General features: G+C 59.2%; 54 protein-coding genes (2 of these 54 running past the window's edge). 31 read left to right on the top strand and 23 right to left on the bottom strand.

Annotation, left to right across the window (positions count from 1 at the left end; genetic code table 11):
* The 4 genes from GGD46_RS08075 to GGD46_RS08060 form a co-directional block, all read right to left on the bottom strand.
* Positions 1–368: the 5' end (the start) of an APH(3')-II family aminoglycoside O-phosphotransferase gene (locus tag GGD46_RS08075; RefSeq protein ID WP_184703200.1), read on the bottom strand. The gene continues 433 nt to the left of window position 1, outside the view; the window shows 368 of its 801 coding nt (coding positions 1–368); its start codon is at positions 366–368; the stop codon falls past the left edge of the window.
* 96 nt (positions 369–464) lie between these two features.
* On the bottom strand, positions 465–2,522 hold the full coding sequence (gene rpoD, locus GGD46_RS08070) for an RNA polymerase sigma factor RpoD (RefSeq protein ID WP_184703199.1): 2,058 nt from the start codon (positions 2,520–2,522) through the stop codon (positions 465–467).
* Positions 2,523–2,970: 448 nt separating this feature from the next.
* The gene (gene tdh, locus GGD46_RS08065; RefSeq protein ID WP_184703198.1) at positions 2,971–4,008 is read right to left on the bottom strand and encodes an L-threonine 3-dehydrogenase; all 1,038 of its coding nucleotides are present in this window, start codon (positions 4,006–4,008) and stop codon (positions 2,971–2,973) included.
* Between the two features lie 21 nt (positions 4,009–4,029).
* Complete coding sequence (locus GGD46_RS08060; RefSeq protein ID WP_184703197.1) at positions 4,030–5,217, bottom strand: glycine C-acetyltransferase; 1,188 nt, start codon at positions 5,215–5,217, stop codon at positions 4,030–4,032.
* A 263-nt stretch (positions 5,218–5,480) separates the two neighbouring features.
* Between GGD46_RS08060 and GGD46_RS08055 the strand changes: the two genes are divergently transcribed.
* Complete coding sequence (locus tag GGD46_RS08055) at positions 5,481–6,251, top strand: SDR family oxidoreductase (RefSeq protein ID WP_184703196.1); 771 nt, start codon at positions 5,481–5,483, stop codon at positions 6,249–6,251.
* A 39-nt stretch (positions 6,252–6,290) separates the two neighbouring features.
* Here the strand turns inward: GGD46_RS08055 and recQ are convergent, their stop codons facing one another.
* Positions 6,291–8,171, bottom strand: coding sequence for a DNA helicase RecQ (recQ, locus tag GGD46_RS08050; RefSeq protein WP_184703195.1), 1,881 nt, complete (start codon positions 8,169–8,171; stop codon positions 6,291–6,293).
* A 7-nt stretch (positions 8,172–8,178) separates the two neighbouring features.
* Positions 8,179–10,167, bottom strand: coding sequence for a DNA primase (gene dnaG, locus GGD46_RS08045; protein ID WP_184703194.1), 1,989 nt, complete (start codon positions 10,165–10,167; stop codon positions 8,179–8,181).
* A gap of 559 nt (positions 10,168–10,726) precedes the next feature.
* Here dnaG and GGD46_RS08040 point away from each other — a divergent pair.
* A complete protein-coding gene (locus GGD46_RS08040) occupies positions 10,727–10,960 on the top strand; it encodes a hypothetical protein (RefSeq protein ID WP_184703193.1) in 234 nt (77 codons plus the stop codon).
* 333 nt (positions 10,961–11,293) lie between these two features.
* On the top strand, positions 11,294–12,196 hold the full coding sequence (locus tag GGD46_RS08035) for a hypothetical protein (protein WP_246806228.1): 903 nt from the start codon (positions 11,294–11,296) through the stop codon (positions 12,194–12,196).
* Here the strand turns inward: GGD46_RS08035 and GGD46_RS08030 are convergent.
* Positions 12,177–12,629, bottom strand: coding sequence for a GatB/YqeY domain-containing protein (locus GGD46_RS08030; RefSeq protein ID WP_184703192.1), 453 nt, complete (start codon positions 12,627–12,629; stop codon positions 12,177–12,179). The two genes, GGD46_RS08035 and GGD46_RS08030, sit on opposite strands and share 20 nt — an antisense overlap.
* A 309-nt stretch (positions 12,630–12,938) precedes the next feature.
* Here GGD46_RS08030 and carA point away from each other — a divergent pair, with 309 nt between their 5' ends.
* A complete protein-coding gene (gene carA, locus GGD46_RS08025; protein ID WP_184703244.1) occupies positions 12,939–14,147 on the top strand; it encodes a glutamine-hydrolyzing carbamoyl-phosphate synthase small subunit in 1,209 nt (402 codons plus the stop codon).
* Positions 14,148–14,265: 118 nt separating this feature from the next.
* Here the strand turns inward: carA and GGD46_RS08020 are convergent, their stop codons facing one another.
* From GGD46_RS08020 to GGD46_RS08005, 4 genes are all read right to left on the bottom strand, one after another.
* A complete protein-coding gene (locus tag GGD46_RS08020) occupies positions 14,266–14,838 on the bottom strand; it encodes an EVE domain-containing protein (RefSeq protein ID WP_184703191.1) in 573 nt (190 codons plus the stop codon).
* A gap of 93 nt (positions 14,839–14,931) precedes the next feature.
* The gene (locus GGD46_RS08015) at positions 14,932–16,329 is read right to left on the bottom strand and encodes an MATE family efflux transporter (RefSeq protein WP_184703190.1); all 1,398 of its coding nucleotides are present in this window, start codon (positions 16,327–16,329) and stop codon (positions 14,932–14,934) included.
* A 148-nt stretch (positions 16,330–16,477) separates the two neighbouring features.
* Positions 16,478–17,734: a TCR/Tet family MFS transporter gene (locus GGD46_RS08010; RefSeq protein WP_184703189.1), complete on the bottom strand. Its 1,257-nt coding sequence runs from the start codon at positions 17,732–17,734 to the stop codon at positions 16,478–16,480.
* Between the two features lie 157 nt (positions 17,735–17,891).
* Entirely contained in the window at positions 17,892–18,803 is a 912-nt protein-coding gene (locus GGD46_RS08005) for a LysR family transcriptional regulator (RefSeq protein WP_184703188.1), read from the bottom strand.
* A gap of 108 nt (positions 18,804–18,911) precedes the next feature.
* Here GGD46_RS08005 and GGD46_RS08000 point away from each other — a divergent pair, with 108 nt between their 5' ends.
* Positions 18,912–19,904, top strand: coding sequence for an aldo/keto reductase (locus tag GGD46_RS08000; protein WP_184703187.1), 993 nt, complete (start codon positions 18,912–18,914; stop codon positions 19,902–19,904).
* A gap of 52 nt (positions 19,905–19,956) precedes the next feature.
* On the opposite strand, the gene GGD46_RS07995 is transcribed toward GGD46_RS08000, so the two are convergent.
* Together GGD46_RS07995 and GGD46_RS07990 are read right to left on the bottom strand one after the other, a co-directional pair.
* Complete coding sequence (locus GGD46_RS07995; RefSeq protein WP_184703186.1) at positions 19,957–20,880, bottom strand: neutral zinc metallopeptidase; 924 nt, start codon at positions 20,878–20,880, stop codon at positions 19,957–19,959.
* Positions 20,881–20,973: 93 nt separating this feature from the next.
* Complete coding sequence (locus GGD46_RS07990; RefSeq protein ID WP_184703185.1) at positions 20,974–21,465, bottom strand: DUF2306 domain-containing protein; 492 nt, start codon at positions 21,463–21,465, stop codon at positions 20,974–20,976.
* 65 nt (positions 21,466–21,530) lie between these two features.
* On the opposite strand from GGD46_RS07990, the gene GGD46_RS07985 reads away from it, so the two are divergent.
* The 6 genes from GGD46_RS07985 (at position 21,531) to GGD46_RS07960 (ending at position 30,085) form a co-directional block, all read left to right on the top strand.
* Positions 21,531–22,376: a LytTR family DNA-binding domain-containing protein gene (locus GGD46_RS07985; protein ID WP_210325485.1), complete on the top strand. Its 846-nt coding sequence runs from the start codon at positions 21,531–21,533 to the stop codon at positions 22,374–22,376.
* 376 nt (positions 22,377–22,752) lie between these two features.
* Positions 22,753–23,325 (top strand): DUF1190 domain-containing protein, encoded by a 573-nt coding sequence (locus GGD46_RS07980; RefSeq protein ID WP_184703183.1) that lies wholly within the window; start codon positions 22,753–22,755, stop codon positions 23,323–23,325.
* An 11-nt stretch (positions 23,326–23,336) separates the two neighbouring features.
* Positions 23,337–24,506 carry a glutathionylspermidine synthase family protein gene (locus tag GGD46_RS07975; RefSeq protein WP_184703182.1) on the top strand — a complete coding sequence of 390 codons (1,170 nt, stop codon included), beginning with the start codon at positions 23,337–23,339 and terminating at the stop codon, positions 24,504–24,506.
* Between the two features lie 230 nt (positions 24,507–24,736).
* Positions 24,737–28,222, top strand: a complete 3,486-nt coding sequence (carB, locus tag GGD46_RS07970; protein ID WP_184703181.1) for a carbamoyl-phosphate synthase large subunit — start codon at positions 24,737–24,739, stop codon at positions 28,220–28,222.
* Between the two features lie 300 nt (positions 28,223–28,522).
* On the top strand, positions 28,523–28,999 hold the full coding sequence (greA, locus tag GGD46_RS07965) for a transcription elongation factor GreA (protein ID WP_184703180.1): 477 nt from the start codon (positions 28,523–28,525) through the stop codon (positions 28,997–28,999).
* Positions 29,000–29,005: 6 nt separating this feature from the next.
* Positions 29,006–30,085, top strand: coding sequence for a glycosyltransferase family 4 protein (locus GGD46_RS07960; protein ID WP_184703179.1), 1,080 nt, complete (start codon positions 29,006–29,008; stop codon positions 30,083–30,085).
* 6 nt (positions 30,086–30,091) lie between these two features.
* On the opposite strand, the gene GGD46_RS07955 is transcribed toward GGD46_RS07960, so the two are convergent.
* Complete coding sequence (locus GGD46_RS07955) at positions 30,092–31,000, bottom strand: glycosyl transferase (RefSeq protein WP_184703178.1); 909 nt, start codon at positions 30,998–31,000, stop codon at positions 30,092–30,094.
* A gap of 6 nt (positions 31,001–31,006) precedes the next feature.
* On the bottom strand, positions 31,007–31,474 hold the full coding sequence (locus GGD46_RS07950; protein WP_047632063.1) for an Lrp/AsnC family transcriptional regulator: 468 nt from the start codon (positions 31,472–31,474) through the stop codon (positions 31,007–31,009).
* A gap of 238 nt (positions 31,475–31,712) precedes the next feature.
* Here GGD46_RS07950 and trxB point away from each other — a divergent pair, with 238 nt between their 5' ends.
* The 7 genes from trxB (at position 31,713) to GGD46_RS07915 (ending at position 38,365) form a co-directional block, all read left to right on the top strand.
* On the top strand, positions 31,713–32,687 hold the full coding sequence (trxB, locus tag GGD46_RS07945; RefSeq protein ID WP_184703177.1) for a thioredoxin-disulfide reductase: 975 nt from the start codon (positions 31,713–31,715) through the stop codon (positions 32,685–32,687).
* Between the two features lie 23 nt (positions 32,688–32,710).
* Positions 32,711–33,607, top strand: coding sequence for a LysR family transcriptional regulator VtlR (locus tag GGD46_RS07940; protein WP_184703176.1), 897 nt, complete (start codon positions 32,711–32,713; stop codon positions 33,605–33,607).
* 565 nt (positions 33,608–34,172) lie between these two features.
* Positions 34,173–34,466 carry a helix-turn-helix transcriptional regulator gene (locus tag GGD46_RS07935; RefSeq protein WP_184703175.1) on the top strand — a complete coding sequence of 98 codons (294 nt, stop codon included), beginning with the start codon at positions 34,173–34,175 and terminating at the stop codon, positions 34,464–34,466.
* A 1-nt stretch (position 34,467) separates the two neighbouring features.
* A complete protein-coding gene (locus tag GGD46_RS07930) occupies positions 34,468–35,634 on the top strand; it encodes an MFS transporter (protein WP_184703174.1) in 1,167 nt (388 codons plus the stop codon).
* 36 nt (positions 35,635–35,670) lie between these two features.
* Positions 35,671–36,783 (top strand): alkene reductase, encoded by a 1,113-nt coding sequence (locus tag GGD46_RS07925; protein ID WP_184703173.1) that lies wholly within the window; start codon positions 35,671–35,673, stop codon positions 36,781–36,783.
* Between the two features lie 279 nt (positions 36,784–37,062).
* Positions 37,063–37,443, top strand: a complete 381-nt coding sequence (locus GGD46_RS07920; RefSeq protein WP_184703172.1) for a MerR family transcriptional regulator — start codon at positions 37,063–37,065, stop codon at positions 37,441–37,443.
* Positions 37,421–38,365, top strand: a complete 945-nt coding sequence (locus GGD46_RS07915) for an aldo/keto reductase (protein WP_184703171.1) — start codon at positions 37,421–37,423, stop codon at positions 38,363–38,365. The genes GGD46_RS07920 and GGD46_RS07915 overlap by 23 nt, the downstream gene beginning before the upstream one ends.
* Before the next feature lie 152 nt (positions 38,366–38,517).
* On the opposite strand, the gene GGD46_RS07910 is transcribed toward GGD46_RS07915, so the two are convergent.
* Complete coding sequence (locus tag GGD46_RS07910) at positions 38,518–39,501, bottom strand: SDR family oxidoreductase (protein WP_184703170.1); 984 nt, start codon at positions 39,499–39,501, stop codon at positions 38,518–38,520.
* Between the two features lie 92 nt (positions 39,502–39,593).
* On the opposite strand from GGD46_RS07910, the gene GGD46_RS07905 reads away from it, so the two are divergent.
* Positions 39,594–40,502, top strand: a complete 909-nt coding sequence (locus tag GGD46_RS07905; RefSeq protein WP_184703169.1) for a LysR family transcriptional regulator — start codon at positions 39,594–39,596, stop codon at positions 40,500–40,502.
* 171 nt (positions 40,503–40,673) lie between these two features.
* On the opposite strand, the gene GGD46_RS07900 is transcribed toward GGD46_RS07905, so the two are convergent.
* The gene (locus GGD46_RS07900) at positions 40,674–40,955 is read right to left on the bottom strand and encodes a DUF2188 domain-containing protein (RefSeq protein WP_184703168.1); all 282 of its coding nucleotides are present in this window, start codon (positions 40,953–40,955) and stop codon (positions 40,674–40,676) included.
* Between the two features lie 273 nt (positions 40,956–41,228).
* On the opposite strand from GGD46_RS07900, the gene GGD46_RS07895 reads away from it, so the two are divergent.
* The gene (locus GGD46_RS07895; RefSeq protein WP_409527667.1) at positions 41,229–42,284 is read left to right on the top strand and encodes a calcium:proton antiporter; all 1,056 of its coding nucleotides are present in this window, start codon (positions 41,229–41,231) and stop codon (positions 42,282–42,284) included.
* Between the two features lie 141 nt (positions 42,285–42,425).
* On the opposite strand, the gene GGD46_RS07890 is transcribed toward GGD46_RS07895, so the two are convergent.
* On the bottom strand, positions 42,426–43,628 hold the full coding sequence (locus GGD46_RS07890) for a pyridoxal phosphate-dependent aminotransferase (RefSeq protein WP_184703166.1): 1,203 nt from the start codon (positions 43,626–43,628) through the stop codon (positions 42,426–42,428).
* A gap of 488 nt (positions 43,629–44,116) precedes the next feature.
* Between GGD46_RS07890 and GGD46_RS07885 the strand changes: the two genes are divergently transcribed.
* From GGD46_RS07885 to GGD46_RS07865, 5 genes are all read left to right on the top strand, one after another.
* Positions 44,117–45,262 carry a PQQ-dependent sugar dehydrogenase gene (locus tag GGD46_RS07885; protein ID WP_184703165.1) on the top strand — a complete coding sequence of 382 codons (1,146 nt, stop codon included), beginning with the start codon at positions 44,117–44,119 and terminating at the stop codon, positions 45,260–45,262.
* 88 nt (positions 45,263–45,350) lie between these two features.
* Positions 45,351–46,241 (top strand): DMT family transporter, encoded by an 891-nt coding sequence (locus tag GGD46_RS07880; protein WP_184703164.1) that lies wholly within the window; start codon positions 45,351–45,353, stop codon positions 46,239–46,241.
* Positions 46,242–46,737: 496 nt separating this feature from the next.
* Complete coding sequence (locus GGD46_RS07875; RefSeq protein WP_004116423.1) at positions 46,738–46,953, top strand: cold-shock protein; 216 nt, start codon at positions 46,738–46,740, stop codon at positions 46,951–46,953.
* A 145-nt stretch (positions 46,954–47,098) separates the two neighbouring features.
* A complete protein-coding gene (locus GGD46_RS07870; protein WP_184703163.1) occupies positions 47,099–47,536 on the top strand; it encodes a BA14K family protein in 438 nt (145 codons plus the stop codon).
* Between the two features lie 278 nt (positions 47,537–47,814).
* On the top strand, positions 47,815–48,345 hold the full coding sequence (locus GGD46_RS07865; RefSeq protein WP_184703162.1) for a nucleoside kinase: 531 nt from the start codon (positions 47,815–47,817) through the stop codon (positions 48,343–48,345).
* A 28-nt stretch (positions 48,346–48,373) separates the two neighbouring features.
* Here the strand turns inward: GGD46_RS07865 and GGD46_RS07860 are convergent, their stop codons facing one another.
* A complete protein-coding gene (locus tag GGD46_RS07860; protein WP_184703161.1) occupies positions 48,374–49,018 on the bottom strand; it encodes an MBL fold metallo-hydrolase in 645 nt (214 codons plus the stop codon).
* Between the two features lie 233 nt (positions 49,019–49,251).
* On the opposite strand from GGD46_RS07860, the gene GGD46_RS07855 reads away from it, so the two are divergent.
* The 6 genes from GGD46_RS07855 to GGD46_RS07830 all read left to right on the top strand — a co-directional run bounded on the left by GGD46_RS07855 (position 49,252) and on the right by GGD46_RS07830 (position 54,141).
* Positions 49,252–49,890, top strand: coding sequence for a DUF1236 domain-containing protein (locus GGD46_RS07855; protein ID WP_184703160.1), 639 nt, complete (start codon positions 49,252–49,254; stop codon positions 49,888–49,890).
* A gap of 247 nt (positions 49,891–50,137) precedes the next feature.
* Positions 50,138–50,401 carry a hypothetical protein gene (locus tag GGD46_RS07850; RefSeq protein ID WP_184703159.1) on the top strand — a complete coding sequence of 88 codons (264 nt, stop codon included), beginning with the start codon at positions 50,138–50,140 and terminating at the stop codon, positions 50,399–50,401.
* 496 nt (positions 50,402–50,897) lie between these two features.
* Positions 50,898–51,368 carry a MarR family winged helix-turn-helix transcriptional regulator gene (locus GGD46_RS07845; protein WP_184703243.1) on the top strand — a complete coding sequence of 157 codons (471 nt, stop codon included), beginning with the start codon at positions 50,898–50,900 and terminating at the stop codon, positions 51,366–51,368.
* 74 nt (positions 51,369–51,442) lie between these two features.
* Positions 51,443–52,147, top strand: a complete 705-nt coding sequence (locus GGD46_RS07840) for a response regulator (protein WP_184703158.1) — start codon at positions 51,443–51,445, stop codon at positions 52,145–52,147.
* An 18-nt stretch (positions 52,148–52,165) separates the two neighbouring features.
* Positions 52,166–53,548, top strand: coding sequence for an ATP-binding protein (locus tag GGD46_RS07835; protein WP_184703157.1), 1,383 nt, complete (start codon positions 52,166–52,168; stop codon positions 53,546–53,548).
* An 11-nt stretch (positions 53,549–53,559) separates the two neighbouring features.
* The gene (locus GGD46_RS07830) at positions 53,560–54,141 is read left to right on the top strand and encodes a DUF1349 domain-containing protein (RefSeq protein ID WP_184703156.1); all 582 of its coding nucleotides are present in this window, start codon (positions 53,560–53,562) and stop codon (positions 54,139–54,141) included.
* A gap of 31 nt (positions 54,142–54,172) precedes the next feature.
* Here the strand turns inward: GGD46_RS07830 and GGD46_RS07825 are convergent, their stop codons facing one another.
* The 4 genes from GGD46_RS07825 to GGD46_RS07810 form a co-directional block, all read right to left on the bottom strand.
* Positions 54,173–54,514, bottom strand: a complete 342-nt coding sequence (locus tag GGD46_RS07825; protein ID WP_184703155.1) for a tRNA-binding protein — start codon at positions 54,512–54,514, stop codon at positions 54,173–54,175.
* 124 nt (positions 54,515–54,638) lie between these two features.
* On the bottom strand, positions 54,639–55,478 hold the full coding sequence (gene proC, locus GGD46_RS07820) for a pyrroline-5-carboxylate reductase (protein ID WP_184703154.1): 840 nt from the start codon (positions 55,476–55,478) through the stop codon (positions 54,639–54,641).
* 1 nt (position 55,479) lies between these two features.
* Positions 55,480–55,980 carry a YbjN domain-containing protein gene (locus tag GGD46_RS07815; protein WP_184703153.1) on the bottom strand — a complete coding sequence of 167 codons (501 nt, stop codon included), beginning with the start codon at positions 55,978–55,980 and terminating at the stop codon, positions 55,480–55,482.
* 388 nt (positions 55,981–56,368) lie between these two features.
* Positions 56,369–56,478 carry the final stretch of an accessory factor UbiK family protein gene (locus tag GGD46_RS07810; RefSeq protein ID WP_184703152.1) on the bottom strand. Its footprint extends 151 nt past the window's final position, so 110 of the gene's 261 nt are visible here — the last part of the coding sequence; its start codon lies off the right edge, out of view — the gene reads right to left on this strand; the stop codon is at positions 56,369–56,371.

Raw genomic sequence — 56,478 nt, 5'->3', positions numbered from 1 at the left:
CGCAAGGCATTCGCCAGAAGGTGCACGCGCTCGGTCGGCGACATCCCGTCCTCGCTGACAAGGTCCGCGCCCGGAAGGGCGCTCATCAACAACCATTCCCGCTCATCGTCCCTCTCATGCGCAATGACCTGCGGGCAGGCAAGCTCCCGCAAGGCAAGCCAGCGCAGCCTCGCAACCTCGCCCGACAATTCCCCCAACGGATCGATGAGCTCGGTCTTGAGGTAGACCGGCGCGCGGCCTTCCGCTTCCAGCCGGAAGACATAGGCCGACGAGCAGCCAAGCGCATCCTGCCGCCATTCGTACCCAGCCAGTAAATCCTGCAGCCGTGGCGGCAAAGACAATTCGAAAGCCGGCGATTTGTTTGCCATAGCCAACACCTCTATCCCGATCAGATTTCAATGAAAAACCCGGTTCGCTTGCGCAAACCGGGTTCGATGTCGTGACAGTGCCGGTTGTGGCAAGCGTCAGCTGTCGAGGAAGCTCCGGAGCTTGCGGCTGCGGCTCGGATGCTTGAGCTTGCGTAGCGCCTTGGCCTCGATCTGGCGGATACGTTCGCGGGTAACCGAGAACTGCTGACCCACTTCTTCGAGCGTATGATCGGTGTTCATGCCGATGCCGAAGCGCATGCGCAGCACGCGCTCTTCGCGCGGTGTCAGCGATGCCAGAACGCGGGTCGTCGTCTCGCGCAGGTTCGCCTGAATGGCGGCGTCGATCGGCAGAAGCGCGTTCTTGTCCTCGATGAAATCGCCGAGATGCGAATCCTCTTCGTCACCCACCGGGGTTTCGAGCGAGATCGGCTCCTTGGCGATCTTCAGAACCTTGCGCACCTTTTCCAGCGGCATGGCGAGCTTTTCGGCCAGTTCTTCCGGCGTCGGCTCACGACCGATTTCGTGCAGCATCTGGCGCGAGGTGCGAACGATCTTGTTGATCGTTTCGATCATGTGCACCGGAATGCGGATCGTGCGTGCCTGGTCGGCGATCGAGCGGGTGATCGCCTGACGAATCCACCACGTCGCGTAGGTCGAGAACTTGTAACCGCGGCGATATTCAAACTTATCGACCGCCTTCATCAGGCCGATATTGCCTTCCTGAATGAGGTCGAGGAACTGCAGACCACGGTTCGTGTACTTCTTGGCGATGGAGATGACGAGGCGCAGGTTGGCTTCGACCATTTCCTTCTTGGCGATACGCGCTTCGCGCTCGCCCTTCTGAACCATGTGAACGATGCGGCGGAATTCCGAGATCGAGATACCGGTTTCGGTCGCAAGGTTCTGGATTTCCTGGCGAATGTCGCGGATCGTGGTGTTTTCGCTCTTGGCGAATTCCTTCCAGCCACGGGCAGCCAGATTGCCGATCGACTTCATCCAGTTCGGATCGAGTTCGGCGCCCTGATACTGCTCCAGGAAGCTGTCGCGTTTGACGCCGTAGGATTCGGCAAGACGCAGCAGGCGGCCTTCGTTCTGAACGAGACGCTTGTTGATGTCATAGAGCTGCTCGACCAGAGCGTCGATGCGGTTCTGGTTCAGCGACAGAGACTTGACCGACTTGACCAGCTCATCCTTGAGTTCCTTGTAGCGGCGCTCCTGTGCCGAAGACAGCGTGCCGGAAGCCGACAGACGCTGTTCGACCTGCTGGTCCTGCAGCTTGCGCAGCTTCTTGTAGGTCTCGGCGATCGTGTCGAGCGTCGTCATGACCTGCGGGCGCAGTTCGGCTTCCATCGCAGCGAGCGAGAGGCTGGACTCGTCTTCGTCCTCTTCCTCTTCCTCGATCGGCAGGCCCTCGCCGCCGACATTGGTGATGTCGTCGTCGGAGGAACCGCGGCCACGACGGGCCTTTTCCTTTTCCTCGGCAGCCTTGCGGTCAGCCTCGATCTTCTCGGGGCTCTGGAACTGCGGGGCAGCCTTGGCTTCGGGGCCGGAATAGGTGGTTTCGAGGTCGATGATCTCGCGCAGCAGCGTGGTGCCTTCGTTGAGTTCGTCGCGCCAGATAATCAGCGCCTGGAACGTCAACGGGCTCTCACAGAGGCCGCCGATCATCGTTTCGCGGCCGGCCTCGATGCGCTTGGCAATCGCGATTTCGCCTTCGCGCGACAGAAGCTCGACGGAACCCATTTCGCGCAGATACATGCGCACCGGGTCGTCCGTACGGTCGGTCGGCTCTTTCTTCTTGGTGGTCGCAAGCGCGGAACCCGTCGAAGGGGCAAGCTCGCCGCCTTCGCTGTCGTCGTCGCCGCCGGCATCGTCGTCGTCGTTCGAGGCCGCACCCGCCTCCTCGACGTCTTCGTCCTCGATGACGTTGATGCCCATGTCCGAAAGCATGGCCATCGTGTCTTCGATTTGCTCGGACGTCACTTCTTCGGACGGAAGAACGGCGTTGAGCTCGTCCATCGTCACATAGCCGCGCTTCTTCGCGGCCTTGATCATCTTCTTGACCGCGTCATCGGAAAGATCGAGAAGTGGGCCGTCGGAGGTGCCGTCGCGCTCGACTTCAGCTTCTTCGTTCTCTTTGACCTTTGTTGCCATCTCTATATCGTCGCTTTCCCTGACGCTGCAAACTCACATGCGGTAGAACATTTCAATCGCGCCGGCACGCCCTGCGCCAGCCTCGACTCACCGACCAACACCTACGGAATGATCTTTAATGTCCGATTAACCACGATCACCTGCTCCGAAGTACAAAGCTGGATTGCGTCTAGGTTTCCGGCCATGGTATCAGGTGATCCGCTCGATCCAGTCTTACCGTTCTTTCCGAAGTCAAACGGTGATTCCCAGAATTTTGGTTCTCGTCAAGCTTTTCCAGCAAAAAAGCCCATTAAATGCGCGAAAAAGCCTTATCCACAGGCTCTGCGCGTCATATTCAATTATTTTCCGTATTTAGGAAGTCCCTGCGCGATGACAAGAGGATTCTAAAGAAACCTGCGCGTTCACGGCATCGGCCTGCACGACCGATGCCGTAAAGCGACAGTCGGGATCAGTTCCAGTCCATGACGACCTTGCCGGAATTGCCGGAACGCATGGCCTCGAAGCCATCACGGAAGTCATCGATGCCGATGCGGTGCGTAATGAGCGGAGAGAGGTCGAGACCACCTTGAACGAAGGCGATCATCTTGTACCAGGTCTCGAACATTTCGCGACCATAGATGCCCTTCAGGTTCAGCATTTTGAAGATGACCTTGTTCCAGTCGATCTCGAAGCCGGCCGGCGCGATGCCGAGAATGGCGATCTTGCCGCCATTGTTCATCTTGTCGATCATGTCGCGGAAGGCCGGTGCCGCACCCGACATTTCCAGACCGACGTCGAAGCCTTCGGTCATGCCGACGGATTTCATCACATCCGCAAGATTTTCCTTGGAAGCATCGACGACGTGATCGATGCCGACCTTGCGGGCAAGCGCCAGCCGGGTCGGATTGATGTCTGTGATCACGACCTTGCGTGCGCCGGAGCGCTTGGCGACCATGGCTCCCATGATGCCGATCGGACCTGCCCCGGTCACGAGCACATCCTCGCCGACCAGATCGAAGGAAAGTGCCGTGTGCACCGCATTGCCGAACGGGTCGAAGATCGCGGCGATCTCATCCGGAATATCGTCCGGGATCGGAACGACGTTCGATTCGGGAATGCAGACGAATTCCCCGAAGGAACCTGGGCGGTTGACGCCGACGCCGAGCGTGTTGCGGCAGAGATGACCCCTGCCCGCACGGCAGTTGCGACACTTGCCGCAGACGATATGCCCTTCGCCGGAGACGCGCTCGCCGACGTGATACTTCGTAACAGCCGAGCCGATTTCGGCGATCTCACCACAGAACTCATGGCCGACAACCATCGGCACCGGAATGGTCTTTTGCGCCCATTGATCCCAGTTCCAAATGTGGACGTCGGTCCCGCAGATTGCCGACTTCCTGACCCGGATCAGGACATCGTTCGGCCCGACCTCAGGCACCGGAACATGCTCCATCCACAACCCGACCTCAGGCTTGGCTTTGACCAACGCTTTCATCATGTTCGACATGATCGGTTCTCTCCAACCAACTCAAATAATTCCAAGTTCTTTTCCGGCTTCCGCGAACGCCGCGATCGCCTTTTCGACGTCAGCCTTCGAATGGGCGGCCGACATCTGCGTGCGGATACGCGCCTGCCCCTTGGGCACGACGGGGAAAGAGAAGCCGATAACGTAGACGCCCTTTTTCAGCATCAGCGCCGCCATATCCTGCGCAAGCTTGGCGTCGCCGAGCATCACGGGAATGATCGGGTGATCGGCACCGGCGAGCGTGAAGCCGAGTTTCGTCATCTCGCTGCGGAAAAGCTCGGCATTGCCCTTGAGCCGTGCCCGCAGCTCCGCGCCGTTCTCGATCAGATCGAAGACCTTCAGCGATGCGGCGGCAATAACCGGCGCCAGCGTATTGGAGAACAGATAAGGGCGCGAACGCTGCCGCAGCCAATCGACGACCTCGCCCTTGGCAGAGGTATAGCCGCCCGAAGCACCGCCGAGCGCCTTGCCGAGCGTACCCGTAATGATATCGATCCGGCCTTCGACGCCGCAATGCTCCGCCGAGCCGCGACCATTCTTGCCGACGAAGCCGACGGCATGGCTGTCATCCACCATGACCATGGCGCCGTATTTTTCGGCCAGATCGCAAACGCCGCCGAGATTGGCGATGATGCCGTCCATGGAGAACACACCGTCGGTGGCGATCAGCTTGAAACGGCTGCCCTCAGCCTTCTTCAGCTCTTCTTCCAGGGCCGCCATGTCGTTGTTGGCATAGCGGAAACGTTTGGCCTTGGAGAGACGCACACCGTCGATGATCGAAGCATGGTTGAGCGCATCCGAAATGATCGCGTCGTCCTCGGAGAGCAGCGTCTCGAACAAGCCGCCATTCGCATCGAAGCAGGAGGAATAGAGGATCGTATCTTCCATGCCGAGGAAGGATGAAATGCGGGCCTCGAGCTGCTTGTGCTCTTCCTGCGTGCCGCAGATAAAGCGAACGGAGGCCATGCCGTAACCATAGCGATCGAGCGCCTTTTTCCCCGCCTCCGCGAGTTCTTCATTGTCGGCCAGGCCGAGATAGTTGTTGGCGCAAAAATTGAGCACATGCGCTCCGCCGACAACCGCGATTTCGCCAGCTTGTTTGGAGGTGATGACGCGCTCGGACTTGTAAAGACCGGCTTCTTTCAAGCCGGCAAGCTCGCTGCGCAGGTGTGATAGAAATTCTGAGGTCATTGTCGCATTCCGTTACTGATCATGGCGGAAACAGGCCGAGAGATAACACAGGATTAGCACACCTGCCGCATTCATCAGCGGCAAAAATGCATGGAGCCATGACGCTGGCGCGACACGCCGCCACGCAGTCCGATTACCACTGCCCGAATGCTGTCTCAACGGCACATTCGTGCCATTTACGCCTGCAGCTATTGCAAAAATTACTTGACTGAGTCCATAATCGTGAAAACACGGTGGTCACCCACACCTCTGATGGAGATATCATGAGCATATTCGAGAGATTCTCCCTGAAAGGGCGGGTCGCCCTGGTTACGGGCGGCGGACGCGGGCTGGGATTCGAAATGGGCCAGGCGCTTGCCGATGCCGGCGCCCACGTCATCCTGAACGGGCGCACGGCGACGACGCTGAATGAAGCCGTCCAGACGATCCAAGCGCGAGGCTGCTCCGCCGAAGCGGCCACCTTCGATATTGCCGACCGCGAAGCGCAGCGCGCGACAATGGCAGATATTGAGAAAAATCATGGTCGGCTGGACATATTGGTCAACAATGTCGGCGCCCGTGACAGGCGTCCACTCGCCGACTTTAATGACGAGGCGATCCTCGCCTTGCTCAATACGGACCTTGCGGCCTCGATCATGCTCTCCCGCGATGCTGCCCGCTTGATGAAGCAGCGCAATCACGGACGGCTGATTTCCGTCACCTCGATCAGCGGCCAGGTCGTCATGCCCGGAGATTGCGTCTATCCGGCAGCCAAGCAGGGACTAACCGGCCTCGTGCGCGGCATGGCGGTGGAATTCGGTCCCTATGGCATCACCAGCAACGCCATCGCTCCGGGCTGGTTTGCAACGGAAACGAACGCCGCGATGGCTGCGAATGAAGAACTGACCCCTTTCGTCCGCCAACGCATTCCGGTTCAACGTTGGGGCCGGCCGGACGAGATTGCCGGTGCCGCACTCTTCCTTGCCAGCGATGCCGCATCCTTCGTCAACGGCCATGTCCTGACCGTCGACGGCGGCATGACCGTACGCATGTAGCGTGGGAATTGAAGCTCTTTCAGACTTCGCCGCCAATTGTCACCGATCGGTGAAGTTCGAGATCACCGCAAGAAACGCATCGCCATAGCGCTCGAGCTTCGACTGCCCGACACCCGAGATCCCCAGTAGCGCCTTATGATTTCTTGGCCGCTCGGTCGCGAAAGCAATCAATGTCGTGTCAGGGAAAACGACATAGGGCGGCACGCCCAGCTCTTTGGCGATTCTCGTCCGCTCCGCGCGCAACGCGTCGAACAAGCCCTGCGCCTCTCCGGCAAGACCATGGGCCTGCCGCTCCGGTCGGCCAGCCTTCTTGCCGCGGCGCCCGGTCTCGGGCCGATCCTTGCGGAAGAGGACCTGCCGTTCGCGCTTGAAGACTGCCCTCGCCTCCTCTTCCAGCTTCATGGCGCCGAAAGCCGCATGATCGACACTGATAAGGCCGCTCGCCAGCAATTGCCGGAAGATCGATTGCCAGCTTCGGGCTGAAATATCCTTCCCGGCTCCGAAGACGGGCATGTCGACATGGCCGAAACGCTCGGTCTTGTCGTTGACCGTTCCCATCAGCACATCGATGACATGGCCGGTGCCGAAACGTTCGCCGGTGCGATAGACCGCAGCCAGCGCCTTGATTGCCGCTTCCGTGCCGTCCCAGGTCTCGACGGGTTTCAGGCAGGTATCGCAGTTGCCGCAACCGCCATCATGAGCCTCGCCGAAATGGGCCAGAATGGACTGCCGCCGGCAGCCCGCCGTCTCGCAGATGGCAAGAAGCGCGTTGAGTTTCGCCCGCTCCACGCGCTTGATCTCGTCGGACGCGCCGCCTTCGTCGATCATCCGGCGCCGCTGGATGACATCAGCCATGCCATAGGCCATCCAGACCTCCGACGGCAGCCCGTCACGGCCCGCACGACCGGTTTCCTGATAATAGGCTTCGACCGAGCCCGGCAAATCGAGGTGTGCGACGTAACGCACATTGGGCTTATCGATGCCCATGCCGAAGGCAACCGTCGCCACCAGACATAGATCCTCTTCCTTCAGGAACGCATCCTGATTGGCGTCGCGCAGGGATCTGTCCATGCCGGCATGATAGGGAAGCGCTCGCACACCCTGCCCGTTCAGCCAGTCCGCGGTATCCTCGACCTTGGCGCGAGAAAGGCAATAAACAATGCCACTATTGCCGCGATGGCCGTCGAGGAAGCGTAACAACTGCTGGCGCGGCTGGTCGCGCTCGACAATCTCATAGGCAATATTCAGCCGGTCGAAGCTGGTCGTGAAGACCTTGGCATCGTCGAGAGCCAGCCGCTCGATGATATCGTCGCGTGTGTGTGGGTCGGCAGTCGCCGTCAGCGCGATACGGGGCACGTCGGGGAAGAGCTCGGCAAGCTTGCCGAGATCCCGATATTCCGGCCTGAAGTCATGCCCCCATTGCGAGACGCAGTGCGCCTCATCGATTGCAAAGAGCGCAATCTTCGCCCTGGCGATCATCTGCTGGAAGCCGTCGGTCAGGATGCGCTCGGGCGTGACATAGAGCATATCGAGCGTGCCGTTGGACACGGCGCGATAGATCTCACTGGCCTCCTCACGCGACAGCGATGAGTTCAATGCCGCAGCACGTATGCCCAGCTGCTTCATCGCCTCCACCTGATCCCGCATCAGCGCGATCAATGGCGAAACAACGATACCAATACCGTCGCGGCAAAGCGCCGGGATCTGGAAACACAGCGATTTGCCCGCCCCTGTCGGAAACAGCACCACGGCATCGCCACCCGAAACGACGTGCTCGACCACCTGCTGCTGCTTGCCGCGAAATGCCGAATAGCCATAGACGCGCTTCAGCACATCGAGCGGCGCAACCCCGCCGCCGGTTTCGCCGAACAGCGCATCGTCGGCGGAAAATCGCGGGTCCAATCTATCCGGCTGAGACATTCATTTCCTACTTTCCTACAACGCTTTTGACACGGCCGGAAAGAACGCCAAAGCCATCGATGATCGCCTCCTGGTTTTCCAGCCGCACCGCTTCGAGCTGTACTTCCTGCAAGGCACGCATCAATTGCTCGATAAGCTCGCCGTCGCCATCTTCCGTTGCCTCGGCAATCGCGCCCTGCAATTCGATCTTGTGCCACCGAAGGGCCTTTGAGCGTTTGTGAAGTGCAAGCGCCTGACGATAGCCCTCGCGCGCGTCTTCCATCGCGGCTTGCTCGGTTGCCGTCCATAACCGGGCATTGCGAACCTGCTGCTCGAGATTCTTCAATAGCGAGCCGAAGTCTTGCTCCTCCAGCTGTTCGACCAGCCGCTCACGAGTGAGCTGCGGCCCGACCATCGCGGCGGCAATCCCGAGCACAGCCGACCAGAGGCGCTGCAACTCGCGGCTTTCGTAATCGATCGCGGCGATCTCGTCATACTCGTCCTGCAGCAACAACGGATGATTGACGATAGTCAGCGCCAAAACGCTTTCGCGCAGGCTCGGAATATCCTGATGTCCCTTGATCATCGCCGAGCGCGTCAGGCGATCGGACGCCGTCGTGCTGACCGCCGCCCGGTCGCGACCCTGCCCGCCGCGGCCGCCATAGGCGCGACCGTTGCCATCACGAGAGAAGCCGCGCGCCTGCTGATTGCCACCGCGCTGGAATTGCGGCTGGAAAAGCCCGTTCAGCCGCTCGCGCATACTCTGCTGATAATGCCGCCGAACATCCTCGTCGACGATGACGGACACGATGCGTCGAAGCCGGGCTTCGAGCTCTGCCCGCGCTTCCGGTGTCTCGAAGGTGCCGCTGGCGGCTTCCCTTGCCCAGATCAGATCGGCCAGCGGCTTTGCCTGTGCCATCACCTTGTCAAATGGCGCGCGCCCGTCATGGCGCACAAGATCGTCAGGATCCTTGCCGTCGGGAAGAAGCGCGAAACGGACAGTGCGGCCCGGCTTGATATGCGGGAGTGCCAGATCGGCGGCGCGATTGGCGGCACGAATACCTGCGCCGTCGCCATCGAAGCAGAGCACTGGTTCCGGCGTCATCTTCCAGAGAAGATCCAGCTGATTTTCCGTGAGCGCGGTGCCGAGCGGCGCAACCGCATTCTCCACTCCGGCCTGATGCAGGGCGATGACATCCATATAGCCTTCGACGGCAATGATGGTTCCCGCACCATCGGCGCCCTGAGCGGCGCGGCGCGCCCGGGTGAAATTATAGAGCACATTGCCCTTATGGAAGAGCTCGGTCTCGTTGGAATTGAGATACTTCGCCGGCGCGTCCGATGCCATGGCGCGGCCACCGAAGGCGATCACCTTTTCGCGTGATGAGAGAATAGGAAACATGATGCGATCGCGAAAGCGGTCGTAGGAGACCGGCACGTTCTCGTGCACGACAAGGCCGCAAGCCTCGATCTGTTCCTTCAACACGCCCTTGCCGGCAAGATGTTCCTTCAGCGCATTACGGCTGTCTGGCGAATAGCCCAGCCGAAAGGTCTCTATGGTGCGGCCGGTCAATCCGCGGTCACGCAGATAGGCGCGCGCCCGAGCGCCGTTGGCTGTCTGCAGCTGGTCCTGAAAGAATTGAGTCGCCATCTCCATGACATCGAGCAGCGACGTGCGTTCTTTCTCCCGCTTCGCCTCCATCGGATCGGCGACTGGCATAGGCATGCCTGCCATATCGGCAATCTGCTGCACGGCCTCCGGAAAGCTCAGCCCCTCAAGCTCGGTGAGGAACCGGAAATGATCGCCCGTCACCCCGCAGCCGAAGCAGTGATATCGCCCCTTGCGGTCCTCGCAGTGGAAGCTCGGCGATTTCTCACCGTGGAAAGGGCAGCAAGCCCAATAGTCCCCGCGCGGCACATTGGTCTTGCGCCGATCCCAGGTCACGCGACGACCGATCACGTCTGAAATCAAAACGCGGTCGCGAATCTCGTCGAGAAACGTATTGGAAAATCGCATGGCTACCTCTGGCTCACCTCATATAAACATGAATGAACGGCATTGCCACGATGACCAGACAGGCACACACTGTATTCACAGCCCATTCTGGATGAATACAACTCCCCCTTTTCGATCACAACTTTGTGAAGCCATTACCGAGATCGAACCGTACAAACCCAGGCCTCAAAGCGCATTCGCGTCCGCCAAAACCTGCATTCATCCCCATCGCAGCCACCCCGAAAGCGAGAAGCGCCGGAATGGAAAACTGCTGCATTTTTTTGAAAAAGCAAGGACTTGCACATCTTGAAGTGGGCGATAGGCGAAAAGAAACGACCAGAAAACAATCGCTGGCTGCAAGTCAAGTCGAGGGCGATTGGCGCCTGGAGCAGTGAGCCTGCGGTATGGTTTGTAAGGCAAACATTATTTTTTTGTAATTTGATTGTTGGTGTGCAGCGCAATAGCGTTCTTCTCACAGGGCGAGACAAGCCGGCGAAGAATATGCTTCGCGACGCGACATGCCGAGACGCCCTGACGAACGGGAAGCCACAAGGTACAGGCTTTCAGTTTAGGAGAGGAAATGCGCGTTCTCATCGTACCTTTGGCCGCAGCGGCTATTTTTGCAACAGCGACTTATAGCTCGGCTACAACGGCTAACGGCAACGACGACAACAACGCACTGCATGCTGGCGCTAGCTATCAGCTGCCGGCAGATATGAAGATCCCCGCACTTACGGCGGGCGTAAAGGTTCAGATGTCCGGTTTTTCGTCGCAGGCGCTGGCCTTGCCCCGGGAAATCAGGATCCTCAGATAAGTTCAGCAGATACTCAGGTGGGGCACCATCCCTACCCCCGGCGCCGCCCCACCTGAGTGCCTTTGCGATAGACGTTTGATTTTTGGGCCCCACCCTGCGTCATCAAACGCCTGCAAAGAGCAAGAAGGCAGGAGCTCCCCCAGCTCCTGCCTTCTCTAATTTGTGGCCCCGAGAACAATGAATATCCGACGAGGAAAGTCTCTCGCTTCAGGTTACCAGTATGGTAATACTGTTGATGAAATCTGCATTTTTTAGTATATTAATATATGCAATCCAGGCGATTAATATCCTCAGACATTCTTAAATTTTGCTCGGTTCATCGGAGACGGCTGCATGTCTTTATCCGCAAAGGAACTTGCTCAAGACCCTAATTTTTTCGCTGAAATTCTGAATTATACGCGGGAAATCATATTCACGTACAATCAGAATCAACAGATATGCTCGGTCTTCGCCTCCCAACAGCGTTGGCTGATGGCACTCGCCGGCTTCGGATTATACTATGGCGGCATCGACGGCGAGCAACCCGGCCTTCATGCGAATCGCTTCGCGACCTATGTGGTCGAAAACGAGATCGCCAGTCACAACACTGCACTAAGTTTCATTCAGCAGATGCTGGCCGAAGGATTCTTACGATACCTGCCCGTTGCGCCGGATCGCCGCTCGCGGCCCATGGAACCGACCGAAGAAGCCATCAAGCAGCTGGGAAAATGGCTCACCATTCATCTCTCGGTGCTGGATCGGCTGGATGACGGCAAGCGAAGCGCCTTGCTTGCCAAGCGCCCAGATCTTATCGCCGCGCTGCAGCCTGCCATCTCGGTTGATATCATCAACAGCGACGATCTGCGCCATCCGGGAGACACGTTCGACCTGTTCACATGGGTCAATTCCGGCGGGGTGATCATGGATTACCTGATCTCACGCGTCGGGCTGGTGGATACGGCAACACAAAGAGTGATTGTCGGACGAATTGCCTTCACGGACATCTGTCGTCGCTTTCTGATTTCCAGGACTCATGCGAAGCGACTGATGATCAGAGCCGCGAAAATGCAGAGCATCGGCTGGATGGGCTCTTCGGGCAGAAGCCAGCTTTGGCTTTCCTGCGACTTCATCCAGGAATATCGCAACTTTCAGGCCGAGAAATTCTCGATCATCGACAGCGCCTGGAGAAATGCCTCCGGCTCGCCGCAAATCCGCGCGCCGAAGGCAAAACCGGTTTTTACTTCAGCAGTTCCTTGAGAATGCCCGAGGCCTTGGCGAAATCCATCTGCCCGGCATAACGCTCGCGCAGAGCGGCAACGCACTTGCCCATGTCCTTCAGGCCCTGCGCGCCGAGCTCGGCGACGATGGCAACGCAGATCTCGCGCACCTTCTCTTCGGACAGCTGTTCCGGCATGAAGCCCTGGATCACCGTGATCTCTTCGCGCTCCTTCGCAGCCAGCTCCGGGCGGGCGCCGTCGACGTAGATCTTCTCGGACTCTTCGCGCTGCTTGATCATCTTGGCGAGCAGCTGCAGGATTTCGTCGTCGCTTGCCTGCTCCTTGCCGAGACCGCGATTGGCGATATCCTTGTCCTTGATGGCTGCAAGGATGAGGCGCACGGTCGAAAGCCTCGCCGTATCCTTGGCCTTCATGGCTTCCTTCTGGGCGTTGGAAAGGGTTTCGCGGATCATGTCTGTAACTCCTTGAAGCAGGTAGGCGACGATCGCCCGTCCCCTTATTTCATCTTGCCAGTCTCTTAGACCATCAGCGCCGATCAATGCAATTGCGTCGAGCGAGTCGAAACCGGGCGAATTCCCGGGCAGGAAAGCAAAAGCGTGCATTGACCGGCTCGCCTTGTTTGGTTATGTCCATCACCTGCACATTAGATCGATATGAAGATCTCAAGCCGCGACCTCGGTCGCCGGCTGTACCTTGCTACAAACATGGCGGAAGCCTACGGCCTCTTCAAGGTCGTACATGACGCCGGAAACGGGATGACTATGACCGCGACAGCCCCATGGACCACCGAAAAGCCGACTGCTCTTCTCGTTCTCGCCGATGGCACAGTCATCGAAGGCAAGGGTATCGGCGCGACCGGCAAGGTCCAGGCCGAAGTCTGCTTCAACACCGCACTGACGGGATATGAGGAGATCCTGACCGATCCATCCTATCTCGGCCAGATCGTTACCTTCACCTTCCCGCACATCGGCAATGTCGGCACGAACGAGGAAGACGTCGAGGACCTGACGCCGGCTGCACGTCACGGCGCGGTCGGCGTCATCTTCAAGGCCGACATCACCGATCCGTCGAACTACCGCGCCGCCAAGCATCTCGACCAGTGGCTGAAGGTCCGCGGCATCATCGGCCTCAGCGGCATCGACACCCGCGCCCTCACCGCCTGGATCCGTGAGAACGGCATGCCGAACGGCGTGATCGCCCACGACCCGAACGGCGTCTTCGACATCGAGCAGCTGAAGGCGGATGCCAAAGCCTGGAGCGGCCTCGAAGGCCTCGACCTCGCCAAGGTGGCCTCCTCGGGCCAGTCCTCGCAGTGGTCGCAGACGCCCTGGATCTGGAATGAAGGCTATGGCGAACTCGGCACGGCCGACGCTAAGTATCACGTCGTCTGCCTCGACTACGGCGTCAAACGCAACATTCTACGCCTGTTCGCCGGCCTCGATTGCAAGGTCACAGTTCTGCCGGCCACCGCTTCGACGGATGAAGTTCTCGGCCTGAAGCCGGACGGTATCTTCCTCTCCAACGGCCCTGGCGACCCGGCCGCAACAGGCGAATATGCCGTGCCCGTGATCAAGGACTTGCTGAAGACCGAAATTCCGTTGTTCGGCATCTGCCTCGGCCACCAGATGCTCGGCCTCGCGCTCGGCGCCAAGACCGCAAAGATGCATCAGGGCCACCACGGCGCCAACCATCCGGTCAAGGACCATACGACGGGCAAGGTCGAGATCGTTTCCATGAACCATGGCTTCGCAGTCGACTCGAACTCGCTGCCGGAAGGCGTTGAGGAGACTCACGTTTCGCTCTTCGACGGCAGCAATTGCGGCCTGCGCGTCGCCGGCAAGCCGATCTTCTCGGTCCAGCATCACCCCGAAGCCTCGCCCGGCCCGCAGGACAGCCACTATCTCTTCCGCCGCTTCATCAATCTGGTGCGCGAAAAGAAGGGCGAAGCTGCCTTGGCGGAGCGCGCCTGATCACACCGACACCTTGATGGCATAAGAAAAGCCCCGGATTGATAGCCAATCCGGGGCTTTTCTCTTTGTGCGTCAAGTTGGGAGGTCTTTTCGTCACATCGGTTGAGCTTGCTGAAACTCATGCCTGCAGGCGGCGCTGCTTGACCACTTCAAGCTCGCTCATCAGGATTTCCTCGAGAAACTCGAAATCCGACTGGCCGAACTCGACGAGGCCGAACCTCAGCTTGTAGCCCCAGTTCTTGTCCTGAGTGAAATCGAGCCAGCCCAGGAGCGGACGAAGCGGCTGTTCGGGCGCATCGAGCCAATCCACATCCTTGCGGTAAGCCTTTCCGCAGCCCATCTCGGCAAGATACGGCTCGCCCCCACGGACAAAGCCGATGGCGGTGAAGCTCTGAAAACCGTCTCTCTCGCCCATTTTGACTGATGGCGAGTAGTAGACGATGCCGTCGCCCGGCTTGATACGCTTCAATGGGGCTCGCTTGCCGTGGTTTACCTGCATGAACCCATGCTGGCGCCCAATGCGCACATGTTCCGCGCTGGCGACGGCCAGCCAGTAGGATCTTTTCTCCGGCTCAGGCCGCCGAGACGATGTGTTCGCGTGCGGAAAGAGGCGCACGGTAGCGCTCTGCCGGATGATGTCTTCCCGCGGGAAAAGCGCGGCATCGGTACGATCGCTTGCTTGGAATGTCATGGTCGTCTCCCGTCTTTGGTATGAGACAGTTATAGACGACCATGCTGCCAATTTTTGTCAGCAGTCTTGTGGCCCGACCATGAACTTTTTGCGTCAGGCTGCGACCTTCTCCGAACGCACCAGAATGTAGAATCGGGCGCAGAGCATGACTGCTGCCGAGCCCAACCCGAGAAGGAAGCCGAACCATATGCCGATGCCGCCGAAGCCGAGCGGGAACGCCAGGAGCCATGCCAGGAAGAAGCCGATCGGCCAATAGGCGATAAGAGCCATGATCATCGGCACGCGGGCGTCCTTCAGGCCGCGCAGCAGGCCGCTGGCGATCGACTGGAGCCCGTCCACCAGCTGGAACAAGCCGGCAACGACGATGAGCGGCGCCGCATAGGCCAGTACCTTCGCTGCATCAGGCGATGTCACATCCAGGAACCAGCCTCCGAGCCAGGTCGGGATCGATGCGAATAGGATGCTGCCGAACAGCGAGATGCAGCTCGAAACGACGAGCACGACGATCGCCGCTCGCGTCAGGCCGAGATGATCGCCCTGCCCGTGCGCAACGCCGACCCGCACCGTTGCGGCCTGGCTAAGCCCAAGCGGGATCATGAAGGCGATCGAGGCCCATTGCAGCGCAATGCCATGTGCGGCAAGCTCTATGGTGCCGATCTGCCCCATCAGCAGCGAGGCGGCCGTGAAAAGGCTGACTTCGGCGAGAACCGTAACGCTGATCGGGAAACCGAGGCGAACCACGTCCCACAAGGCATGCCAATCGGGCCGCCAGAAGCGGACAAAGATCTCGTAGCGGCGCGTATCTTCATGCGCCTGGACATAACCGACGATGAAGAAGAAACCTGCAGTCTGCACGGCAACGGACACGATAGCCGCGCCATGCAGCCCCATCGCCGGCAGGCCAAAGTGGCCGAGTACGAGGATGTAGGCAAGCACCGCATTCATCACGAGCATTGCAATGGTGACCTTGAGGATGATGCCGGCACGGCCGATAGCACTCACCAAGGCGCGAATGACGTTGTAGAGCAGCCCCGGCAGCAGAGCGAAATGGCCGATATCGATATAGCCGCTCGCCAGTCGAGCCACCTCGGGCTTCTGCCCGGCCGCCAAGAGGATCTGCTCGGAATAGAAGAAGGCTGGCTGCGCGAGCAGCCAATAGGCCGTCACGACCCAAAGACCCATGCGCAGGGCTCGGCGAACCGAAGCCACATCCCCCTTACCATAGGCCTGCGCCACCAGCGGCACCACGGCAATGGAGAAGCCCGAACCGAAAATGAGAATAGTGAACAAAAATTGAGCAGCAAGCACCATCGCCGCCAGCTGTTCGGCCCCGAGCCGGCCGACGATCATCACGTCGGTCGTATTGATGCCAAGCTGCGCCAACTGCGCGCCGATCAGCGGGATGCCAAGCGCAAGGGTTGCACGAATGTGCGCCGACCACGAATTATTACTGTCATACGCGTTTGGGCGCGCAGCTAACGGCATATCCATAACGAAAACTCGATCTTTAGAATCGCGCGAACCGCCCCACCCAAGGGTGCGCGAGCTAGCGGCCTTAGCGCAACTTAGGGCAAAAAGCCAGCGAGCAAGGCCTGAATGCTAAAGAATTCATCATATCATCAAAATAACTGATGAAATTCTAGGCTGCTTCTCCGGCCTGAGCCTCTGCAACCATCGCCGGCACGGTCTTGCGGACCTTCGTCAGCAGGACCACGAGCGAGACAACGATGAGAACAGCGCTCATGACGAATGGTGCGCCCGCAAAGACCACCGGCGCGGTCGGCGCCGTATAATAGCTGAACAGATAGGGAAACAGCAAAGGCCCGACGATTGCGGTGATGCTGGTCAGGCTTCCGAGCGCTCCTTGCAGCTCGCCCTGCGCCGACGGCGGAACCTTGCTGGCGGCGATGGAACGCAGCGGCGCATCCGCAACGTTTTCGATGACGGTCAGGACCACCACCGCATAGACCATCCAGCCTTGCCAGGCGAAAGCATAGCCGAGCAGACCGAGACAGGAGAAAGCGAGCCCGAGCAGCGCCGTCTTCCATTCACCGAGAACAGGCACCAACCGTGGCAAGATAAGCCCCATGACGATTGCGGCGCCGATGCCGTAAACCCCAAGCGAAAAGCCGATCTCGCCTTCACTCCAGCCATAGCGATAGGAGGTGACGAAGGCCCAAACAGCCGGATAGACACCGTGCGCCAGCCAATTCAGGAACATGACGACGCAAACCCAGCCGATACCCTGATAACGGCGAATCTGCTTCAGCGCGCCGAGCGGATTGGCCCGACGAATGTCGAATGGCCGGCGATTTCTGGCGTCGAGCGTTTCCGGCAGGAGGAAATAGGCGCCAACGAAGTTCAGGAATGCCAGAGCCGCCGCACCATAGAAAGGAACGCGCGGACCGAATTCGCCGAGAAAGCCGCCGATGACCGGCCCGAGCACGAAGCCGACGCCGAAGGCCATGCCGATCAGGCCGAAATTCTTCGCCCGGTTCTCGTCATTGCTGATGTCGGCAATATAGGCAGAACAGGTCGAGAAGCTCGCGCCGCTGATCCCGGCGAGAATGCGGCCGACGAACAGCATCCAATAGGAGCCGGCGATGGCACAGATGAAGTTGTCGATCGCGAAGGTCAGCACCGAAGCCAGCAGCAGCGGACGGCGGCCGAAGCGATCGCTCAGATTGCCGATCAGCGGCGAAAATAGAAACTGCATAGCGGCATAGGCCAGCAGCAGCCAGCCGCCCTCGGTGGCGGCTGCGCTGACGGATGCGCCGGTCAGCTCTTCCAGATATTTCGGCATGACCGGCATGATGATCGCAATGCCGATAACGTCGAGAAAGAGGATGAGGAAGACGAGGAACAGCCCACGCCGTGCGAATTTCTGATCGATCATGGAGTTGCCTTTAGGGGCTCCATCTCCATGACAGAGACAGAACGTGAACGAAAAACGAGGATGTTCCAATACATAAAGATTTTAGCCGAAACAATCCGTGAACGCTTCAATCTTATTGATTTATCGCCCGGTTTTTTTGATCTTTCAACCAGAACGTCTATCGATCGCGGCGGCGGCGTTGTTCGCGATTGAGGAAATCGACGAAGGCTCTGAGTGGTCCTGGCATGTGCCGGCGGCTGGCATAGTAGAGGAACGGGCCGGAAAATGCCGTATCCCATTCCTCAAGGATCGTCACCAGTTCGCCGCTTTCGATCTGCGGCGCCAGGAACTCTCGGAAGGTCCTGATGATGCCAAGGCCAGCAATGGCGGCGCTGCGTTCGATATCGATCGTGTTGGTAGCAACCACCATCGATGGCGCGATGAAAATCGTCTCGCCATTCCTTTCGAATTCCCACGACGCGACTGATCCGCTCAGAAAGCGATGACGAATGCAGCGATGCTCCAATATGTCGCGCGGGTGCTGCGGCGTGCCATTTGCGGCGAGATAACCAGGCGCAGCCGCCGTGATATAATATTGCCGCCGAGGCCCGATCGGCACGGCGATCATGTCCTTCTCAAGTCTTTCATCATAGCGGATACCGGCATCGTAGCCCGCCGCCACCACATCGATGAAACTGTCCTCCGCAACGATCTCAACGGAGATTGCCGGATATTCCGTGAGGAAGCGGCTGATGATGTCGGGCATGACAACCATGGCAGCGACTGTCGGCACATTCAGCCGCAAGGTCCCGCCAACGCCGTCGCGAAAGCTGTTGATGTCGTCGAGCGCCACGGCGATCTCGCTCATGGCGGGCGTCAGGCGCTCCATCAGCCGCTCCCCGGCCTCTGTCGGTGTCACGCTTCGGGTCGTGCGGTTGAGCAGGCGCACCGCCAGCCGCTCCTCCAGCCGGCGCACGGCTTCACTGAGCGATGAGGCGGAAACGCCGCGTTTGCGTGCCGCCTTGCGAAAGCTGCGCTCGCGGGCAACGGCGGTGAAGGCAACCAGATCGGCCAGCGGCAAGTCATCCATTGTGCGGAATTCCAAACAACCTGTTTCGATTCATCCGGATTATCGTACAGAGACCAAAGGAGTAAAGCTAAAGGGAAAACTGAAGCGCTTCCGCCAAGGAGAACGACGATGGAAAAGCATCAATTGGGCAAGACCGGACCACAGGTCTCCGCTCTCGGCCTCGGCTGCATGGGAATGTCGGGCATGTATGGCCCCTCCGATCGTGCCGAGAGCATCGCCACCATCCATGCCGCGCTCGATGCCGGCATCAACCTGCTTGATACCGGCGATTTCTATGGCATGGGCCATAATGAAATGCTGATCGGCGAAGCCATCGAGGGGCGAAAGCGGGACGACTTCCTGCTCAGCGTCAAGTTCGGCGCTCTCCGCGATCCCGCAGGCGCATGGCTCGGCTATGACGCACGTCCGGCGGCAATCAGGAATTTCCTCGCCTATTCCCTGCAACGTCTCGGCGTCGACCATATCGATATCTACCGCCCTGCCCGCCTCGACCCGAATGTGCCGGTCGAAGATCAGATCGGCGCGATGGCCGATCTCATCAAGGCGGGCTACATCAGGCATATCGGCCTTTCGGAGGTCGGCGCCGATACCATTCGCCGAGCCGCCGCTGTCCATCCGATCGTCGACCTACAGATCGAATATTCGCTGATCTCGCGCGGCATCGAAGACAAGATACTACCGACCTGCCGCGAGCTCGGCATCGGCGTCACCGCCTATGGTGTCCTGTCGCGCGGCCTCATCAGCGGCCATTGGCAGAAGGACAGCGCCCAGAAAGGCGACTTCCGGAGCATGAGCCCGCGTTTCCAGGCCGGAAACGTAGAAAAGAACCTGCAACTGGTGGAAGCCCTGCGAGAGATCGCCGCAGCAAAAGGCGCCAGCGTCGCACAGATCGCGATCACCTGGGTCGCTGCTCAAGGCAAGGACATCGTCCCGATCATCGGCGCCCGCCGTCGCGACCGCCTCACGGAAGCGCTGGGAGCATTGCCGGTTAAATTGTCGGAAGCGGATATGGCGGCGATCGAGCGTGCGATCCCCAAGGATGCCGCCGCCGGCGGCCGATATCCGGAGGCACAGCTGGCGCATCTCGACAGCGAGAAGTAACAAGCGAATGAGGCTGCCCGCTCGCCGGTCATCCGGGAGCGGGCGAGCAGGATCAGACCGGGTTGTTCAGCGTATCGCAATCGCTGAGTTTGCCGGAATCGAAGCCCTTCTTGAACCACTTCACGCGCTGCGCCGAGGTGCCGTGGTTGAAGCTGTCGGGGACGACATAGCCCTGGCTGCGCTTCTGCAGCGTATCGTCACCGATCTGCTGCGCGGCATTCAGCGCCTCTTCGAGATCGCCGGCCTGCAATATGCCCTTCTGCTGCGTGAACTTGCCCCATATGCCGGCGAAGCAATCGGCCTGCAGTTCGATGCGTACCGACATCTTGTTCGCATCCACCTCGCTCATGTTGCGGCGGGCCTGGTTGAACTTCGGCAGAATTCCGAGCTGATCCTGTACATGGTGGCCTACTTCATGCGCGACTACATAGGCCTGGGCGAAATCGCCCGAGGCACCGAATTGATCCTTCATCTGCTTGAAGAAGGCCATGTCAAGGTAGATCTTCTGGTCGCCCGGGCAGTAGAAGGGCCCGGTCGCGGCGGAAGCCTGTCCGCAGGCCGAAGGGAAGCCGCCGGAGAACAGCACCAGCTTCGGATCCGTATAGGTCTGCCCCATCGACTTGAAGATGCCTGTCCAGGTGTCCTCCGTATCGGCGAGGACGGTAGCGACAAACTGCTTCATCTCGTCGTTGGCCGGCTGCCCGCCCGCACTGCGGTTGGACGTGCTTTGCTGATAGCCGGAGCCGCCGCCTTCGAGCACTCCGGTCTGCTGCAGCAGGCCCATGACGTCGACGCCCATGGCCTTCAGGACGAGGAAAATGACGACGAGGACGATGATGGTACGAAAGCTCAAACCGCCGCCGCCGATCCCGCCGCCTGGAAAGCGGAAACCTCCGCCTCCCATGCCGCCGCCCATAGGCGACGAGCCGCGCTCGTCCTCGATATTGTCGGACTGCCGACGCCCCTTCCAATCCATAGCGCACCTCCTGGCGATGCCTAAAATCAAAGTCCCTTGAGGCGTTTATATATCCAGGAGGAGCTACAAAGCCAGTTGGCTATCGACAGAAGATCAGCTTAAACGGCGGCGATGCCATATTTCTTTCGACAATTGCCAGAGAAGCACGATCGCGATACCTGCGATAACAATGAGCGGTGCGATTTCATCGCCGCTGAAGGCCACTTTATTCATGATGCGCCCGGGGATGAATGTGAATAAGCCGGCGCCGACGATCCCGCCGAAGTAGAGGCCCCTGACGATGCGCTTATGAGCCTCAATATTACCCTTGCGGGCATTAACGATGGCCCCCCAGCAACCGAAGAGAACATATGCGGACAGCAGATGGATAGGGCTGAAACCGTAGAACATGTTGATCTGGTGAATGAAGAAACTCGACAGCGCCGTGATTACCGTGAGGCACAGCCAGATTTTGCCGAGCAGGCGATGCCTTGGCGTACCCTTGGGCCGTAGGAGAAGATAGGCGCCGAGCAAGGCGGCCGGAACGACTGCCGCAACATGAATCTGGATTGCGATGGAAGCATGAAGAAGCGGCTCGAAAGTCATGATTGGGATCCGGTTGAGTTTGTCGAGCCTTTCCGCGATATTGTCCGTCTCTCAATTGAAATTGCATGGAAAAACGGGAAAAATTCGTGGATCACACCTTTCTGCAATCCACGCTTCGCGAATTGCGGGCCGTCTGGCGCTCGCCGCGGCTCTGGGGAACCTTCATAACGGTCGTCCTGATCTTCGCTGTAACTGGCCCCTACGGGACTTTCGCTCGGCTGATGCCCGGCGCGCGCTTCGGCTATTGGCTCGTCCTTCATGCCATGGCCTGGTCGATCGCCATCGTCCTCTCCATCGCCGCCGAAGTCCTCCTGCGCAAATGGATGTCGAACATGCTCGCACGGATGATGACCGGGGCAGTCATCTCCGCGCTGCCGATCGGCTTCGGCATCTCCCTCGTCGACTTGGCATTCTTCGGCGACGTCCCAACTGTCGCGGCCGGTCTGCGTCAGTCGCTGACGTCGATACCCCTTTGCCTGCTCTTCTGCTTTCTGACCTATATGACGATGCACCGGGAGATCGCGATAGCGGCCGAAGCACCGCATCACGAAATGCCCGTGCCTGCCCCTCTAGCGACATCCGAGATGAAGACGACTCCCGCGCAAGCGCCGATCCTGTCGCGGCTGAAGCCGGAAAATCGGGGACAGCTCATAAGGCTCGCTGTGCGGGACCATTATACTGAAGTCGTCACCACCCGCGGCCGCGAGCTCATTCTGCTCCGCTTCGGCGACGCCCTGATGGAAATCGGCGACACCGAAGGCCTGCGCCTTCACCGATCCCACTGGATAGCCACGGGCCATGTCGCAGGGTTGAAACGCGACAACGGCAAGCTTCTCGTCATAACGCACGACGGCGTGGAAATGCCCGTGAGCCGTCCCTACGCCGAAGCCGTCCGTCGCCGTTTTGGCTAGCAGACCGAAGGCTTGGCAATAGCGCCCCGATCCACGGGCTGCTCCCGATAATTCAGGCCTCAGGAGAGCGAGGGTTCGCTCAATTTCAGCCGCACCGTGTCACGGCAACTTGGAAGAATCGGAAAGAGATTCTTTACGATCACAACCATTGGTCTAAAAATATTTCCGCCGAACGCACGCTTACGTTCTTTAAATGCGCCCGATCTACACTTAACTCTGATTTCGAGCCCATATTCTTTACGTTGCACCCTTACATATGCGGACAACCGTGGCGCCGCTTTTGCGCGGCTTGCGGTTGATCGACCTATGCCGGCGGTCCTCAGGAATATCCGGGCGCGTGAACGCGCATTGCGCAGGGGGTTTTATGAAGCGATCGATGAGTGTGTCTCTGCTGCTCATGGGAACAGCGGCATTGACGGGCTGTGGCGAGAAGGAAGACACGGTTCAGATATACAAGGACGTCAATGCATGTATCGCGGGCGAAGTCTTTTCTGCTGACGAATGCCGATCCGACTTTGCCGCTGCCGAGACGGAGCGCTTGCAAAGCGCGCCGGCCTACGAAACGGCTGCAAACTGCGAAAAGGATTATGGCATTTACAATTGCCAGCCCACGACCGGCCTGCATCGTTCCGGCGTGGGACATTTCATTCCCATCCTGGCCGGCTATCTTGTCGGCAGTGCCGCCAGATCCTTCGACACCAAGGCGCTTTACCAACCGCGCGGCAGCAGCGACTTTCGCACGGCAACCGGGCGGAGCCTTGCGAACGGCATGGTGCTTGGGAAAGCGGCCAATGTGGAAAGAAAGGACGACAACAGGCAAGCATCTTCATCTTCCGGTGGCGGTGGCGGTGGCAGCGTTTGGGGAAGATCCTCCGACCGTGCCGGGCGTTCGAGCGGCACAGTAGAACGTGGCGGCTGGGGTTTTCGCGGCTTCCATCTTTCGGGCTAACGTGTGAGAGCATGAAACGTATTGTCGTGAACGAACGGCCGGATTGGAAAGCTCAGGCGGAGGCTTGTGGCTTCACCATCCATTCCATGTACGGCCAACGTTATTGGGATGAACGGCATGCCTATGCCTTCTCCCTCGAAGAAATCGAGACGAAGCTCGAGGAGCCCTCAGCCAGGCTGCTGGAAATGTGCTACGCGGCAGCCGAAAGGATCGCTTGCAATGGCGAACTGATGCGTCGCATGGCCATTCCGCCAGCCTATCACGATGCGATATTGCGATCCTGGCGCAATCGGGAACATGATCTCTACGGTCGTTTCGACCTCTCCTATGACGGAAGCGGTCCGGCAAAGCTTCTCGAATTCAATGCCGATACCCCGACCAGCCTGTTTGAAAGCGCGGTTTTCCAATGGCAGTGGTTGGAAGACATGAAGCAACGCGGCGAACTTCCATCTTCGGCAGACCAGTTCAACTCGCTGCATGAGCGCCTGATCAATGCGATCCGTGTTCTTGCCGCGCCTTCGGGTCGCATGCATTTCGCCGGCATGCTGGAATCGGAAGAGGACCTCGTAACCCTGAACTACCTCGCCGATTGCGCCGTACAAGCCGGGTGCGAGGCAAAACTCATCGCCATGCCCGATATCGGCATTGATGATACGCATTGGCTCATCGATCTTGAGGACGAACGAATCGACCGCCTGTTCAAGCTCTATCCGCTCGAAGATATGGTTCGCGAGCCTTTTGGCCGCCATCTGCCGCTCACCCCGACCCGCGTCATCGAGCCTCTGTGGAAGCTGACCTTATCGAACAAGGGATTGCTGCCGGTGCTTTGGGACATGTTCCCCGGCCACGAAAATCTGCTGCCAGCCTACTTCGAAGACGATCCGCGTATCGGCGGCCTCGGCGATCGCTACGTTCGCAAGCCCTTGTTGTCCCGCGAGGGCGCGAATGTGACGCTCGTCAACCACGAAGCCGGCAGCGGCATATATCAGGCTGAAGGCCCCTATGGCGAAGAGGGATATATAAGGCAGGCAATGCACTTGCTTCCCCGCTTCGGCAACGATTGGACCGTGATCGGCTCCTGGGTCGTGGCCGGGCAGCCTGCCGGTATCGGCATTCGCGAAGACGACACCCCGATCACGCGGGATACCTCGCGCTTCGTCCCTCATTATATAGAGAGTTAGCCGATCAGGGGGAGCCTGATGCAGGCGTCGCGGAGCCTGTACGGCTCCTCATTTTGCGATGGCGTGATGATCTCGGCAGAATTCATGTCGATTCCGCCATTTATGGGGTTCCGTTTGCAAATACATTTGCCTATAAGCCGCTTCTAGCCTGAAAATATTGCCCATGCGCCCCGACCGGTGACCTCCCACCCTGGCCGGCTTTTTGCGCAACAAAAAATGGATGTGAGCCCATGCCGAAGCGCCAAGATATCAAATCGATCCTCATTATCGGCGCAGGACCGATTGTTATCGGCCAGGCTTGCGAATTCGACTATTCCGGCACCCAGGCCTGTAAGGCACTCCGAGAGGAAGGCTACCGCGTCATCCTCGTCAACTCCAACCCGGCAACGATCATGACCGACCCGGGTCTCGCGGATGCGACCTATGTCGAGCCGATCACGCCTGAGGTCGTCGCCAAGATCATCGCCAAGGAGCGCCCGGACGCGCTTTTGCCGACCATGGGCGGCCAGACGGCACTGAACACGGCCCTGTCGCTGAAGCGCATGGGAGTGCTCGATCGCTATAATGTCGAGATGATCGGCGCCAAGCCCGCCGCCATCGACATGGCCGAAGACCGCGCCCTCTTCCGCGAAGCCATGGCCCGCATCGGCCTGGAGACGCCGCGCTCCATGCTGGCAAATGCCACGGACATCAAGGATGCCGACCGCAAGACCCACGAGGCCGAGCGCAGCAAGCTGAAGTCGCAGCTTACCGGCGCCGAACTCGACAAGGCACTCGATGCGCTTGAAAACCAGTGGAATCTTGGCGAGAGCGACCGCAAGCAGCGCTATATGAGCCATGCGATAGCCGTTGCCGCGCAGGCACTCGACCATGTCGGCCTGCCCGCAATCATCCGTCCGTCCTTCACGCTCGGCGGCACCGGCGGCGGCATCGCCTACAACCGTTCTGAGTTCTTCGAAATCGTCGGCGGCGGCCTCGATGCCTCCCCGACCACCGAAGTGCTGATCGAAGAATCGGTGCTCGGCTGGAAGGAGTTCGAGATGGAAGTGGTCCGCGACACGGCGGACAACTGCATCATCATCTGCTCGATCGAGAACATCGATCCGATGGGCGTCCACACCGGCGACTCCATTACCGTTGCTCCCGCACTGACGCTGACAGACAAAGAATACCAGATCATGCGTAACGCCTCGATCGCGGTCCTGCGCGAGATCGGCGTCGAAACCGGCGGTTCGAACGTGCAGTTCGCAGTCAATCCGAAGGACGGCCGTCTCGTCGTCATCGAGATGAACCCGCGTGTCTCGCGCTCTTCCGCCCTCGCCTCGAAGGCCACTGGCTTCCCGATCGCCAAGATCGCCGCAAAGCTCGCTGTCGGCTACACACTGGACGAGTTGGAAAACGACATCACCGGCGGTGCGACCCCGGCATCTTTCGAGCCGTCGATCGACTATGTCGTCACCAAGATCCCGCGTTTCGCCTTCGAAAAGTTCCCAGGTGCGTCCCCGGTACTGACCACCGCCATGAAATCGGTCGGTGAAGTCATGGCCATCGGCCGTACATTTGCCGAATCGCTGCAGAAGGCATTGCGCGGCCTCGAAACCGGCCTGACGGGTCTGGACGAGATCGAAATTCCCGGCACAGAAGAGGGCGAAGGCAACCGCAACGCCATCCGCGCCGCCATCGGCACCCCGACGCCGGACCGCCTGCGCATGGTCGCCCAAGCGCTGCGCCTTGGCCTGACGCCGGAAGAAGTGCACGAAGGCTGCAAGATCGACCCTTGGTTCCTGGAGCAGCTCAAGAATATCGTCGATATGGAAGCCCGTATCCGCGAGCACGGCCTGCCGCAGGATGCGGCCAACCTGCGTATGTTGAAGGCTATGGGCTTCTCCGACGCACGCCTTGCGACGCTGACGGGCAAGCGCCCGAAGGAAGTGGCCGAACTCCGCAACGGGCTCAATGTCCGTCCGGTCTTCAAGCGCATCGACACTTGCGCGGCCGAATTCGCCTCGCCGACCGCCTACATGTACTCGACCTACGAGACGCCCTTCGTCGGCGCCACCCGTTCGGAAGCTCAGGTCTCCGACCGCAAGAAGGTTGTCATTCTCGGCGGCGGTCCGAACCGTATCGGCCAGGGCATCGAGTTCGACTATTGCTGCTGCCACGCCGCCTTCGCACTGAAGGATGCCGGCTATGAAGCAATCATGATCAACTGCAACCCGGAAACGGTTTCGACCGACTACGACACGTCGGATCGCCTCTATTTCGAGCCGCTGACCGCGGAAGACGTCATCGAAATCCTGCGCGCAGAGCAGGAGAAGGGCGAAGTGGTCGGCGTCATCGTCCAGTTCGGCGGCCAGACACCACTGAAGCTCGCCGAAGCGCTCGAAAAGAACGGCATTCCGATCCTCGGCACTGCACCCGACGCGATCGATCTTGCAGAAGACCGCGACCGCTTCCAGAAGCTGCTGATGAAGCTCGATCTCAACCAGCCGAACAATGGCATCGCCTATTCGGTCGAGCAGGCGCGTCTTGTCGCCTCCGAAATCGGCTTCCCGCTGGTTGTTCGCCCGTCCTACGTTCTCGGCGGCCGCGCCATGCAGATCCTCCATTCGGAAGGCCAGCTGCAGACCTATCTGCTCGACACCGTTCCCGAACTGGTGCCTGAGGACATCAAGCAGCGCTATCCAAACGACAAGACCGGCCAGATCAACACCCTTCTCGGCAAGAACCCCCTGCTCTTCGACAGCTATCTCACCAACGCCATCGAAGTCGACGTCGACTGCCTCTCCGATGGCACTGATGTCTACATTGCCGGCATCATGGAGCATATCGAAGAGGCTGGCATCCATTCCGGCGACTCCGCCTGCTCGCTACCGCCGCGCACCCTCTCCCCGGAGATGATCGATGAACTGGAGCGCCAGGCCAAGGCCATGGCCAAGGCTCTGAACGTCGGCGGCCTGATGAACGTCCAGTTCGCTATCAAGGACGGCACGGTCTACGTGCTCGAAGTCAACCCGCGCGCCTCGCGTACCGTGCCTTTCGTCGCCAAGACCATTGGCGCCCCGATCGCAAAGATCGCGGCCCGGGTCATGGCTGGCGAAAAGCTGGATGCGACCTTTGCCGCCTATGGCGAAAAGCCCGATCCGCGCAAGCTGAAGCATATTGCCGTCAAGGAAGCCGTGTTCCCCTTCGCTCGCTTCCCGGGCGTCGACACTCTGCTCGGACCGGAAATGCGCTCGACCGGCGAAGTCATCGGCCTCGACACCGACTTCGCGCTGGCCTTCGCCAAGTCGCAGCTCGGCGCGGGCGTCGAACTGCCGCGTGACGGAACGGTATTCGTGTCGGTTCGCGACGACGACAAGCCGCGCGTGCTGCCGGCCATCCGCATGTTGGCGGAACTGGGCTTCAAGGTGCTCGCGACCGGCGGAACCCAGCGCTATCTGGCCGAAAACGGCATCGAAGCCACGAAGATCAACAAGGTGCTTGAAGGTCGCCCCCATATCGAGGACGCCATCCGCAACCGGCAGGTCCAGCTGGTGATCAATACCACCGATAGCAACAAGGCGATCTCCGATTCGAAATCGCTGCGCCGGGCGACGCTGATGCAGAAGGTGCCCTACTACACCACCATGGCTGGTGCCGAAGCGGCCGCCATGGCGATCAAGGCGCTGAAGGCCGGAAACCTCGAAGTTCAGCCGCTGCAGAGCTACTTCTGACACGCAAGAATTGTCGTGGCGGATGTGAACGGCAATAGCCGGCTTACATCCGCCGCGGCATCATAGGATCCATGCGACAATTTTTGATGCTTGCCGCCTCGGCGATTGCAGGGGATTGATCTGCAATGTGTGCGAGCGGGGAGCGGCATTCCTTCAAGCATCGAATCTTCTGGAAATCGGCTGTCGCAATCTGCTATAGATGACAAAATGATGGCTCTACTGGTTCCGAAGTACCGCTTCGGAACCTGTTTTCTTTTGTGTGTGCGAAAGAGCAGCGCAGGGACTGAAGGATTAAGGAAAATGGTTGAAAAGGTACCGATGACGCAGAGCGGGTTCGTCAAGCTGCAGGAAGAACTGCGCTGGCGTCAGCAGGAAGAGCGCCCGCGAATCATCGAGGCAATTGCGGAAGCACGCGCCCATGGCGATCTCTCCGAAAATGCCGAGTACCACGCTGCCAAGGAAGCCCAGAGCCATAACGAAGGTCGCGTCAGCGAGCTCGAAGACCTGACGGCGCGCGCGGAAGTCATCGACCTCACCAAAATGTCCGGCTCGAAGATCAAGTTCGGCGCCAAGGTAAAGCTCGTCGACGAGGATACCGAGGAAGAGAAGATCTACCAGATCGTCGGTGATCAGGAAGCCGACGTGAAGGCCGGCCGCATCTCCATCTCCTCGCCGATCGCCCGCGCCCTGATCGGCAAGGAAGTCGGCGATTCCATCGAGGTCAATGCGCCAGGCGGCGCCAAGGCATACGAAATCCTCTCCGTCACCTGGGGCTGATTGCCGGTGCGCGATCGTGATTCAGAGCATGCCTCCGATCTCCGCGAGATCGAGATCATCGCAACGAATTTCAAACGCCGGTTGTCCGGCGTTACCTCGACGATCGTACAGCTCATCCCGAAACAGATCGAGCTTGGCTATCATGTCGCCACGCTCGGTCCCGGCCTGCCGGAAGACCTGCCTAAGCTCGGCTGGCTGAGGCTTCCCGGCCTTTGGAGAAGGCCGCGCCGGCATCGCCACCGGATCTGGCACGCCCGCCGCAACAACGAGATGCTGGTGGGCCTGCTGCTTCGCTCCGTTCTGCGCATGCCTTTGAAGCTCGTTTTCACCTCCGCCGCACAGCGCCGCCACAGCAATTATACCCGCTGGCTCATCCGCCGCATGGATGCGATCATCGCCACCAGCACGCGTTCCGGCAGCTTTCTGCAGGTTCCGCACACCGTCATCCAGCACGGCGTCGATCTCAATCGCTTTCATCCGCCCGAAACTCCTGACGATCGCATGGCCGCCACCGGGCTGCCCGGCATCTACCTGATCGGCTGTTTCGGCCGTGTCCGGCATCAGAAGGGCACCGATCTCTTCGTCAAGGCGATGATAGAGCTGCTGCCGCGCTATCCCGATTGGACGGCAATCGTCTGCGGTCGGGTCACCGCCGAACATCGCGGCTTTGGCGATGAGTTGGAAAAGATGGTCGCCAGCGCCGGTCTCTCGGATCGCATTCGCTTCATGGGCGAAGTCGACGACATCAAGCCCTGGTATCGTCGTGCCACGCTTTACGTCGCCCCCTCTCGGAACGAGGGTTTTGGCCTGACGCCATTGGAGGCCATGGCGTCGCGCACCGCGGTCGTCGCCTCGGATGCCGGAGCCTATGCGGAGATGATCGTTCCGGGTGAAACCGGCGCCGTCGTGCCAGCAGGCGACGGCGAAGCCCTGACCAAGGCCATCGCCTTCTATCTGGCCAATCCGGAAGAGACGCTTCGCCAGGGTGACAATGCCGTACGCCATGTGCGCAGCGAGTTCGCTCTGGAAAAAGAGGCCACCGCCATCGGCGACATCTATCGACAGGTACTTGCTACCAATCGCTGAGGCACATCACGCCTTCGGCTTTACCGCAAACCTGTCGTCATAACCGAAATCATACTTCAGCAGTGCCGAAACCGGAGAGTAGTTGACAAGCGAAACCCCGCGCTCCGCTGCCATCTTGCGCGCGAATACGAGATGCTTGACGATGCGCCCCTCGGCCTGGGCAATGCCGGAAAACGCAGTATCACCAGCGGTTTCGTAAAAGCGAGGTTCGCGGGCGTTGGAAATGTCGATCCCGAGAAAGCCGATCGTGCGCTGCGCGCAATGCAGAGCAAACTGCGAGGCCGATACCGCCACCGACCCGCCGACGAAAACGCCGTGATCCGGTAAGAGCGAGAAGCCGGCCGAGCCGGCCGCGTCCAGGCGCACATATTGAAGCTTCCGGAGATCGTCGAGGGAGCGGCGCCGCGCGCCATAGGGCTTGCGGATGTCATCGATCAGGATGATCGTCTTGTCCTTGAGCCAGCTTCTGTCGACCTCGCAAAGGGCGCGTAGCACGGCTACGGAAAACAGACAGAGCGAACCGGGAGCAATCTTCGCACGCATCGTGTCGATGTGCCGCCAGACGAAACGCTCATCCTCGATTGCGACCGCCAGCGGCTCGCCGATCTGCTCCCCGGCGAGCCTTATCGCGCCGTTCAGAAGAATGGCGCTGCATGCCTCCATGCGGCTCAGGTCGCAATGACGAATGGATGGTCCCGAGCCGACGATATAGATTGCCTCGCCGGACCGCTCGCACAGCCGGTCCATCCCGGCAAGATTTGCGACCTTGGCGCCACGGTAGAGCACCTCGCCGCCGTTTGCGTTGCGATTGATGTTGAGCCCGGGAAACCAGTCCTGCACATGCGCCAATGAGCTGCCCAGGAAAACACGCACGCCAGACTTGATCAGCGATCGATGCCAGGGCCTACGTGTCATATCTACCTAGAGCTCTACCAAACCAAGCTTCTTGACCTGTCGAATGGTCAACATCGTACGCACCGTATCGACATGTTCGTTCGCGGTCAAAACCTCGATGACGAAATCCTGGAAGCGGGTGAGATTTTCGGCCACGCAATGCAGCAGGAAATCGCTGTCGCCGGAGACCATCCATGCCTGCCGGACCAGCGGCCATGCCGCCGTCGCACCGGCGAAAGCCTTAAGATTGGCCTCGGACTGATGCTTGAGACCGACCATGCAGAAGGCGACGAGATCGAAACCCAGCTTCGGGCTGTTCAACATCGCGTGATAGCCTTCGATGACGCCGGCTTCTTCAAGCTTGCGCACCCGACGCAGGCATGGCGGCGCGGAGATGCCCACCCGGTCCGCGAGTTCGACGTTGGTCATCCGTCCGTCCCGCTGGAGTTCCCGCAGAATCTTGATATCGATGGCATCGAGTTCAGCGCGAAGCACTTGCATTGCCTTTCTTTAATTCCCCCTCGCCAGCTTCTATATAAGGCACGAAAATTCGCAAGAAAGTTTCTCGGGGGTGACCGATTCTTACACAAAGCAGATTTGCTCTGTGTGTAATGCAAGGCTGCCCTTGAATAAATGCATAAGGCAATCATAAATGGAGCCGCGGATCGCGAAATCGCCTGCTTTACCCGCTTGAAGCCGCGTTTGCGAACTCGCTGAATTGAAAGGACTGACCATGCCCGCCCGCCACACCAAAGTGCTCATCATCGGCTCCGGCCCAGCCGGCTATACTGCCGCTGTTTACGCCGCCCGTGCGATGCTGCAGCCGGTACTGATCGCTGGACTGGAACAGGGCGGCCAGCTGATGATCACGACGGATGTCGAAAACTATCCGGGCTTTGCCGATCCCATCCAGGGACCATGGCTGATGGAGCAGATGCTTCAGCAGGCACAGCATGTCGGCGCCGAGATCGTCAACGACCTCGTGACCGAAGTCGACACCAGCAAGCGTCCTTTCGTCGCCCATACCGATAGCGGCCAGATCTGGACCGCCGATACCCTCATCATTGCTACCGGCGCAAAGGCGAAGTGGCTGGGTATCGAGAGCGAGCAGCATTTTCAGGGCTTCGGCGTTTCCGCCTGCGCCACCTGCGACGGTTTCTTCTATCGCAACAAAGACGTGATCGTGGTCGGCGGCGGCAACAGCGCCGTCGAAGAAGCGCTCTATCTCTCCAATATCGCCAAGTCGGTAACGCTCGTGCATCGCCGCGATACCTTCCGCTCGGAGAAGATTCTGCAGGAGCGCCTGTTCGCCAAGGCAAACGTCAACATCCTCTGGAACACCGAAGTTGCCGAGATTACCGGTACTCCGGCCAAGCCGCCGATGCCGCCGTCGGTTACAGGTGCCCGCCTGCGCGATACGCGCACGGGCGCCATCACCGAAATGCCGATCGACGGCGTCTTCGTCGCCATCGGCCACGCACCGGCGACCGAACTCTTCAAGGGCAAGCTGAAGCTCAAGGATAATGGCTATCTCTGGACCGCTGCCGATTCGACCGCGACCAGCGTCGATGGCATCTATGCCGCCGGCGATGTGACCGACGACACGTTCCGACAGGCGATCACGGCAGCGGGGATGGGCTGCATGGCGGCGCTTGAAGCGGAACGCTATTTGACCGGGCACATGCCCGTCGCCGTGGCTGCGGAGTGATGCAGCCGATGAGGGGAAACGGCATGCCATTGGATTGGGACAAGCTGCGTATCTTTCACGCGGCCGCCGAAGCGGGTTCGTTCACGCATGCGGCCGACAAATTGCATTTGTCCCAATCCGCCATCAGCCGACAGGTCAGCGCACTTGAGCAGGACGTCGGCATAAAGCTTTTCCATCGCCATGCGCGCGGCCTCATCCTGACCGAACAGGGTGAACTGCTGTATCGCACGGCTCACGACGTTCTGCTGAAGCTCGAAACGGTCAAGATGCAATTGACCGAAACGACCGACAAGCCGAGCGGCAAGCTGCGCGTCACGACGACGGTCGGTCTCGGCCAGGGCTGGCTGACGGACAAGATCCAGGAATTCCTGCAGCTCTATCCAGATATGCAGATTCAGCTGATCCTCGACAACGAGGAGCTGGACGTGAACATGCGCCATGCGGACTGCGCCATTCGTCTACGCCAGCCGCAGCAGTCCGACCTGATCCAGCGCAAGCTCTTCACCGTTCATATGCACGTCTACGCAGCCCCCTCCTACATCAACCGCCATGGCGAGCCGCAATCGGTGGAAGATCTGGACGAGCATCACATCATCAGCTTCGGCGAACCGGCCCCTAATTACCTGCTCGACGTCAATTGGCTCGAGATCGCCGGCCGGTCGTCGGACAACAAGCGCATACCGCATCTGCAGATCAACAGTCAGACCTCGATCAAGCGCGCCTGCCTGCTCGGCATCGGCATCGCAGTCCTGCCCGACTACATCGTCGGCCGCGACCCAGGCCTCATTCAGCTCGCGATCAATGCAGACGTGCCGTCCTTCGACACGTATTTCTGCTACCCGGACGAGATGAAAAATGCGGCTAAACTCAAGGTTTTCCGAGATTTTATCGTGGCCAAAGCTCGAAACTGGAATTTCTAGCGAAGGTAAGCCACTGATAACGAACTCTTTTTTGTGACCGGCATATCAGCCACGCATATGACGCATGGCTGATATGCACAAAATAGAGTTGAAGCCTGCCCATATAACTACCATATCGCACATAGCTGATGCACACGGTGGCTTTTCCTCCCAGTTCCACCGCATTGGCTGTTCCCCTCTGGAGGTTTTTGACCTTCATACCTATAGGGCCCTGGTTTACTCCGGCGGCCCTTTTTTTTGCCTTTTTGAATCTGGCGCGGCAAATGCATAACTGCCATGCACAAAAAAGCATTGCGCACTGCACAAATTAGCATCATAACGCACACAGCTGATGCACATGGTGGCTTTTCCTCCCAGTTCCACCGCATTGGCTGTTCCCCTCTGGAGGTTTTAACCTTCACACCTATAAGGGCCCTGGTTATACCGGTGGCCCTCTTTTTTTTGCCTATTTTTCGAGCACACACTCCAGCTGCCTTGCAGAAAATAATGTTCTGTGCCGCCCTTGATATATCGAAAAGCGTCGATACATAAATCGAGATTATTCGATATTCATCTAGTGAACACCATGGACAAGAGCGAGATACTCAAAGCCCTGGCCAATCCGGCAAGGCTCGAAATCCTGAACCACCTCAAGGATCCACATACCCATTTTCCGACCCAGGAACATCCGCTGGAGCTTGGCGTTTGCGCCAGTCAGTTCGAGCGCTGTGGCCTGTCGCAATCCACTGTGTCGGCGCATCTCAGCACGCTGCATCGCGCCGGCTTGGTGACGACGCGACGCCTGGGCCAATGGATTTTCTACAAACGTAACGAGGAAACCATCGCGGCATTCCTCGAAGCCATGCAAAAGGAACTTTGACATGCCCCTAGCGCTCCTCATTCTTGCGCTCAGTTCTTTCGCCATCGGCACCACCGAGTTCGTCATCATGGGTCTGTTGCCGGAAGTGGCATCGGACCTCTCAGTCACCATTCCGCAGGCAGGCTGGCTGGTAAGCGGCTATGCGCTGGCGGTGGCGATCGGCGCGCCGATCATGGCGGTTTCGACGGCTCATCTGCGCCGCCGCTCGGCCCTGATCATGCTGATGGGCTTCTTCATCCTCGGCAATCTCCTCTGTGCCATCGCCCCCGACTACTGGATGCTGATGGTGGCTCGCATCGTGACCGCTCTTTGCCACGGCGCCTTCTTCGGCATCGGTTCGGTCGTTGCGGCAAGTCTGGTGGCGGAAGACCGCAAGGCTCGCGCTGTCGCCCTGATGTTCACGGGCCTGACCCTCGCCAACGTGCTGGGCGTTCCCCTCGGCACCGCGTTCGGTCAGGCGTTCGGCTGGCGCGCTCCCTTCTGGATCGTGACCCTCCTCGGCGTTGCCTCGATCGCCGGCCTCATTGCTGTGCTGCCGAAGAACGAAGAGGTTCGCAACGGCAATCTCGCCCGCGAGATCTCGGCGCTGCGCGGAACCGGGCTGTGGCTATCACTGCTGACGACGGTATTTTTCTCCGCTGCCATGTTCGCGCTCTTCACCTATATCGCCCCCATGCTGCGCGACGTGACCGGAGTCTCGCCGGAGACGGTTACCTGGACACTGCTTTCCATCGGCGTCGGCCTGACCATCGGCAATCTCATCGGCGGCAAGCTGGCGGATTGGCGTCTCGGTACCACCCTTGCCGGTGTCTTCATTGCAATTGCGGCGACGTCGGCCATCTTCAGCGTCACCGTCCATTCCTTCATCGGCGCCGAGATCACCCTCTTTCTGTGGGCAGCCGCTGCCTTTGCCGCCGTTCCGGCGCTGCAGATCAATGTCGTCGCCTTCGGAAAGGACGCGCCGAATCTCGTCTCGACCATCAATATCGGCGCCTTCAACGCGGGCAATGCGCTTGGCGCCTGGCTCGGGGGTGTGGTCATAGACCAAGGTTTCGCTCTCTCGCAGGTACCGCTTGCCGGTGCGGCCATGGCGATCCTCGGCCTCGTCACCGTTCTCCTTACCTTCGCTGCCGTCCGATCCAAGGACGAAGCCCTCGCCTCTTCCTGACATCCTTCCTCCTCCCCCTCATAGAAAGGACCAATCATGACCAAACTGTTTGAACCGACGAAGCTGGGCGACATCTCGCTTGCCAACCGCATCGTCATGGCGCCATTGACGCGCAATCGCTCCCCGAATGCCGTGCCCAACGAGCTGAACGTCAAGTATTACGCCCAGCGCGCCACCGCTGGCCTGATCATCACCGAAGCGACCGCCATCACCCATCAGGGCCAGGGCTACGCCAATGTGCCGGGCCTTTACAGCAAGGAAGCGCTCGACGGCTGGAAGAAGGTGACGGACGCGGTGCACGCCAATGGCGGCAAGATCGTCGTGCAGATGTGGCATGTCGGCCGCATTTCCCACACCACCCTGCAGCCGAATGGCGGCAAGCCGGTCTCCTCCACCTCCAGGCGCGCGGAAACCTCGAAGACCTATCTCGTCAACAGCGACGGCACCGGCGGCTTTGCCGATGTTTCGGAGCCGCGCGCGTTGGAAACATCGGAAATCCCGAGCATTGTCGAAGACTATCGCAAGGCTGCCCGCGCGGCGATCGATGCCGGCTTCGATGGCGTCGAGATCCACGGCGCCAACGGCTATCTGCTCGATCAGTTCCTGCGTGGCAATGTCAATGATCGCACCGACCAGTATGGCGGCCCAATCGAGAACCGCGCGCGTTTCCTCTTCGAGGTGGTCGATGCCATCACCAAGGAAATCGGCGCCGGTCGCACGGCGATCCGCATTTCGCCGGTAACGGCCTCTGGCGATGTCAGCGATCCGACTCCGCAGGAGCTCTTCACCTACGTGGTCGAAGGTCTGGCGAAATATGATCTGGCTTATGTCCACGTCATCGAAGGCCAGACCGGTGGCAAGCGTGACTCCCTGCCCTTTGACTATGATGCTCTGCGCGCCGCCTATAAGGCTGCAGGCGGCAAAGCCGGCTGGATGGTCAACAATGCCTATACCCGTGAAATGGCGATCGAAGCCGTCGAAAGCGGCAAGGCCGATGTCGTCGCATTCGGCAAGCCCTTCATCTCCAACCCGGATTTCGTCCGCCGCCTGAAGGAAGACGCGCCGCTTGCGCCCTGGGATCAGGCGACGCTCTATGGCGGTGGCGCCAAGGGTTACGACGACTACCCGACGCTGGACGAAGCCGCGTGAACACAGTGACATCTGCAGGCGCCTGCCGTTGACGTTCAGACGGTGAGATCAGCCTCGATCAAACAGCTCCCGCAACATTCGATTGCGGGAGCGCCCTTGCAAAAATTACCGGATATGGTTGAGGTCGACCGTTCCGTAGAAGCCAACCGATTATTTTTATTGACATAATTCCAATTTAGCGCCTCCTTTGGAAATGCTTGCAATCCCTCTTGACTTAGAGCGCGCTCTAAATCGTACAGTCCGGTGGCTGGCGGATTGCCACGATGAACGGGAGGGAAAATGGACGCATTTTCAATTGGGGAAGCGGCCGGGCGATTGGCCTTGAGCCCACACACGCTTCGCTATTACGAACGGGCGGGGCTGCTCGACATGGTGGCGAGAAATTCCGCCGGCAGACGCGTCTACACAGACGCAGACCTCCACTGGATATCGCTCCTCATGTGCCTGCGATCCTCAGGCATGCCGATCGCCAACATGAAGAAATTCAGCAATCTCGTACGTGCCGGCCTTTCGAACGTGCCGGATCGCATTGCGCTGCTGGAGCAGCACCGCGCAAAAGTAGTCGCGGATATGGCGGCGCTACAATCGGCGCTGACGATCATCGACGGGAAACTTCAACGATATCGGGGCATATCCAATGAGAACCAAATCGCTCGGTAACTCCGGCCTGCATGTCTCTGAGCTCTGCCTGGGATGCTTGGATTTCGGTACACGGCTTGATCGCGAAGCTTCTTTCGAACTGTTGGATACTTATTATGAGGCTGGCGGTCGCTTTCTCGATACCGCAAACAACTATGCCTTCTGGGCTCCCAACGGCGTTGGAGGCGAAAGCGAAAAGATGCTTGGCGAGTGGCTCCGCGCTCGCGGCAGGCGCCATGATATGACGATCGCAACGAAAGTCGGCGCACAACCGACTCGTCCCGGCGCTGGTTTCGAGGCAGCGGAAGGGCTCGGAGCGCAAGCGATCGCGCGCGCGGCCGAGGCCAGCCTTTCAAGGCTCGGCATCGATCACATCGACCTCTACTATGCCCACATCCAGGATGATGACATCACCCAGGAGGAAACGCTATCCGCCTTCGAGCGCTTGCGCAAAGACGGCAAGATCAGCGCCATCGCCTGCTCGAACCACAGCCTCGAACGCATTATCGCTGCCAAGGGCATCGGCGAGCGGAACGGTTGGCCTGCCTATTGCTGCCTGCAACAGCGTTACAGCTATCTGCCGCCCAACGCCGGCGCTGATTTTGGCCCGCAGAAGACGATAGACGCCGAACTGAAAGCCTATCTGCAGGCGGCCGACATGCCGCTCATTTCCTATGCCACCCTTCTCGGCGGTGCGTATGAAACCGGGATACTACCCAAGGCCTACGACGCTGCAGAAAATCAGGCACGGCTCGATCGGCTCCGGAAGGCGGCGCAAATTCTCGGCGTGACGCCAAGCCAGGCGGCTCTCGCCTGGGCGAGGCTTTCGTCCGGCAATGTAATCCCGCTGCTCGCGTCCGGCAGTGCCGAGCGCCTCAAGCAAGGGATAGCGACGTTGAATATAACTGCCGAACACCTCGCCACAGCCATGGGCGCGGACTGACCGCCAATTCGTCGAACAAGACGCTGATCGGACCGGCTGTCCGGCCAGGGCTTTCGACGGCACGGCTCCCGGGCGACGATGATACGAAGAATGCATATTCGGATTTCACCGTCGCCCAACTTGCTTCGACCGGGTTGAGCGCCTAAGCCGCCTCAGGCGACCTGAGCTCGCAAGCAACCGATCGAGACCAGGCTTGCGCGGATAGCTTCGTCAATGGGCGTATGCGGCTCCTCTCCAAGCACCGCCACCAGCCTGTCGTTCCGCATCTGCAGCGGAACTTTCCAAAGATAGGTCATTTCGCGCAGCTCCCGCATGAACGGAACGAAGGGGCTGGCCAGCGGCACGATCCACCAGGGAAATGCCCTCACCTTTACATTGTGACCAAGCACGCGCTGCACGGCTTCGATCATCTGCCGGCCATCGCCATCCCAATGGCCGCACATGTGATAGACGGCGAAGGATGGCAGTTGGTCGCCCTTCTCGATCAGCCGGATCATCGTTTCGGCAACGTCAGGCAGGTAGGCCCATTGATGGCCGAGGCCAGTCTTGCCCGGGTAAGTTAAGGAGCGGATCAGCTTACCCGGCGTGACCATCGCCTGCGAAAACCAGCTATTGGCGCGCGACCCTCCAAAAAAATCGCCGGCGCGAACGATAATAACGGGCGTACCGCCCTGCTCTGCCGCTGCCTGCAGGCGCCGTTCCATCTGCACGCGGATGGCACCCTTGCGGGTCTTCGGCCGCTGCGGGCTGTCTTCGGTGACCCTCGGGAATACGTCGGGGCCGAAATTATAGACGGTTCCCGGCAGCACAATGCGCGCACCGACGGCCTTGGCCGCAGCAATGGTGTTGTCGAGCATCGGCAAGACGACTTGCCCCCAATTGCGATAGCCGGGCGGGTTGACCGCATGCACGATAACCTCGGCTCCTTCAGCTGCCTTCAGAACATCGCCCGCCTGCATGGCATCGCCCTGGAACCAGTCGAATTCGGGCTGGCGGCGGGCCGCCTCGGCTGCATTGCGGCTTAGCGCCCGGATGCGCCAACCGCGAAGGGCGAGCCCTTCAGCGACAGCACCGCCTATGCCGCCGGTAGCACCAAGGATCAAGGCCGTCTTTACGCTTCCCATCTGCTTGCTCATCGTCATCCCCATCGGTTTCGATGGACTGACTATGGCTCGCAATCGCAATAAACGAAATTGCCTAAAAATCTGTAGATGCTATACATAAATGTATGACATCAGAACCAAGCTGGGATTTCTATCGTACCCTTCTCGCGGTGCTGGAGCACGGCTCACTGTCTGCTGCCGCCCGCGATCTCGGCCTGACGCAGCCGACAGTCGGCCGTCATATAGACGCATTGGAACAATCGGTCGGCGCCGAACTCTTCACGCGGTCACAGCAAGGCCTGTTGCCGACCGATGCCGCCCTTGTTCTGAAGCCCTATGCCGAGACGCTGGCGAGCACGGCTGCCGCGCTGCTGCGCGCCGCCACCGGCTCCAGGGAGAAGGTCAGTGGCACAGTGCGCATCAGCGCCAGTGAAGTAATTGGAACGGAGGTACTGCCGCCCATTCTTGCCGGGCTGCAGGCACAGTATCCCGAACTGATCGTGGAATTGTCCGCTTCCGACATCGTGGAGGATCTGTTGCAGCGCGAGGCCGACATTGCCGTGCGTATGGTCGCGCCGGCGCAAGAAGCGCTGCTGGCCCGCCATGTCGGCGTAATCTCCCTGGGTCTTTTCGCTCACGAGAGCTATATCGAGCGACACGGCAAGCCGGAAACGATCGCGGATCTGCGGCGGCACAAGCTGATCGGCTTCGACCGGCAGACCGCCTACATCCGAAGCATGGTGAAACGCTATCCGATGCTCGACGGCATCTCGTTCAGCTTTCGATCCGACCACAGCATCGTTCTGCACAATGCCCTGCGATCCGGCATCGGCATAAGCTTCTATCAGATCCCCTTGGCCAAACGCGACGCCAACCTTCAACGGCTCTTGCCGGAAGTGGAAGTGACGATCGACACCTGGATCGTGATGCACGAAAACCTGAAGACATCGCCACGCTGTCGCGTGACATTCGACGCGCTCGTCACCGGCTTGCTGGACTATGCGAAGGGAAACGATACGCCGGAAGGACAATAGTCATGGGGGCAGCGGTGGAGCTCGCACCATGCGATCCGAACTGGCCGAAGGATTTTGAAGTTATCCCTGACAAGCGTACTCAAGTGCCGGCAGTTTATGCCCAGACGATCGAGCATATCGATACGATATCGGTCGCTAGGGCGTCGAGCAGGTAATCGGTATAGCGCCAATCTATGCGCCGGGCGCCGTATCCACTGGTGGAAAATGCCTCTGGCCGTCAATGACTTCCGTTTCCGGCCGGTCTCCACCGTCAGCATATTCCTCATGCCACTTGCCGCTTTCATCCTGCCAGCTGATCTCGGCGGAGTCTCCTCCCACCTGCTGCTCTGCGGCAACAATCCTTGCGGCCTCCACGGCCTCGGAATGTGTCGGAAACGCTTCCGAATAGACATCGTGGAAGCGATATGCCCATCCACCGTCATGCGGCACGATTTCGTAAACGACCTTGACCATTCAAACCCTCCTTCTCATCTGCCAAGACCTTCGGGACCGGGCGTTGCCGGCAGGACCGCATGCATCTGAGACGGATTCGAGGATGCCGCGACGTTTGGGGTGGGCAGACCGACGGACACAGTATTCCATTAAATGGTTCTGACTGCAAATCCTGCCCTCAACCATACGCGCTTGATGTGCGAAATCATTGATTTAGAGTGCAACCGTGAATCGGCGCAGAAGGTGGGGAAGGTGAATATAGTGAAGTGGTTCAAGCAGGAAAAAGCCCTCTTGGTGGCACTGGCGATCGCCGTCATTGCCTATGTCGGCGAGCATTCAGTGCTGGAAATGGGGCAGACCGCCTCGATAACCGCGGCAGCGGCATTGATCGCAACGATTGTACTGGCATCGATGCGCGTCGCCCATCATGCAGAGACCCTTGCGGTCAAGGTCGGCGACCCCTACGGCACAATGATTCTGACGCTTTCAGCCGTTGCCGTCGAGGTGATCATCCTCGCCATCATGATGAGCGGCGAAAGTTCGCCGACGTTGGTGCGCGATACCATCTACGCCGCCGTCATGCTCGACATCAACGGTATCCTAGGCCTGGCCGCCCTTCTCGGTGGCCTGAAGCACGGCGAGCAACCTTATAACGACGATTCCAGCCGGACCTACGGCGTCATGATCCTGACCGCCATGGGAATTTCAATGATCGTTCCGGAGTTCATCCCGGAAGCAAAGTGGCACTACTACTCCGCTTTCACCATCGTCGCGATGATCGCGCTCTATGCGCTCTTCCTGCGCATGCAGGTCGGCAAACATAGCTATTTCTTCAGCTACAGCTACCCGCGCACCGAGAAGAAACTCGGAATGCCCGAAGAGCATCACGAAGAAGAATCCACGACGACATCCATCGTCACCATTCTGATCGGCGTCGTCCTGATCGGCGCGCTGGCGGAATTCATGTCGGTCTTCATGGATACAGGCCTGAAGGGCACAGGCGCGCCGCCGGCCATCGCAGCCATCGTCGTCGCCGCGATCTCGGCAGCTCCGGAAATCCTGACGGCGCTGCGTGCGGCGCTCAGAAACCGCATGCAGGCAACGGTCAATATCGCCTTGGGCGCCTCGCTATCCACGGTCATCCTGACGGTACCCGTCATGGAAGCGATCGCACTCTATACAGGCCAGCCGTTTATCATGGCCATGTCTCCGGTGCAGACGGTCATGGTAATGATCACGCTGATCGTTGCCGCCATCAACCTCAACGACGGAGAAACCAACGCCATCGAAGGCATGACCCATTTCATCCTCTTCGCCACCTTCATCATGCTGACGACACTCGGTCTTTGATTCCAATTTCAAGGACTTGCGCCGACTGGCGGAATCAAATTGCGAAGTGCTTGAATCAATTGATGAAGCCGCAACCGGCAATCTGAATAGGAAAAGCCCGCCATTCCTGGCGGGCTTTCCATGTAAGCTATCGCTGGCAGCTTACTTGCAGGCGGCGCAGAAGCGCTGGATGCGGCGGCAAGCTTCTTCGAGCAGCTCTTCCGAGGTCGCATAGGAGATGCGGAAGTTCGGGCCGAGGCCGAAGGCCGAACCGTGAACAACGGCTACACCTTCCGATTCCAGCAATTCGGAAACGAAGTCTTCGTCCGTTTCGATGACCTTGCCGGTCGGAGCCGTCTTGCCGATCAGGCCGGCGCAGGACGGATAAACGTAGAAGGCGCCTTCCGGAACCGGGCACGAAATGCCCTTCGCCTGGTTCAGCATCGAGACCACGAGATCGCGACGACCTTCGAAGATCTTCTTGTTGCGCGGAATGAAGTCCTGCGGACCGTTCAGCGCTTCGACGGCCGCCCACTGGGCGATCGAGGTCGCACCCGAGGTCTGCTGGCCCTGGATCATGTCCATGGCCTTGATGAGCTGCAGCGGGCCGGCAGCATAGCCGATACGCCAGCCGGTCATGGCATAGGCCTTCGAGACGCCGTTCATCGTCAGCGTGCGGTCATAGAGGCTCGGCTCGACTTCGACCGGCGTGGCGAACTTGAATTCGCCATAGGTCAGGTGCTCATACATGTCGTCGGTCAGGATCCAGACATGCGGATGCCTGACCAGCACGTCCGTCAGCGCCTTCAGTTCGGCATGGGTGTAGGCAGCGCCCGACGGGTTGGACGGCGAGTTGAACATGAACCACTTGGTCTTCGGCGTGATCGCCTTTTCAAGATCGGCAGGCTGCAACTTGAAGCTGTTGGCCTGCGTCGTCGCGACGAAAACCGGCGTCCCCCCGCACAGCGCCACCATTTCCGGGTAGGAAACCCAGTAGGGCGTCGGGATGATGACTTCATCGCCCGGGTTTAGCGTCGCCATGAAGGCGTTGAACAGGATCTGCTTGCCGCCCGTGCCGACGATGGTCTGCTCCCAGGTATAGTCGAGATTGTTCTCGCGCTTGAACTTGGCGGCAATCGCCTTGCGCAGTTCCGGGATGCCGGAAACCGGCGTGTACTTCGTCTCGCCGCGATTGATCGCGTCAATGGCTGCCGTCTTGATATTATCTGGTGTATCGAAATCCGGCTCACCGGCGCCGAGGCCGATCACGTCGCGTCCTTTTGCTTTCAACTCGCGCGCTTTCTGGGAAACGGCGATGGTGGCAGAAGGCTTTACACGGGAAAGAGCGTCGGCAAGAAAGGCCATGATGATCGGTCCTATTCGGTTGAAGTGGGCAGAAAGCCTGTGGACCAGATTTCTGCGCTAAGCTCTATGTCGAATATGGGCCGACGTTTCAAGCGCAAAGGCGTCACAGTGGCTTTATTTCCTGGCTTTCGGGCCATGTCTTCGATGCAGATTCCAAGCCTTGGCGCGACGAGTGCTGCAGCCCATCGACGGCCCGCAAGCCTCGCCAACTTGAATCAATTTGCGAAGCACCTGATTCAACGTCTGAGCAGAACGGCGATTTCCCATTGTAACATAAGGGCTTGCCCCAAACGCCACCTTCGACAAACCCTTGTTCCACGCGCCTTCCGCCTCGGTCCTATGCTTTGGCGCGCCGGACGGCTTCAGGACGCGACGCAGGGCGACACCAAATTCGCGAACACAAAGACGTTATCGGCACAGCACTCGGCCTTGAACGTCAAGGCGGTCGACCCACCTTGAAAAACCAGCGGTCTTGGGGAGCGGCAAATATGCGTGCGATAAGAACGGGAGTTACCATTGCATTGACGGTTTCTGGCCTGTTGGCGGCAGGCGTGGCGCTGGCAGAAGCTCCGCAGACCTTCAAGACGCAAAAAGTCACGGTCAAGGTCGAGGCAATCGCCACCGGGCTCGAGCATCCATGGGCTGTGGCAGTGCTGCCGGATGGCGCCTATCTCGTCACCGAGCGCCCCGGCCGTATGCGCCTCATCCGCAACGGCAAGGTCTTGCCGCCGCTTGCAGGACTGCCCAAAGTCTACGCCCGCGGACAGGGCGGCCTGCTCGACGTCGAAATCGATCCGAAGTTCAGTAGCAACCGAACCCTCTATTTCACCGCGTCGGTGGCGGGAGACGGCGGCAGCGGCACGGCCGTTTTCCGTGCGAAACTGTCACCCGACGAAACGCAGCTGGCCGATGTGAAGCGCATCTTCCTGATGAACAAGCTGTCGAGCGGCAATATCCAGTACGGTTCGCGCATCGCGATCGCCCGCGACGGCAGCCTCTTTGTCAGCCTTGGCGATCGCGGTGAGCAGGACCGCGCCCAGGATTTCCACGACGATGCCGGCACCATCATCCATATCCAGACCGACGGCGGCATTCCGTCCGACAATCCGTTCAAAAACGGCCAAAAGGCCCTGCCCGAAATCTGGTCGAAGGGTCATCGCAATCCGCAGGGCATTACCTTCGATAGCGAGACGAACAGGCTTTACACGGCAGAGCACGGTGCAAAGGGCGGTGACGAGATCAACACGCCGGAAGCCGGCAAGAATTACGGCTGGCCAGTCATTTCCTATGGCACCAATTACAACGGTACGAAGATCGGCATCGGCACGGCGAAGAAGGGCATGGAGCAGCCGCTTTTCTATTGGGACCCATCGATCGCTCCCGGTGCGATTGCCGTCTATCGCGGCAAGATGTTTCCCGAATGGAATGGCGATCTGCTGGTGACTGCATTGAAGTTCCAGCTGCTGTCTCGCCTCGATCATGACGGGGCCGGCAAGATCACCGAGCGCGAGCGCATGTTCGAAGGCAAATTCGGCCGCATGCGCGACATTGTCGTCGCGCCCGACGGCGCGCTTTTGATCACCACGGACGAAGATAACGGCGCGCTCCTGCGGGTTTCGAAAGCAACGAACTAGCCAACACCTGCGACGCCATTCACCCTTGCCGAGCACAACAGCAACTGCTAACGGTCGGCTATTCGTTTCCCCCTCCCGCAGGATGCAGATGTCTCGCATACAGGCGAATTTGTTGTTGTTGTTCGCTGCCGCGATCTGGGGCGGCGGCTTCGTCGCGCAATCAACGGCAATGAAGTCGATCGGACCGTTCTGGTTCATCGGCCTGCGGTTTGCTGTCGCCACCGTAGTCGTCCTGCCCTTCGTCTTGATGGAAAGCCGCAAGGCGAGGCAACCGTTGACGAGCCGCAACTGGCTGTCCTTCGTGATGATCGGCGTCGCGCTGTTCGGCGGCGCCGCGACGCAGCAGCTTGGGCTTTTAACGACAACCGTCACCAATTCCAGCTTCATCACCGGCCTTTACGTGGTGTTCGTGCCCGTGATCGCCGTCATCTTCATGCGGCGCTCGCCGCACTGGATCATTTGGCCCGCCGCGCTCATGGCGCTCTGCGGCATCTATCTGCTATCCGGCGGATCGCTTTCCAGCCTCACGACGGGCGATCTCCTCACCGTCATTTGCGCCCTCTTCTGGGCAGCACAAATCACCCTCGCTGGCTCCGCAGTCAATGAGACTGCCCGGCCGCTTGCCATTTCCGCGATACAATTTGCCGTCACAGCCGCCCTCGCCCTTGCCGTTGCCACTCTGGTCGAGCCCATCAGCCTTGCGAGCATCCAAGCAGCACTCGGTGAGATCCTTTATGTCGGCATATTCTCGTCCGGGCTTGCTTTCGCGCTGCAGGTAATCGGCCAGCGCTACACGACTGCGCCGCAAGCGGCGATCTTCCTCTCTTCGGAGGCCTTGTTCGGAGCTTCTTTGGGCGCGCTGGTGCTCGGCGAGACCATGGGACCGCTCGGCTACGCCGGTTGCGCTTTGATGTTTGCAGCAATGCTTGCCGTAGAACTGGTGCCGGAGCTGGTACGCCGGCGGAACGCAGCGGCCTGAAAACGCCAGAAATGCGCGTCATGAGTGTTCAATTGCAACGGTTTTTGAAATTTTTTTGAACAATCGAAAATCGACGTTCACCCCAGCCGACTTGGGAAAATTTCGCCAAAACTATATCGCAAACGATGCAAAAACCTTAGAAACTTGTTTCAAAGTGAGAAAATTTGCGAATCGCGCTAGCACAGTCGCATTACTATAGTGTGCTGCCTGCGATACGTTAAAAAACTTTTGCTTGCCAATTCCCAACAAACACAGCACTCTCAATGATGTTCGGGCATTTTTAGAGCATGGGAAGTCCTAAGAAAAACGCGCGCCGGAGACGCTAATATTCCGGTCAGCTGGTTGAAATGCGGGGTGGCAAACATCGCATCGAGATCATGCCGAGGTATAGGGGACCTTTTCCTTAAAATTTCGAGAACTGCCTGCAAGCGCCCGCAAGGGCAACACAGTAATGCTGCCCGTGTGGATGGTGGGCAGAGAGAAAAGGACCTGAGGCATGGCCGAGACTGGCACTGTAAAGTTTTTCAATACCGATAAGGGCTTCGGTTTTATTAAACCGGACAAGGGTGGCGCAGACATCTTTGTACACATTTCTGCGGTTCAGGCTTCCGGCCTGGCAGGACTGTCGGAAAACCAGAAGGTAAGCTTCGACACGGAACCGGATCGCCGCGGCAAGGGACCGAAGGCCGTCAATCTCCAGATTGCTGGCTGAGACCCTTAAGGTTATCATTCGAGTTGAGGCCCGGCAGCAATGCCGGGTTTTGTCATTCAGTCTGTATTCAGTTTGCCGCGTATAGTTTGCTCATCATGAAAGAGCGGGAGCGACAGTCATCCCGTTTTCCTGAGAGGACAAACCAATGACCATACTCGGCAAATCGCTCGCTGTGTCCGCCATGGCTGCAGCATTGATGCTGACGTCCATGAGTGCTGCGTCTGCAGGCGATTATTGGCGTCATCGGGATCGCGATGGCTGGGCGCTCGGTGCCGCTGGGCTTGCCACAGGCCTGATCGTCGGTTCGGCGATTGCAAGCCAGCCGCGCTATGTCGAACCGGGACCGGTCTATGCCGAACCGGACTATGATGCGCCTCCGCCGCCCTACTATTATCGTCCGGCCCCGCGCCGCGTCTATGTCGAGCGTGATGTGAGTTACTATGCTCCGCCGCCGGTTTCGGGCTTGCGTCCCTGGTCCTCTGCATGGATGCGCTACTGCTACGATCGTTACAGAAGCTTCGACAGCCGCAGCGGCACTTATGTCGGCTACGATGGCATGCGCCACTTCTGCACGGCCGACTAAGTTCCGGCAGCGATCGACTAGCCACTCCGAGAGCGGAAGTAGCCGCTTGCGCGCAGCTGAAAAATTGAAGTCCTTCCTATCGCAAGACACCGTGTGTCTTGCGATAGCTTGGCCAAGACATGGTTGGCCGTTGTAGCCTCTCACCAGCTCACGCCACATGCTGGAGAGCCGCCTCCAAGCCATACCCCCATAATGTCTTGCCACAATCATGTTGGCCCCCCATTCCGGCTGTTGCCGCATCGCATGGCGCCAGCAAGCTCTCGGAACAGGGTCTGAAAATGGGCGTTAGGAACTATCTAATCGAAGGCGTTTCGGGAAGCGGGAAGACGTCGGTCGCCACCGAATTGCAGCGGCGCGGCTATGACGTGATCCATGGTGACCGCGAGCTGGCCTACCAAGGCGATCCTGAAACGGGAGAGCCGCTGATTGGCTCACCGCAGACAGGTGGCTGTGCGGACGTCGGTTTCACGCATTGGCATCACCTCTGGAATGTCGACAAAGTCAAATCCCTGATTGCCGATCAAAGCCACCCGATCTCTTTCTTTTGCGGTGGCTCCAGAAATCTGCATCGCTTTATTGGTCTCTTCGATGCGATCTTCGTTCTAGACGTCGATGCAGATACGGTGAGCAACCGGCTCGTCAGCAGACCGGAAGATGAGTTTGGCGGAACGCCGGCGGAGCGGGACTTCGTTCTGAGATTGCACGCGACGCAAGAGGATATTCCGAAGAACGCGACAAGCATCGACGCCACCGCCCCGCTCGCCAGCGTCGTCGACGATATTCTCTCCAGATGCGGCGAGCGCCGCTAGATTGCCTCCAGCGGCCCCTCGGCGCCTCTTACAAGCCGCGCAGGAATGGATTGGTGCGGCGCTCGTCGCCGATCCGGCTGCCGGGTCCGTGACCGCAGATGAAGCCAACCTCGTCGCCGAGCGGAAAAACCTTGTCGCGGATTGAATCAAGCAGTTGCTGATGATTGCCGCCCGGCAGGTCCGTCCGGCCGATCGAACCATTGAAAAGCACATCGCCAAGATGCGCGAAACCCTGCTTGCGGTTGAAATAGATGACATGGCCGGGCGCATGACCGGGACAATGGAAAACCTCGAACTCATGCTCGCCGAAGGAGACCTTGTCCCCTTCCTTCAGGAACCGATCCGGCACCACGTTGCGCACGCCATCTATGTTGAACATCTTGGCCTTGCCCTCGATATCCTCCAGCAGGAAGCGGTCATCCTCATGCGGGCCGATAACCTCGATGCCGAGCACCTCGCGGACTTCGTCGGCGCCGCCGGCATGGTCGATGTGCCCGTGGGTGAGCCATATGGCCTTCAGGGTGATGCCGTTCTCGCGCACCGTCTGCAGGATAATGCCGACATCGCCACCGGGGTCGACCACGACGCCCTCTTTCGTCTCCGGGTCGAACAGGATGGTGCAGTTCTGTTCGAAAGGGGTCACCGGAATGATGCCGGCCTGGAGCATGCCCATGAATGCCTCGTCTGTTTGAATGTCGTGCTGTCGGTATAGCGGCAAACTTGGGACAAAACAGCCCCCGACACTCGAACGCGAAGACGCCGGATCGAAGTGTAAAAATATGAATATAATTCAATTGGTTACCGCGACACTTCATCAGTCCCCGGCCGTAACAGGCCGGATCGACAGGAACACAGTGGCGCGCAAAACGTTGAAGTTAGGTCTTTAAAGGCAGAAGGAGAGAACCAATGTCCTTGAAGAGAAACCTATTGCTGGCCGGCGTTATCCTTACCGGCAGCGTCGGCTTGGCCCATGCCGAGATGGCCGCGACGACCGCTAGCGACATTGAAGTGCGGTCGGGACCTGGCGCCGAGTTTCCAACCGTCGGCGTCGCGACACGTGGCTCTCCCGCCACGCTTGACGGCTGCGTCGAAGGCAGCCGCTGGTGCCGAGTCGATGTCAACGGCATGCGCGGCTGGGTTTACGCCCAATATCTTAGCGTCGAGCAAAATGGCGCCCCGGTTGTCGTTCAGGATCATCGCGACGACCTCGGCATCCCCACGATAACCTATGAAAAGACGGATCCGGTCACGACCGGCGGCATCCAGTCAGCCCAGCCCGACCCGGATGACCAGTTGCTTGGCCGCGTCGATGAGGATAGCGGCAATATCGTCGCGATCACGCCGCCGGAGGAAGTCCGGACCTATATCGACGACAATCCGGTCGATACCGTCCAGCTCGGTGGAAACTTGGCCATCGGTGCGACCGTCCCGCAAAGCGTCGAGGTTCACCGCATTCCGGACTATCAATACAGCTATATCGACGTAAATCACAGACAGGTGCTGGTCGATCCGGGCACGCGGCGCATCGTTTACGTCTACCGATGATTCGGCCTGAAAGCCCAACATAGTGGCGAAATTGGCATGCGGCCGGACAGCCGCATGCCCAAAAATTGGATTTCCCCCGGAATTATCGGGGAATTCTCTCGTTGAAGTTGCCTTTCTATTTCCACCGGCCGGCGCATGATGTACTTCTGATACCAGTGAGGATTATCGCCGCCCCCAGGCATCGATCCCGGGCGCGCCGAGAGGGCATCCGGAAGCGTCTCCGGAACACTGGGAGAAGGGCAATCACATGGAAAGTCTAGGACCTATCATCACGCAACTGATAGCTGGCGCCATTGGCGGCAACGCAGCGAGCGGCGTTTTGAAGCAAGACGGCATCAATCTTGTTGCCAGAACGATCGCGGGTGCCATTGGCGGGCTGGGCGGTGGCGTCCTTCTCAAGCTTATCGGCAGCGACGCCCTCACCGGCCTGGTGGCACAAGGCATATCCTCATTGATCGCCGGCGGCGTGCTTTCGGCAATCGTTGGCGTAGTTCTCGGCCGCAAGTCGTAAGGATCAAACCTGCAAGGGCCGGAGAAAACATCCGGCCCTTGCAGACGGCTGCGAAGCACTCCGGGGATTGCATACGCGCCTGACTATCGACGAATGCGCGAATAGCGCTCCTCAAAGGGCTGAAGGTGAAAACCAGCGGGCCCGGAACTTGAGCCGTTCCAATTGCGATACCCCAGGCCTGTTTGTTCATCGGGGAAACTCCCCTCCCCATCCTTCCTGCAGAACTCTTGGGTCTGCCGAGATGAAGTCGTGCTTACGGCAAGGAAACGCCTCCCCTTTGACGCTCCTTGCCCCCGTCGGCTGAGAAAACTCGAAATAGGTTGGAGTTTTGCCAGTCCGCACCTAGATTTCCCGAAATGGCGCAGTCTTTCAGGCCGCACGGCATTGTGCGGAGGCAGGCGATGGCGTAAAAATACGTCAATAAAGCTGACATATTTTTGCGTAAATTTCGCAACCGCGCAAAAAATAAAAAGGAAATGCTATAGTGCCACGACAGATGAGCCAAAACGCGGCAAGGGCTGAGTTGCTGGCGACGCCGATGCAGAATGCGGGGAATATCGACTTCGAGATCATCGAGTTGCTTTTCTTCGCCTACCGCGATTTCGTGTCGGACCCGGATCAGATCCTGATCAAGAGTGGCTTCGGGCGGGCTCATCATCGCGTCGTGCATTTCGTTAACCGCGAACCGGGCATGACCGTTGCAGACCTTTTGGAAACGTTGCAGATCACCAAGCAGAGTTTGGCACGGGTTCTCAAACAATTGATCGATTCGGGTTATATTCATCAGGTGGCCGGTCCGGAGGACCGTCGGCAGCGCAAGCTTTATCCGACGCAGGCAGGACGCGATCTGGCGCTGGCGCTGGCAGAGCCGCAATCGCGCCGTATTGAACGGGCATTCGAAGGCGCATCGGACGCGACGCGCGAAAGCGTAAAACGCTTTCTAAGGGGAATGCAGACAGCAAAATAATGGCAAATCGGCCGGGGATCCGGCGCGGAATGCCGCTTATCAATCGTGGGTAGGACAGGATCGAGACGGATCGAATGACGACAACGAAAACAGTTATTTCGGACGATGCTGCACATCTTCTGGTGGTAGACGACGACACGCGTATCCGCGCCCTTCTCAATCGCTACCTTATGGAAAAAGGCTTTCGGGTAACGGCGGCAGCCGATGGTGCCGAAGCACGACGCAAGCTCGAAGGACTGGATTTCGATCTCATCATCATGGATGTGATGATGCCGGGGGAGTCCGGCATCTCGCTGACATCGAGCCTGCGCGCCATCAAGAACGTTCCCGTTATCATGCTGACTGCGCTTGCAGAGGCCGATTCCCGCATAGCCGGCCTTGAAGCCGGCGCCGACGATTATCTGCCGAAGCCGTTCGACCCCCGCGAGCTGGTGCTGCGTGTCAACAATATCCTGCGGCGCAATGCGCCTGCCGATTCACCGAAGATCGAGCTTGTGATGTTCGGGCCCTATACATTTTCCCTGACCCGCAAGGAGCTGAAGAAAGCAGCAGAGCTGATCCGGCTGACGGATCGCGAACAGGAAATCATGCTGCTCTTCGCCAAGCGTGCGGGCGAGACCATCCCGCGCCATGAGCTCATCGGCAATGAGGCCGAGGTCGGTGAACGGACCATCGATGTCCAGATCAACCGGTTACGCCGCAAGATCGAAGACGATCCTGCAAACCCCATCTGGCTGCAGACGGTGCGAGGTATCGGTTACCGCCTGAGCATAGACTGACCTGCGGGATCCTAGGCGATGGTGACATTCGATTCGATCAGACGCGAGCAGGATCACACGCCGACCAACGGGCTGCGGTGGCTGGCGCGCTGGATGCGTCGATATGTGCTGCCGACAGGCCTTTATGCCCGCTCCCTGCTCATCTTCATCCTGCCGATGATCATCCTGCAGGCGGTCGTCACCATCGTCTTCATGGAGCGTCACTGGCAGATGGTGACGCAGCGACTATCCATGGCAACGACGCGCGACATCGCCGCCATCATCACCATTATTCAGACATACCCGCAAGACGACGACTATGCCGCCATTACACAGATGGCGCGGCAGAAGCTCGACCTCGTCATCTCGATCGAACCGGGCGGCGAGCTGCCGCAGCGACGCGACAAGCCCTTCTTCTCGATCCTCGACAGCATCCTCAGCGACGAGATTAAAGATCAGATCAACCTGCCCTACTGGATCGACACTGTCGGAAACTCCAGCCTAGTCGAGATCCGCATCAAGCTGCCGGATAAGGTGCTACGCGTCTTCGCCAAGCGTAGCCAGACCTATGCCTCCAACACCCATATCTTCATCCTGTGGATGGTCGGCACGTCGCTGGTGCTGATCGGTATCGCAGTGCTGTTCCTGCGCGGCCAGATCCGGCCGATCCTGGCGCTGGCTCAAGCCGCGGAGAGTTTCGGCAAGGGACAGCGGCTCGAAAACTACTCCCCTCGTGGCGCCGACGAGATCCGTCGCGCGGGCCTCGCCTTCATCCTGATGCGCGAGCGCATCGAGCGGCAGCTGGAGCAACGCACGGCGATGCTATCCGGCGTCAGCCACGATCTGCGCACGGTGCTCACTCGCTTCAAGCTCCAGCTCGCGCTGGTCGGCGACAATCCCGATCTTATCGGCCTCAACGAAGACGTCGAGGACATGCAGAGCATGCTCGAGGGCTACATGGCCTTCGCACGCGGCGAAGCGGAGGAGGATGTCGGTCAGTTCAAGCTCAGCGATATCCTCGAAAAGATCCGCCAGGACTTCACCTTGCATGGCAAGTCCATGGATTTTTCCATCGAAGGCGACGACGAAATTTCCGTTCGTCCGAACGCCTTTACCCGGCTCGTCACCAATCTCGCCACCAATAGCCGCCGCTACGCCACAAACCTGCGCATAGAGGCCAAGCACAGTGCAAAATGGCTGACGATCGTCTTCGACGATGATGGCCCAGGCATTCCTCTCGAAGCGCGCGAGGACGTCTTCAAGCCATTCTTCCGGCTGGATTCGGCTCGCAATCTCGATAAATCCGGCACCGGGCTTGGTCTTGCCATTGCGCGCGATATTGCCCGCAGCCACGGCGGCAATGTCACGCTCGGCGACAGCCCGCTCGGCGGTCTGCGCGCCACCATCCGCATCCCCGCCTGAGGAGACATACGATGCCGATCGATATCGATGGCATGCACTGGCTGAATGCGCCGCAGGCGTGGGAAATGAACCAAGGCCGGCTGTTCGTGCGCTCGGACAACAAGACCGATTTCTGGCAGGAAACCTATTACGGATTCCATCGCGACGACGGTCATTTCCTCGGCAAGCCCCGCCGCAGCGACTTTACCGCGGAGGTAACCTTCGTCGGGCATTACCAGGAACTCTATGATCAGGCCGGCCTGATGATCCGCCATGACGCCAGACACTGGATGAAGTGCGGGATCGAATACACCGATGGCGCCAAACACTTCAGCGTCGTTGTCACCAACGGCAATTCCGATTGGTCCGCCTTTCGGCTCGATCATGACTTCGACGCCATGTCCGTGCGGGTGACGCGCAATGGCGACGCTCTTTTCATCCAGTACCGCACCGACCAGATGCGGGAATGGCGGATGGCAAGGCTTGCCTGGTTCGATCCGATGTTGGAGGAACTAGCGGTCGGCCCGGCCTTCTGCTCGCCCCAACGCGAAGGCTTCGAAGCGGAATTTCTCCACTTCAGCCTGACGGACCCCGTATCGAGAGATATCCATTGAACCTGTCCCTTTCGGTGCGAAAGGACGGCGCTCACATCAACTTCTTGCCGTTCGGCACCGGTTGCGTCACCGCGGCGAGAACGATCGCTCCCGCCTCATCCTCAAAGCCCAAAGTCAGCACCTCGGAGCGAACCGGCCCGATCTGGCGCGGTGGGAAATTGACAACGGCGAGCACCTGACGGCCGACAAGAGTTTCCGGCGTATAATGGACTGTTATCTGCGCGGACGATCGCTTGACACCGATTTCCGGTCCGAAATCGATCCGCAGCTTGTATGCCGGCTTGCGCGCCTCTGGAAAGGTCTCAGCCTCGATGACTGTCCCGACGCGAATATCAACGCGCTCGAAATCGCCATAGGTGATTTCTTCCGTCATGCCTCTGCCCTTCCTATAGAAAACTAAAGCGGTGCAGTGCTTTCGCTCAGCACCCACCGCTCCAGCTCTTTTCCCTCACGCAATTCCGGACGGAAAACCGCTGTGCAGTTTCCCCGCAATTGCCTTAACCAGCCAACTCCTGCGCCCGCTTGCGCGCCGCTTCCAGTGCGGCATCGAATAAGGGCTGCATGCCGTCTTCCGCCATCAGCACGCCCAAAGCCGCGGCAGTCGTGCCGCCGGGCGAAGTCACGTTCTGGCGCAAGCGCGATGCGTCGTCGGGGGACTGATGGAGCAATTCACCAGCCCCCGCGACAGTCTCCCGTGCGAGCCGCATAGCGAGGTCCGCCTGCAGGCCGAGCTTGCGCCCTGCCTCCGCCATGCATTCGACGAGATAGAAAACATAGGCAGGCCCACTGCCTGAAACCGCCGTCACAGAATCGATGTCGGCTTCTTCCGGCACCCATTCGACCGGCCCGGAGACTTTCAGAAGGTTCTGAACAAGCTGACGCTGCCGCTCGCTGACCCTCGCATTTGCAAAGGCGCCGGTAACGCCGCGACCGACCATCGCAGGCGTGTTGGGCATGGCACGCACCGTCGCGGCCGGTCCCAGATTCTTCTCAAGCGAGGCAATCGTCTTGCCGGCGGCGATGGAGACGACAACCGTCTCCGCGTCTAAAATCGCTTTAAATGGCGGCAAAACCGCATCCATCACCTGAGGCTTGACCGCAACGAACAGGACACCGGCAGTGATACCCACGGGAACGCCGGTCAGGTGGCTGGCGCCAGCATCAGCAATCGTCTGGCGCATCGCCTCGGATGGATTGGGATCGACGACAACTACAGAAGATCCGGGCACGCCGTTCTTCAGCCATCCCGTCAGCAGCGCGCCTCCCATATTGCCCGCGCCGATCAGGATGATCGGCCCGGAGGATGCCGGGATGCTGGAGGAATGTTCGCTTATCATATCACGCTTCGCCTACAGTTTCGAAAAGCACGGCTTCCATGGCGCGGTTGGCATCAAGGCCCGACCATACAACGAACTGGAAAGCCTGATAATACGCCTCGCACGTGTCAAGCGCATTGGAAAGCAGCACTTCCACCTGCCGATTGGTAGGCTCCGCACCGCCCGAAAGCAGCAGGGACTGGCGGAAGATCACGATGTCTTCCTGCCGCCACAGATCGAAGTGACCCATCAGCACCTGTCCGTTGATGCAGGACAGCAGCTTGATCACCTCGTTGACGCGCGGCTCGGGAACCTTCACGTCGAAGGCGCAGGCGATATGCAGCGCCTCGAATTCTTCCATCCACGAGAAAGAGACATGATAATCTGTCCATTTCCCTTCGACGGTCATGGCGATTTCGTCTTCGCCGGACCGCTCGAACGACCAGTCGTTGTTGGCGGCCACAAACTCGATCATGTCAACCGGATTCGATTGTCGTTCGACTTCCACTTCCATCAGGCTCATGCAGCACCTTCTTGACCGGAACGAATGCAGTTTTCACGTGGTTCAACACTGAGAGAACGCAAACAGTTTTACTCCGGAAACATCCTCGGGATGATGTTGAACGGCTGCCAGACTAACGCGTCCACCCTGCCCGGAGCTTACCAAGTCCGTTTCGAATCATCATTTAAAATCAGTGTATAGCGGCATGCCCGGCCTGCCAGCCCCTGAGCTTCGTTTTTGGAAAAGGCGCTGTGGACAGCTCTTCGGACACCTATTCAGAAGGGAGTCATAACCGACTCTGGCGATTGGCTTTTTTGCCGATGTCCACAGGTGGAAAAACAAATAGGATTTTCATAAAAAATGCGCGACAAACGTGTGCCGCGCAGATCGTTAATAGCGGAATGCGTGTTTACTCGCCCTTGGACGCCAGCTTTGCTTCCAGCGCTTCGATTCTCGCGAGCAGTGCTTCGTTTTCGTCGCGCGCCTTGATGGCCATCTCGCGAACGGCCTCGAACTCCT

It is taken from the genome of Martinezella lusitana (assembly GCF_014207095.1).
Lineage (GTDB): Bacteria > Pseudomonadota > Alphaproteobacteria > Rhizobiales > Rhizobiaceae > Rhizobium > Rhizobium lusitanum_B.
The sequence above is the reverse complement of the archived record's forward strand: the minus strand, read 5'-3'. Positions and strand labels throughout refer to the sequence as shown.

What these genes read in the sequence shown, in the direction of transcription:
- rpoD (WP_184703199.1), bottom strand. Translation starts at nt 2,522, where the DNA reads ATGGCAACAAAGGTCAAAGAGAACGAAGAAGCTGAAGTCGAGCGCGAC.
- tdh (WP_184703198.1), bottom strand. Translation starts at nt 4,008, where the DNA reads ATGTCGAACATGATGAAAGCGTTGGTCAAAGCCAAGCCTGAGGTCGGG.
- GGD46_RS08060 (WP_184703197.1), bottom strand. Translation starts at nt 5,217, where the DNA reads ATGACCTCAGAATTTCTATCACACCTGCGCAGCGAGCTTGCCGGCTTG.
- GGD46_RS08055 (WP_184703196.1), top strand. Translation starts at nt 5,481, where the DNA reads ATGAGCATATTCGAGAGATTCTCCCTGAAAGGGCGGGTCGCCCTGGTT.
- recQ (WP_184703195.1), bottom strand. Translation starts at nt 8,171, where the DNA reads ATGTCTCAGCCGGATAGATTGGACCCGCGATTTTCCGCCGACGATGCG.
- dnaG (WP_184703194.1), bottom strand. Translation starts at nt 10,167, where the DNA reads ATGCGATTTTCCAATACGTTTCTCGACGAGATTCGCGACCGCGTTTTG.
- GGD46_RS08040 (WP_184703193.1), top strand. Translation starts at nt 10,727, where the DNA reads ATGCGCGTTCTCATCGTACCTTTGGCCGCAGCGGCTATTTTTGCAACA.
- GGD46_RS08035 (WP_246806228.1), top strand. Translation starts at nt 11,294, where the DNA reads ATGTCTTTATCCGCAAAGGAACTTGCTCAAGACCCTAATTTTTTCGCT.
- GGD46_RS08030 (WP_184703192.1), bottom strand. Translation starts at nt 12,629, where the DNA reads ATGATCCGCGAAACCCTTTCCAACGCCCAGAAGGAAGCCATGAAGGCC.
- carA (WP_184703244.1), top strand. Translation starts at nt 12,939, where the DNA reads ATGACCGCGACAGCCCCATGGACCACCGAAAAGCCGACTGCTCTTCTC.
- GGD46_RS08020 (WP_184703191.1), bottom strand. Translation starts at nt 14,838, where the DNA reads ATGACATTCCAAGCAAGCGATCGTACCGATGCCGCGCTTTTCCCGCGG.
- GGD46_RS08015 (WP_184703190.1), bottom strand. Translation starts at nt 16,329, where the DNA reads ATGGATATGCCGTTAGCTGCGCGCCCAAACGCGTATGACAGTAATAAT.
- GGD46_RS08010 (WP_184703189.1), bottom strand. Translation starts at nt 17,734, where the DNA reads ATGATCGATCAGAAATTCGCACGGCGTGGGCTGTTCCTCGTCTTCCTC.
- GGD46_RS08005 (WP_184703188.1), bottom strand. Translation starts at nt 18,803, where the DNA reads ATGGATGACTTGCCGCTGGCCGATCTGGTTGCCTTCACCGCCGTTGCC.
- GGD46_RS08000 (WP_184703187.1), top strand. Translation starts at nt 18,912, where the DNA reads ATGGAAAAGCATCAATTGGGCAAGACCGGACCACAGGTCTCCGCTCTC.
- GGD46_RS07995 (WP_184703186.1), bottom strand. Translation starts at nt 20,880, where the DNA reads ATGGATTGGAAGGGGCGTCGGCAGTCCGACAATATCGAGGACGAGCGC.
- GGD46_RS07990 (WP_184703185.1), bottom strand. Translation starts at nt 21,465, where the DNA reads ATGACTTTCGAGCCGCTTCTTCATGCTTCCATCGCAATCCAGATTCAT.
- GGD46_RS07985 (WP_210325485.1), top strand. Translation starts at nt 21,531, where the DNA reads ATGGAAAAACGGGAAAAATTCGTGGATCACACCTTTCTGCAATCCACG.
- GGD46_RS07980 (WP_184703183.1), top strand. Translation starts at nt 22,753, where the DNA reads ATGAGTGTGTCTCTGCTGCTCATGGGAACAGCGGCATTGACGGGCTGT.
- GGD46_RS07975 (WP_184703182.1), top strand. Translation starts at nt 23,337, where the DNA reads ATGAAACGTATTGTCGTGAACGAACGGCCGGATTGGAAAGCTCAGGCG.
- carB (WP_184703181.1), top strand. Translation starts at nt 24,737, where the DNA reads ATGCCGAAGCGCCAAGATATCAAATCGATCCTCATTATCGGCGCAGGA.
- greA (WP_184703180.1), top strand. Translation starts at nt 28,523, where the DNA reads ATGGTTGAAAAGGTACCGATGACGCAGAGCGGGTTCGTCAAGCTGCAG.
- GGD46_RS07955 (WP_184703178.1), bottom strand. Translation starts at nt 31,000, where the DNA reads ATGACACGTAGGCCCTGGCATCGATCGCTGATCAAGTCTGGCGTGCGT.
- trxB (WP_184703177.1), top strand. Translation starts at nt 31,713, where the DNA reads ATGCCCGCCCGCCACACCAAAGTGCTCATCATCGGCTCCGGCCCAGCC.
- GGD46_RS07940 (WP_184703176.1), top strand. Translation starts at nt 32,711, where the DNA reads ATGCCATTGGATTGGGACAAGCTGCGTATCTTTCACGCGGCCGCCGAA.
- GGD46_RS07935 (WP_184703175.1), top strand. Translation starts at nt 34,173, where the DNA reads ATGGACAAGAGCGAGATACTCAAAGCCCTGGCCAATCCGGCAAGGCTC.
- GGD46_RS07930 (WP_184703174.1), top strand. Translation starts at nt 34,468, where the DNA reads ATGCCCCTAGCGCTCCTCATTCTTGCGCTCAGTTCTTTCGCCATCGGC.
- GGD46_RS07925 (WP_184703173.1), top strand. Translation starts at nt 35,671, where the DNA reads ATGACCAAACTGTTTGAACCGACGAAGCTGGGCGACATCTCGCTTGCC.
- GGD46_RS07920 (WP_184703172.1), top strand. Translation starts at nt 37,063, where the DNA reads ATGGACGCATTTTCAATTGGGGAAGCGGCCGGGCGATTGGCCTTGAGC.
- GGD46_RS07915 (WP_184703171.1), top strand. Translation starts at nt 37,421, where the DNA reads ATGAGAACCAAATCGCTCGGTAACTCCGGCCTGCATGTCTCTGAGCTC.
- GGD46_RS07910 (WP_184703170.1), bottom strand. Translation starts at nt 39,501, where the DNA reads ATGAGCAAGCAGATGGGAAGCGTAAAGACGGCCTTGATCCTTGGTGCT.
- GGD46_RS07905 (WP_184703169.1), top strand. Translation starts at nt 39,594, where the DNA reads ATGACATCAGAACCAAGCTGGGATTTCTATCGTACCCTTCTCGCGGTG.
- GGD46_RS07900 (WP_184703168.1), bottom strand. Translation starts at nt 40,955, where the DNA reads ATGGTCAAGGTCGTTTACGAAATCGTGCCGCATGACGGTGGATGGGCA.
- GGD46_RS07890 (WP_184703166.1), bottom strand. Translation starts at nt 43,628, where the DNA reads ATGGCCTTTCTTGCCGACGCTCTTTCCCGTGTAAAGCCTTCTGCCACC.
- GGD46_RS07885 (WP_184703165.1), top strand. Translation starts at nt 44,117, where the DNA reads ATGCGTGCGATAAGAACGGGAGTTACCATTGCATTGACGGTTTCTGGC.
- GGD46_RS07880 (WP_184703164.1), top strand. Translation starts at nt 45,351, where the DNA reads ATGTCTCGCATACAGGCGAATTTGTTGTTGTTGTTCGCTGCCGCGATC.
- GGD46_RS07875 (WP_004116423.1), top strand. Translation starts at nt 46,738, where the DNA reads ATGGCCGAGACTGGCACTGTAAAGTTTTTCAATACCGATAAGGGCTTC.
- GGD46_RS07870 (WP_184703163.1), top strand. Translation starts at nt 47,099, where the DNA reads ATGACCATACTCGGCAAATCGCTCGCTGTGTCCGCCATGGCTGCAGCA.
- GGD46_RS07865 (WP_184703162.1), top strand. Translation starts at nt 47,815, where the DNA reads ATGGGCGTTAGGAACTATCTAATCGAAGGCGTTTCGGGAAGCGGGAAG.
- GGD46_RS07860 (WP_184703161.1), bottom strand. Translation starts at nt 49,018, where the DNA reads ATGGGCATGCTCCAGGCCGGCATCATTCCGGTGACCCCTTTCGAACAG.
- GGD46_RS07855 (WP_184703160.1), top strand. Translation starts at nt 49,252, where the DNA reads ATGTCCTTGAAGAGAAACCTATTGCTGGCCGGCGTTATCCTTACCGGC.
- GGD46_RS07850 (WP_184703159.1), top strand. Translation starts at nt 50,138, where the DNA reads ATGGAAAGTCTAGGACCTATCATCACGCAACTGATAGCTGGCGCCATT.
- GGD46_RS07845 (WP_184703243.1), top strand. Translation starts at nt 50,898, where the DNA reads ATGAGCCAAAACGCGGCAAGGGCTGAGTTGCTGGCGACGCCGATGCAG.
- GGD46_RS07840 (WP_184703158.1), top strand. Translation starts at nt 51,443, where the DNA reads ATGACGACAACGAAAACAGTTATTTCGGACGATGCTGCACATCTTCTG.
- GGD46_RS07835 (WP_184703157.1), top strand. Translation starts at nt 52,166, where the DNA reads ATGGTGACATTCGATTCGATCAGACGCGAGCAGGATCACACGCCGACC.
- GGD46_RS07830 (WP_184703156.1), top strand. Translation starts at nt 53,560, where the DNA reads ATGCCGATCGATATCGATGGCATGCACTGGCTGAATGCGCCGCAGGCG.
- GGD46_RS07825 (WP_184703155.1), bottom strand. Translation starts at nt 54,514, where the DNA reads ATGACGGAAGAAATCACCTATGGCGATTTCGAGCGCGTTGATATTCGC.
- proC (WP_184703154.1), bottom strand. Translation starts at nt 55,478, where the DNA reads ATGATAAGCGAACATTCCTCCAGCATCCCGGCATCCTCCGGGCCGATC.
- GGD46_RS07815 (WP_184703153.1), bottom strand. Translation starts at nt 55,980, where the DNA reads ATGAGCCTGATGGAAGTGGAAGTCGAACGACAATCGAATCCGGTTGAC.